Origin of the sequence: Mangrovibacter plantisponsor, from assembly GCF_003182475.1 — a bacterium.
Classification (GTDB): domain Bacteria; phylum Pseudomonadota; class Gammaproteobacteria; order Enterobacterales; family Enterobacteriaceae; genus Mangrovibacter; species Mangrovibacter plantisponsor.
The window spans coordinates 1-57,671 of sequence record NZ_QGTS01000018.1 but is presented as its reverse complement, the minus strand read 5'-3'; the positions used below and the strand labels follow the sequence as shown (position 1 = coordinate 57,671).

Here is a 57,671-nt window from a genome sequence, read left to right as displayed (position 1 = left end):
GCACGGCGCTCAGCGCCCTGCTCGCGCTGGTCTTTGGGTTGTTCTGTGGCGCGCTGCCGGTGGTTCGTGCGTTTCTTTCACCGTTAATCACCGTGATTGCGCTGGTGCCACCGCTGGCAATTCTGCCCATTCTGTTTATTTGTTTCGGCCTGGGGGAGCTGGCAAAAGTCGTGCTGATTATTATCGGCATCACGCCGTTTATTGTGCGTGACCTGCAACTGCACGTGATGTCGATTCCTGAGGAACAGTTAGTGAAAGCCCAAACACTCGGCGGGCATTCCGGGCAGATTTTGTTGCGCGTGGTATTGCCGCAATTACTGCCACGGCTGATGGATTCTGTGCGCCTGTCACTGAGTTCAGCCTGGTTATTTTTGATTGCCGCAGAAGCCATTTCCGCAACAGACGGTTTGGGTTACCGCATCTTCCTGATGCGCCGTTATATGGCAATGGATGTGATTTTGCCTTATGTCGCCTGGATAACACTGCTGGCGTTTGCGCTCGACTTCGCCCTGCGCTTTATCAACCGCCGCTGTTTCCCCTGGTACTACGCAAAATAACCCCCGGCCACTTAAGGAACTGTTATGCCGTTAATTGAACTGAAAAACCTTGAGAAACACTACGACGGGCAGGTCGTGCTGGAACGGCTGAATGTCAGTGTTGATGAAGGTGAGTTTGTGTCCATTGTCGGGGCATCTGGTTGCGGTAAAACCACCTTTTTAAAAATGCTGTTGGGCACGGAATCCCCAAGCAAAGGCGAATTACTGCTGGCAGGGAAACCGCTGGCGAAAGAGCCGGATGCCAACCGTGGCGTGGTTTTTCAGCGCTACTCGGTATTCCCGCACCTGACCGTTCTGGGCAATGTCATGCTGGGGGAAGAATTCAGTGAATCCCGCTGGCTTGGCAAAGTCTTTGGCCGCCGCCGTGCTGCCATTCGTGAACGGGCGCGCAACATGCTCAACCAGGTTGGGTTACTGGCGGCACAAGACAAATACCCTCACCAGCTTTCTGGTGGGATGCAGCAACGCCTGGCTCTGGCACAGGCGCTTATCAAACAACCGCGTATTTTATTGCTTGATGAACCTTTTGGAGCGCTGGACCCGGGCATTCGGGCAGAAATGCACACGCTGATAAGCGAACTATGGACCCGGCATCAGCTCACTATTTTTATGATAACCCACGACCTTAAAGAGGGGTTCTCACTGGGTTCACGCCTGTGGGTGTTCGATAAAGTGCGCCACGACCCGCACGCTCCTGATGCCTTTGGCGCAAGCATTACTTACGACATCCCGCTGGATCGTTCTCCGGCGGGCTCTCCTGCTGCCGGGCCAGCTCCGCTGGTTAACCGTGCAGCCTGATACACCTGGATGGAGATAACCATGACAACCCTGAACTACCACACGGTTTTGCCTGCGGGCAGTCACTGGTCACTGGTGATGCGCCGTGGTACGGCGCTCACCCTGACCGACATTGACGGCGGGGCCAACGCAGCCGTGCTGTTTTACAACCCGGAGAACTTACTGGAGCGGTATAACGCGCCAGATACGCTGAAATGCCAGCATACGTTCCGCCTTGGCCGCGGCCACTGCCTCTATTCCGATATGGGGCGAATCTTCTGCGCCATAGAAGAAGACAGTTTTGGCTGGCACGACACAGTCTGCGGCAACAGCAACGCCGCCCTGGTTGCTGAGCGCTTCGGTGCGCTGAATTACCAGGCCGCACACAATGAACGCCACCAGAATGGCTACGACAGCTTCCTGGTTGAGCTGGCGAAATACGGCCTGGGGAAACGCGATATGGCCGCCAATATCAACTTTTTCACCCAGGTAACGGCGGGCGCAGACGGCACTTTACACCAGGGGCTGCACAGCAAGCCGGGTAGCGAAGTACGCCTGCGTTTTGCCATGGACACACTGGTACTGCTGCATACCTGCCCACACCCGTTGCATGCAGGCGGCGATTACCCGCGCGCTTCTCTGGGTATCACCCTTGATGGTGAGCGCAAACCACTGGCAGAGCACTGCCTGGTACGGGAAGAAAACCAGCGCGGCCTGCGCAATAACCAACTCTATTACCTGAGCGAAGGAGTCTGAACATGTTGCAAACCAGCCCACGAGTAACCAGCGATGCACTGTACCGCATGGCTGTACCGGCCGGTGATTACTGGCTGTACCGGATGGAATCCGGGCAAGTTTTACGGATTACGGACCTGGAAGGAAACCAGGCCGCCGACACCCTGTTTTTTAACGCCGATGACACTGCCGAACGCTACAGCGTAACCGACACACTGCGCGGCCAGGGGAACCTGTTTCTGACAACTGCCAGTGTGTTGCGCTCCAATGAAGACCGCCCGATGCTGACCATTGTTGCTGATACCTGCGGCCGCCATGACACCCTGGGTGGTGCCTGTGCTACCGAAAGTAACACCGTGCGTTACGACCTGGAAAAACGCCATATGCACGCCTGCCGTGATTCCTGGATGCTGGCAGTTGCCGAACACCCGGAATACGGGCTGACCCGGCGAGACATCACCCATAACATCAACTTTTTTATGAATGTCCCCGTTACTGAACAGGGTGACCTGACGTTTGCTGATGGCATTTCCGCACCCGGAAAATACGTTGAACTGGAAGCACACATGAATGTACTGGTGCTGATTTCCAACTGCCCACAACTTAACAACCCCTGCAACGGTTATCACCCCACTCCTGTTGAAGTCGCGGTCTGGTAAGGTTGGGCGCTGCGGGACGACCCGCAAGGACGCGCCAGGATTGAAGCAGGACGACCTGCATAGCCTGAGGCCAGTGATTTATGTTAACCCGAATTCTTATTGCCAACCGTGGCGCAATCGCGGTGCGAATTATCCGTACCCTGAAACAGATGGGTATTACCGCCATCGCGGTGTATGCCGAAGCAGATAAGCATGCAGGCCATGTACGCCTGGCCGATGAAGCCTGGTCGCTGGGTGATGGCAACGTCCGTGAAACTTACCTTAACCAGGAAAAGCTCTTTGCCATTATCCGTGAAAGTGGCGCTCAGGCGGTGCATCCGGGTTATGGTTTTTTAAGTGAAAATGCCGAATTTGTTGCCGCCTGCCGAGCCGCCGGTGTGCAGTTCCTTGGCCCCACTACGGAGCAAATGGCCGCCTTTGGCCTGAAACACCGGGCGCGTGAACTGGCGCAACAGCAGCAGGTTCCGCTGTTACCCGGCAGTGCATTGCTGACGAACTGTGACGCCGCACTCCAGTCAGCGCTGGAAATTGGCTACCCGGTTATGCTGAAAAGCACGGCTGGTGGTGGTGGTATCGGTATGCAGCGCTGCAATGACGCCAGTGAACTGCAGGCCGCCTTTGAACGGGTAAAACGCCTGGCAGGCAATAACTTTGCCGATGACGGCGTTTTCCTGGAGAAATTTATTGCCCGGGCGCGCCATATTGAAGTGCAGGTATTTGGCGATGGCCAGGGCAATGTACTGGCGCTGGGTGAGCGTGACTGTTCCGCACAACGGCGTAACCAGAAAGTTATTGAAGAAACCCCGGCGCCGCACCTGAGCGAACCAACACGCCAGGCACTCCAGCAGACCGCCATCCGCCTGTGCCAGGCCGTGAAATACCGCAGTGCCGGTACTGTAGAATATGTCTATGACGCTGAAGCAGACCGTTTCTATTTTCTGGAAGTGAACACCCGCCTGCAGGTAGAACATGGCGTGACTGAAATGGTGTTTGGCGTGGATATTGTGCGCTGGATGGTGGAACTGGCACAGGGAACACTCGTGCCATTAAGCAGCCTGAAAACCCAACCCCATGGTCATGCCATCCAGGTGCGCCTGTATGCCGAAAACCCGGCAAAAGATTACCAGCCCGTTGCCGGGTTATTAAGCGATGTCAGCTTCCCCACTTCGGTTTCTGGCGCAACGCTACGCATCGACCACGGGATTGCGACCGGCACCGAGGTTTCTCCGCTGTACGACCCTATGCTGGCAAAAGTCATTACCCATGCGCCAGACCGCGACACTGCGCTGAACGCGTTGAACACCGCCCTGGCGGATACCCGGTTATATGGCATTGAAACCAATCTGGCGTGGTTGCAGCATATTCTTCAGCAGCCTGCCGTGCGTGACGGGCGCATGCTGACTTCCACGCTGAGCCAAATCCACTGGCAACCCAACACGCTGGATGTACTAAGTGGCGGAACGCTGACCACGATTCAGGATATGCCGGGCCGGACAGGTTACTGGCATGTGGGCGTTCCCCCATCCGGCCCTTACGATTCACGTTCATTTCGCCTGGCAAATACCTTACTGGGGAATGCCCCGGATGCCGCCGGGCTGGAAATCACCCTACGCGGGCCGGTGCTGAAATTTAACCAGCCCTGCTCCGTTGTACTGACAGGGGCAACTCTCGATGCCACACTGGACGGCATCCCCGTGTTGATGGGTGAAGTAACCCGCGTCGGCCGTGGTCAAACCCTGAGCCTGGGGGCAATTAACGGCGCGGGTTGCCGCAGTTACCTGGCGGTTGCCGGTGGTCTGGATTGCCCGTATTACCTGGGTAGCCGCAGCACGTTTACCTTAGGCAAATTTGGCGGGCACGCCGGGCGGGCGCTCCGTACCGGAGATGTGCTGCACCTGGCCGCTCCCGAAGTGCGGAGTAACGCGACACCAACAGATATTGCCATGCCAGAACTCAGCAACAACTGGCAATTAAGGGTGATTTATGGCCCGCATGGCGCGCCCGAATTCTTTACCCCGGACGACATTGCCGCGTTTTTTGCCGCACGCTGGCAGGTGCACTATAACTCCAGCCGTACCGGTATTCGCCTGATTGGCCCGAAACCAAACTGGGCAAGGCCGGATGGCGGTGAAGCGGGTATGCACCCGTCAAACATTCATGACAATGCTTATGCTTTTGGCTCCGTCGATTTCACCGGTGATATGCCGGTTATCCTTGGCCCGGACGGCCCTTCATTAGGTGGGTTTGTCTGCCCGGCAACGGTTATCGATGCAGATTTATGGATGCTCGGGCAACTTAAAGCCGGGGACAGCGTGCAGTTTGTACCGGTGACATTGAGCACGGCAGATGCACTGAGCGGAATTGGCGCAATGCCCACCGGGCAAGAAACCAGCCCCGACGCACTGCCTTCCCCCATATTGCTGCAGGACCCGGCACGCGACGGTATGCCAGAATTAACCCTGCGGGCAGCAGGTGACCGCTTTTTACTGGTGGAATATGGTGAACAACGCCTGGACATTACCCTGCGTTTTCGTGTCCATGCCCTGATGCAGGAACTGGAAAATGCGCCACTTGCCGGGCAACTGGAGTTAACACCGGGTATTCGCTCATTGCAGATTCACTTCGACCCGCACCTGTTACCCCGCGACAGGCTGCTCAACGCCATTACAGCCGCAGACGCAAAACTGGGCGACCTGCGCGACGGGCGCGTGCCTTCGCGCACCCTGTGGTTACCTTTAAGCTGGAATGACGAAGCCTGCCAGAAAGCCATCGATCACTACACCCAGTCTGTTCGCCCTGGCGCGCCATGGTGCCCAAGCAATATTGAGTTTATCCGGCGCATCAATGGTCTGAAGCATATTGATGAGGTGAAAGACATTGTGTTCAACGCCCGTTACCTGGTAATGGGGCTGGGGGATGTGTATCTCGGTGCTCCGGTTGCCACCCCACTGGATCCACGCCACCGCCTGGTGACCACTAAATATAACCCTGCCCGCACCTGGACGGCGGAAAACTCGGTGGGTATCGGCGGCGCTTATATGTGTGTGTATGGCATGGAAGGCCCGGGGGGCTACCAGTTTGTCGGGCGTACTATTCAAATGTGGAACCGCGACCGGCAAACACGCGAGTTTACCCAACCCTGGCTGCTGCGCTTCTTTGACCAAATCCGTTTTTACCCGGTCAGCCACGATGAACTGATGCAGTTGCGCGAACGCTTCCCCTGGGGGGAAGTACCGCTGCGTATCGAAGAAGGGGAATTCAGCCTGGCGGAATACCAGCAATGGCTGGCAAGTGAAGCCCAGAGCATTGAAGACTTCCAGGCGGTACGCCAGGCCGCTTTCGATGACGAACTGGCTCGCTGGCGGGCTGACGGACAGTTCACCTATGTTGCCGAAGAAGCTCCAGCGATGGCAGACGATGATGCAATACCGGAGACCTGTTATGGCGTGGAGAGCCAGGTGGCAGGCAGTATCTGGCAGTGGATGGTTAGCGAAGGCGATAGCATTGAGCCGGGCCAGGTGATTGGCCTGCTGGAATCCATGAAGATGGAGATCCCGGTAGTTTCTCCGGTACAGGGTAAGGTTCGTAAAGTGCAGCGCCAGCAGGGCCAGCGGGTGGATGCCGGGCAATTACTTGCCATTATTGAACCTGAGGACTGTTAACTGGAAGGTGTTCCCGCCAGGCTGCAACAGCGCAAACCTGGTGGGAACATACAGCAACTACCGCAGGCAGGATGCAGCCGGGGTATTCTGCGGCTGGCGGCATGCCCACAGCGTGCTCTCTACGGCCTGGTGCCATTCCTGCCAGCGCACCTGCAGGCGCTCATGGCGCGCCATATCTGGCTGGAACGCAATGTGCTCCGGCAAAAATGCCCGCAGTTCCTGAGTTGCCAGGTTAAGCAGGGCTTTCCTTGCCATCAAAGACACACCCACTGCCGATAACTCCGCAATATTGCTGCGCATAACCGGGCACCCGAGTAAATCCGCCTGGTATTGCATTAACCAGTCATTTTTAGTCGGCCCGCCATCCACCATCAACGTATGCAGTTGGAAGCCCGGGCACTGTTGCATGGCATCAATCACATCTGCCACCTGGTAAGCGATAGATTCCAGGGCCGCCCGAATCAGGTGTGCTCGTTTAACCCCGCGGGATAAACCCTGAATCAACCCACGCGCCCGGTCATTCCACCAGGGTGCGCCCAGGCCCGTCAGCGCTGGCACAAAATAAACACCGAGCGTTGAATCCACCGTTGAAGGTAAGTGGTTTAATGCGTCGCGCACCTCCTCTGCCGGTAACTCACTTAACCCGGTACTTTCGGCCATCCAGGTCACCGCATCCCCGGTATGGGGAATATTCCCTTCCAGGGCATAAACCCGCTGGCTGCCATCATGCCAGGCAACCGTGGTTGCCAGGCAGGCCACATCTGCACCGGGCTGGTTAACCGGCGCCATCACGGAGGAACCCGTACCGTAGGTGGCTTTCACACACCCGGGTTCGCCCAGAGTATGAGCAAACAGTGCAGCATGGGAATCACCCGCCATAGCCAGAATGGGAATGCCGTCAGGTAATACACCCGGACAGTGGGTATAACCAAACAGCCCACTGGAAGGCTTCACTTCCGGTAAAGCACCACGCGGAATCGAAAAAATACTCAGTAACTCGTCATCCCACGCTGCGGTATGCACATTGAAAAGCTGGGTACGGGAAGCATTGGACTCATCGCAACAAAATGCCTGCCCGCCAGTAAAATGCCACAACAGCCAGCTATCTACTGTGCCCAGACAAATCTCTCCCCGGGCTGCACGCTGTTCGCCATCCGGTACTGACTGGAGCAACCAACGCATTTTAGAACCAGAGAACAGTGGGGCGACAGGCAGCCCGGTCAGTTCCCTGATTCGCGCTTCCAGCCCGTTATCCCGCAGGCTGTGGCAAAACCCGGCACTGCGCGAACACTGCCAGGTAATCGCCGGACCAATGGCTTTGCCGGTTGCCCGCTCCCAGCCAAGTGCAGTTTCTCGCTGGTTGCTGATAGCCAGAGCTGCAACATTCTCACTACCGACCGCCTGGCAAACCTGGGATACAACATCGAACGATGCCTCAATCAATAATGCACCTGATTGTTGTACCCAGCCTTCATGGGGGGTTTCGATGCTCAGCGCGCGCGACGCGCTGGCAACAATCCTCCCCTGTGCATCAATCGCAATTGCTTTGGTATTGGTGGTCCCTTCATCCAGTGCAATGATGACACCCTTATTCACCGACATGATGCGTCTCCAAATCAAATGAATACCGGCACGCCTGGTTATTGATGCAGGTAAGTATTCACGCCCAGATAGCGGGTGAACGCCTCCACCAGTACTGCACTGCTTGATGAGTGGTTCATCGCAACATGGTGTTCAAAGCCCTGGCGGCAAATCCAGGCCAGCAACGTTTCAAGGTGAGGAACCTGAATAACTGCGCGGCACCCTGGGGTATCAAGTGGGTCATTCACTGATTGCGCTTCACCCACATAGGCTTTCACTTCACCAGTCAGGTCATCGGTGCTCAACCGGAAGTAGGTCAGTGGGCCCGCTTTCAGGCGGCCATGAACGGCACCGCAGGTATTCTCCTTCCCTACAGTGGTGCCAATGATATCGGCGGTGCCCATTTTGGGTGATTCCAGGCTGGCTGCAGCGAAATTGCCGCAGTGAAACAGGACACATTTATCCCGGTCTTCGCCGAAGTTGTTATTCCAGTCTGCAATAGAAGCCGGGTTGAGGTTACAACTGGCAAGGGCATACATAGACAACGCGCCCATCACATCCACTTCGCAGGCTGAGGGCATCAGTTGCCCGGACATCACACTCATAATAGAACACACGTTGATGCCGAGATTTTCCTGGAGTGATGTCCAGCACTGAATGGCGGTGGTATCAATATCGTTTGCTGTGGTCCATTCGCTGATCACGACAAACAGTTTTGCCATGGTGAGCATTTTATCTGCCGGGATGGCACTGGCATCGGCGTTATCAAGCAGGATACGGCGTTTTTCATCAACACGAATATCGTCATCACGCAGTTGCCCAATACGGGTGAAGACTTCTGACAAATCGAGGGTTTCAACCGCGATCCCCATACGTTCCAGTAATTTTTCACTATAACGCACGGTGTTAAAGCCAGCCGGGCGGGCACCAATCGCGCCGACGCGCACATTACGCATTGCCGAAACTACCCGGCAGACTTGTTCAAACTGGCGCAGGTCACGGGCGAATACCTCACCATCCAGCGCGCAGACATGCTGCGTAGTCAGCGTAAAGGGAATGTTGTACTGGCGCAGGTTATTACAGAGTGAGATTTTCCCGCAGAAGCTGTCACGGCGGGTTGCCAGCCCCATTTTATCCAGATTATCTTCCTGCGCCTGGACAAGCACCGGCACATTCAGGCCCGATAAACGAATAGCTTCAGCGATTGCTTTTTCATCGCCGAAGTTAGGCAACAACACGACTATGCCCTGAATCGTGTCTTTGTGCGCTTTAAGTAATTCAGCGCACACTTTCGCATCCTGGCGGGTTTCAACGCCGCCTAATTCAGTTTGCGTGTCGTCCAGCATCACGGTGCTGATACCGAGGCGCGCAAACAGCGCCACCGCCTGTTCGCGAGCTTCTGCCACCAGGTAGCTGGGGAAAAAACCCCGGTTACCAATGATAACGCCCATCGTAATTTGTTGTGCAATTCGGGACATAGCTTTCTCCAGTAAGAGTTCTGTTCGGGGCATGCGCCCACTTGTTATTGTTTTAGCGCTGCTGTGCCAGCAGAGCGGTGGCATGGCGCACGATACCCGCCGCGTCAATTTCGTGGTAGGCACGCGTGGCTTTGCGGTCTGCCGCAATCGCGTACTGGCCATCTTTAATTCCCAGGCGGCGCAGCGGTATTGCACAACCACCTTCGGCCAGTACTTCAGCCACCAGGCTGCCCACGCCGCCATTGATGTTGTGCTCTTCAGCACTGACAACAGCCTTGCAGGAACGCAGTATCTTCAGTAATTGTTGTGTATCACATGGGCGAACAGACGGAATACTGACGACACAGGCATGAATCCCCTGTTCCGCCAGGTGCGCTGCCGCCTCAACGATTTCATAGACTGTGGAACCCATAGCAACCAGCGCGATATCGGTGCCTTCCTGCAGCACATCAATGCGTCCTGGCTCGAACTGGTAGCTGTCATCGTGTAATTCCGGCAATGCCTTACCATCCAGGCGAATATAAACCGGGCCTACATGCGCCAGCGCATAATCGATAATCTGCCTGCATTCCCGTGGGCTTGATGGTGCATAAATCTCAATATTTCCGAAACCCCGCAGAACAGCGATATCATCAATACTGTGATGTGTGCTGGCTAATGGCCCGTAACTTGCCCCGGCATTCAGGCCGAACAGTTTCACATTGGTGTTGTTGTAACAAACATCCACCTTTATTTGTTCGTTAGCGCGCGAGATAAGAAATGGTGCAGCATTGCAGGTGGCGGCAACTTTCCCCCCCAGTGCCAGCCCTGCGGCAGCACCCACCAGCGTTTGTTCTGCGATGCCAACATTCACCAGGCGCCCCGGGAATTTTTGAATAAAAGACGCAATTTTTGCCGTCGAGGTTGAATCTGCCACAACCGGCACCAGGTCTACCCCCCGGTCAACGGCGTCAATAAAGGCGTTCACCATTACCGTGGCTAAATGTTCACTATTACTCATCTTTTAACTCCTCAAGTGCCAGTTGGATCTCTTCGCCTTTTGGTACACGGTGGTGCCATTCAGCCCGGCCCTGAATAAAAGAAATCCCGGCACCTTTCGTGGTATTAGCAATAACGACATGGGGTTTGCCTTCTGGCTTTAATCCTTCCAGCGTTGCGACAACATCAGCCATGTCATTCCCCCGGCACGAAGTCACAGCCATGCCAAAGGCACGCCATTTCTCATCCAGCGGGTCGGTATTCATGATTTCTTTGGTTGAACCTGCGAGCTGCAGGTTATTTTTGTCATTGATGATAATCAGGTTATCCAGCCCGTAATGAGCTGCCACCAGCGCCGCTTCCCAGTTGCTGCCTTCCGCCAGTTCGCCATCACCAGTAACGACAAATACCCGGCGCGGGCTGTGGCTGCGTTTGGCAGCTAGCGCCAGGCCCACCGCAACGGGTAAACCGTGGCCCAGCGCACCGGTATTCAGTTCCACACCCGGCGTTTTATGGCGTACAGGGTGCCCTGGTAAATGTGAATCGGCGTGCTGGTAAGTTGCCAGCCAGTCAACCGGGATAAATCCGGCTTCCGCCAGAACACAGTAATAGCCACCAACCGCATGCCCTTTCGACTGGATATAAATATCCCGCGTCTCGCTGTTTTGCTGTGAGGGTGAACAGTTAAGAATGCGGAAATACAGCGCAGTCAGTAATTCCACCTGGGAAAGGTCTGCACCTGTATGGCCACCAGCCGGGCTTTCTGCATTCAACACAATGATTCGGCGGCGAATCGCCCGGGCCTTTTTCTCCAGCGCATCTACAGAGAGCTTAAAGGGGTTCATATCTGTACCTCGTGAATTTTTAGTCTTTATGGAATATTTATTCAAGGAAGATATAAAAAAGACGGTTTTCCCCGAACATACCCGTAAGACTTAAGTGAGAATGCCATTGAATATATATTCATATATGACTTAATATTCAATAACAGCGTATGCCGCTGGCTGGCATTTGTCTATCCACCAGCACGCGAAAGTTAGCAAAAAGAGAAAATGATCACATTTGAAAACGGACCCGTTTTGGACAACGGCTTGTTATCTATGCAGCAATGAATAAAAATACCATCAAGTAAATCAAGGGGAATGCCATGTCGAAGCAGGATGATCAGCGTCTGCTGGTAAAAATCGCGACGCTTTATTACAGCGAGAATAAAAAGCAATCTGAGATTGCCTCTTTGCTGCACCTGTCGCAATCCTTTGTCTCGCGCGCCCTGACGCGCTGCCAGAAGGAAGGCCTGGTGAAAATCACCGTAGTTCAGCCCACCAATATTTTTGTTGAGCTGGAAAAATCCCTTGAGCAGAAATACGCCCTGAGCCAGGCCATTATTGTCGATGCAGGTGAAGAGGCCACCGCCGCACAAATTAAGCATGCCATTGGTAGCGCTGCCGCGCACTATGTAGAAACCCGTATTCGCCCGGAAGATATGGTGGGCATTTCTTCCTGGAGCAGCACCATTCGTTGCATGGTGGATGAAATGCACCCGCAAAGTGTTCGCGCTCAGGGGGTTATTCAGCTACTCGGGGGCGTAGGGCCAAATGGCAATGTTCAGGCAACTATCCTGACCCAGCAACTTGCCGCACATCTCTCCTGCCCCGCCTGGTTACTGCCTTCTCAAAGTATTGAGCATTCAGTGGAAGAGCGGGCACGGTTGATGAGCAGCCCCGATGTCGCCGCAGCGGTAAGTAAATTTTCTGCCGTTGATATCGCCATTGTTGGCATTGGTGAACTGGAACCCTCGCAGTTATTGAAAAATTCCGGAAACTATTACAACGAAGAAATGCTCCAGTTACTGGCAGCGCGCGGGGCCGTGGGGGATATCTGCCTGCACTACTACGATGCCGATGGCAAGCCAGTACTGTCACCAGAGGAAGACCCGGTGATTGGCATGGAACTGAACCAGGTGCATGCCTGTAAACATGTGATTGCGCTGGCTGGAGGGCCAGAAAAATGCCATGCCATTCGTGGTGCATTACGCGGGCAGTACATTGACGTACTGATAACCGATTTTGCCACAGCCAGAGCGCTCTGGCAGGCCTGATAACCGGCCTGCTGCCCTTCCCCGGGGCGGCGGGCGGCCCAAATAATCATTCTATCAATCTGTTTTAATTCATAAAAAACCCCAAACCTGCCTGCGTTAACGGCATTAATGCCAGCGTCTGGTAACCCCCGGATCGTGATCCTTTTCTCTTTTTAAGAAATTCGCGCTGTAAGTCAGTAGACAGTTTTTAAACGGCGAATTATGGTTACCTTGAATAATAAATCATTATTGAATATATATTCAATGTGGAGATAAAGATGAAACTGACCCTACGTACTACCCTGATTATGGCTGCTCTGATTGGCGCTTCAGGCCTGGCTCACGCTGCAGATAAAGGCCTTATCGCCATTATTACCCCTTCTCACGACAACCCCTTCTTCAAGGCTGAAGCAGATGGTGCGGCGGAAAAAGCCAAAGCACTGGGTTACACCACCCTGGTTGCCTCTCATGATGATGATGTAAATAAACAAAACCAGTTAATTGAAACCGCCATTGCCCGTAAGGCCAAAGCCATCATTCTGGATAATGCCGGGGCAGATGCCACTATTGGGCCGCTTGAGAAAGCAAAAGCGGCAGGCGTTCCGGCATTTCTTATTGACCGGGAAGTAAATAAAACTGGCGTAGCCGTTGCCCAAATTGTTTCCAATAACTACCAGGGCGCGCAGTTAGGTGCAGAGAAATTCGCCAAACTGCTTAATGGTAAAGGCGAATATGTTGAGCTGCTCGGCCGTGAATCGGATACCAATGCTCACGTCCGTTCCCAGGGTTACCATGACGTGCTGGATGATTACCCGGACATGAAGATGGTGGCACAACAAAGTGCTAACTGGAGCCAGACAGAGGCCTTCACTCGCATGGAATCCATTCTGCAAACCAACCCCAATATTGTGGGTGTGATTTCCGGTAACGACACCATGGCGCTGGGTGCTGAAGCGGCACTGAAAGCAGCCGGGAAAACGAATGTCATCGTGGTTGGGTTTGATGGCAGCGACTATGTGCGCGACTCCATTGTCAATAATGGCAATATCAAAGCAACCGTGCTGCAACCTGGCTGGCAGCAGGCACAAATGGCTGTTTCACAGGCCGACTATTACCTCACTCACGGCAAAGCGGAAAAAACAGAAAAGCAATTGATGGATTGCGTTCTGATTGATTCCTCTAATGCGAAAAAACTCAGTTTATTCAACCTGAGCAAATAACCGGGTGGAGGTTTTATGTCACTCAAACGATGGGGAAATGTGCTGGCTGCCTGCGCAATCCTGTTACTGACAGCCTGTGATGTAGTGAAACTGGATGCCAATGGGAACCCCATGTTGCCAAAAGCCGCAGACAGTGCGCCTGGGTATGACAACATGACTCCCCAGCAAATTGCTCAGCAAACCTGGCAAAGCCGTGTAGTGCAGGCGGCACAGGACAAGGCTCTGGATACACCGGCATTCATCTCCAGTTTGTCTGCTTCGCCGGGCAGCAAGCAGAGTTATTTCTTGCGGGTGACAGGACCGGTAACTGGTGAAGATACCCAGAATGAGCGGGAGAAGAAGATAACCATTATGGTCGATGCTAAGCCTCTTCTGGTGCAAATTGGCCCGGTTATTCGCGGTAACACTATCCGTGATGCGGCAGGGTTCCAGTTTGAGGATTTCACAAATCAGGTGCAGTTCGCTCAGCTTTCCAAAGCCTATAACCGTGAAGCCGCAAGCCACTTACCGCAGGTAGATACGGCATGGATGGGGAAACAGGTTAGCGCATTGCTGGCTGTGACCATTGCTCAGGGTAAAGTCACGGACGCAGTGGCGCTCAGCTTAACTGAAGAGGCCGCGCAATGAACGCATTACACCAGGATGACATCATTTTACGCACCCGGGGTATCTCCCGGGTTTTCCCTGGCACTATTGCCCTGGATAACGTCAATTACAACGTCTGGCGCGGTAAGGTCAATGTGATTATTGGCGAAAATGGTGCCGGGAAATCAACACTGATGAAGATCCTTGCCGGGGTTCAGCCACCCAGTGCCGGGGAAATATTTCTCAACAACGAACCGGTTCACTTCGCCAACACCCGGGATGCCGCCGCCAAAGGTATTGGTATGGTTCACCAGGAGCTGAACCTGTTTGAAAATCTGACAGTGGCGGAAAACATTTTTCTCGGCCGCGAACACCAGTCCGGGCTGACCCCTATCCGGGAAGCAGAACAGGAGGAGATTGCTCAGCAATTACTTGCGCGCCTTGATCAGCCCATTTCACCACGCGAACTGGTCGGGAACCTGAAAGTTGGCCAGCAGCAACTGGTGGAAATTGCCAAGGCACTGGCAGAAAACGCAGATATTTTGATTCTGGATGAACCCACCTCGGCGTTGAGCAAAACAGAAGTCAGTATTTTGTTCCGGGTTATCCGTGAACTGACGCGCCAGGGCGTTTCCATCATCTATATTTCCCACCGCCTTGAAGAGCTGATGGCGATTGGCGATGTCATTACGATTCTGCGCGATGGAAAATTTCAGGCGGAAGCGAAAGTTTGCGACATCGACGTACCATGGATTGTGCGCGAAATGCTGGGAAGTGAGCCTGTATCACGCTTTTTGCCGGAAGAAAGAACCTTTGGCGCGCCGGTGCTTGAAGCGGAGCATATTACCTGCGTCAATTCTCTGGGCCATAAAGTGGTGGATGACGTCAGTCTGTCGATTAAGGCCGGGGAAATTGTCGGTATTTATGGCCTGATGGGCGCAGGAAGAACAGAGTTGTTCGAATGCCTGCTGGGCGCTGAGCGCACTTACCATGGCAGGCTCTGGCTGGACAGTAAACCCGTCCCCCAGCGGCTCAGTACCGCAGAGCGTATTCGAATGGGGATGAGCATGGTGCCTGAAGACCGGAAACGAACCGGTATTTTCCCGGTGTCATCGGTAGCAACGAACCTGACTATAGCCAGCCTGTGGCGTCGCCTGCAAAAACACTTCGCCATTGCCACTAAAGAAGAAGCCGCGGTGGTTGCCAGTACCATTGGCAATTTATCCATTAAAGTTTCTTCTCCGGAAGTAGAAATACAGGCACTGAGCGGAGGAAACCAGCAAAAAGTGGTGATTGGCCGTGCCTTGCTGACCAACCCCAAAGTGCTGTTACTGGATGAACCCACGCGCGGGATTGATATTGGTGCCAAAGCCGATGTCTTTCGCATGATGGTCAACTTATCTGAACAGGGTATCGCGGTTATCTTCTCAACCTCTGATCTGAAAGAAATCATGTCTGTGTCAGACCGTATTCTTGTTATGTCCGGTGGCAAGCTTACTGCCAATATTCCCCGCAATCAGGCTGAAGAAGCAGCTCTGGTTAGCGCAAGTGCTCAGGGGTTCTGAAATGAAAACAACATCTTCCGAAACATTAGCCACACCTTCACCTTCCCCTTCCCGCTCCCGTGAAGGGTTACTGTTACTGGCACTGAAACTGCGCACGTTTATTGCGTTGTTTTTAATTGTCGGCTTTTTTACGTTAACCGTACCTGGCTTTCTGGCAACCGGCAGCCTGGTCATTATGATTAAGCATATTGCTATCAATGCGTTTCTGGCTCTGGGGATTACCTTTGTCATCATCACGGCGGGCATTGACCTTTCCATTGGCGCCACTCTCGGTTTGTGCGGAATGATAGCTGGCTGGCTGATAACCAAAGGCATCGTCCTGCCAATGTTTGGCATTGCTATCTTTCCCAGTGTCTGGGTCATCGTCCCTGTTGTCTTACTGATTGGTGCATTTATTGGCGCAATTAATGGCTGGATAATCACCCGCTATAATGTCGCGCCTTTTATTTGCACGCTGGGCACTATGTATGTACTGCGTGGTGCGGCTATGCTGACCTCGGGTGGGCAAACCTTCCCGGGGCTGGAAGGCAACCCGTTGCTGGGCAACACAGGGTTTGACGAAATCGGCTCTGGCACATTACTGGGTATTCCGTGGGCCATCTGGATAATGATTGTTCTTGCCATCGCCATTGCTTACGTGGCCCGCCGCCTGCCCTTTGGCCGCCATGTCTATGCTATTGGCGATAATGAACGCGCAGCCGAGCTCTCTGGCGTTAAAGTCCGCCAGGTAAAAGTGTGGGTGTATACCTTATCGGGTTTTTGTGCAGCCATCGCCGGGATTGTGGTCTCCGCCCAATTACTGGCCAGCCACCCGGCAAACGGGACAGCGTTTGAAATGAATGCCATTGCCGCAGTGGTACTCGGGGGGACATCGCTGGCAGGTGGGCGAGGTACCATTCTGGGTACGTTAATTGGCGCGTTTGTTATTGGTTTTCTCGCTGATGGTCTGGTAATGATGGGCGTCAGCGAGTTCTGGCAAATGGTGATTAAAGGCCTGGTCATTATTATTGCGGTCATTATCGACCAGATGCAAAACCGTATGCAGCAAAAAGCCGCGGTGGTTGCCCAGCAGGCGGTAATAAAGGCCCCCTGATTCAGTCGGCGCGATAACCAAACCGGTGTTGGGAAAAATAAGCGGTGTGGCTGTGAAGCTCAGCTTCAGCCTGCACTGCTTATTTTTTACCCGCCACAGTCTGTTAGCCATTGATTGCTGTTTGAAAACCACCCACACACAGCCATTCCTTGTGCTGCACCCGGCGTAAAACCATAAAGTACCCGGCGCGAAAAAAGTGGCATAATCTACACGCTCACTGCAAATTTCCCTCATAATCATGGCCTATTCTTAATGCTCCGGCGGGTAACCCTGTACAGGCCTGGTGGTTATTGTGCTCCACCGAAAAAGTGATGTTCCCAGGGATATCCTTAATTGCGTATAATGACGTTTTCGTGCATTGCCAAACTGCCATGTTAAAACAAAAAACAATTAGCCAGCATATTGAAACCACTGGGATTGGTCTGCACAGTGGGAAAAAAGTGCATATGAAACTCTCTCCGGCACCAGTTAACACAGGTGTTGTGTTTCGCCGTGTCGATCTTTCCCCTGCCGAAGAGATCCCGTTACGCGCACATCGGATTAAAGATGCCGTTCTCGCTACCAATTTATTCAATGATAACGGTGTACGCATTTCGACTATCGAACACCTCTCTTCCGCCATTGCCGGGTTAGGTATTGATAACCTGTATGTCGAACTGGATGCCGCCGAGGTGCCGATTATGGACGGGAGCTCCAACCCGTTCGTGTACCTGCTGCTCCAGGCCGGTGTTCAGGACCAGCAGGAAGCAAAATCCTTCCTGAAAATTACTAAACCTGTGCGAGTAACAGATGGCGACAAATGGGCCATGCTGGAACCTGGCACTGGTTTTAGCCTGGATTTCACCATTGAGTTTAACCACCCGGCCATTGCTGCCGATACCTGCCAGTTTGCATTACAACTGACTCCGGAACGTTATGTGGCTGAACTGTCACGGGCACGTACCTTTGGTTTTATCAAAGATATTGAATACTTGCAGAAACAGGGGTTGAGCCTGGGAGCAAGCCTGGACAACGCCATTGGTCTGGATGAATTCAAGGTAGTAAACCCGGATGGCCTGCGTTACCCGAACGAGCTGGTGCGCCATAAAATGCTGGATGCGGTGGGCGACCTGTTTGCCGGTGGGCACAACCTGCTGGGCCATTTCAGCGCGTATAAATCAGGCCATGCACTGAATAATGCGTTGATTTGTGCAGTACTGGATACCGCCAATGCCTGGACACTGATTACCAGTGAAGACCCGGGGGTCAATGGGCAAGAAAATTACCGTGCCGTGCCAGCGGTTACGCGCTCCAGTTTCCCTTCTTTGGCATTCCGCACGCACAACTGATATTCACAAGCCCGGCTGGCTTTCCTCCCGGGCTGGTGGCACTGGTGTGCCACCAGGTTTGCGCCTGCTTATTTCACGAATAAACGCACCACGCCGCTCATATCCTCTTCACCCAGGCCTTGCGCCATGGCTTCACGGAACGCATCACGCGCCCCACTGATTGCGGGCATTGCCGGGGCTTGTTCATCGGCCGAGCGCAACATGTAATCCAGGTCTTTTTCTATCAGTTCCACCGGAAACAACGGGGCAAACTGCTGGGCCAGCATAGACTGGGCGACCCGGCCAGCCATTGGGCTCCAGGAAGCCGTGCCTGCAACAGCATCCAGCACGCGGGCAACATCCACCCCTTCACGAATCAGAATAGCGATAGTTTCCGCCAGCGCGGCAACCTGCACCCCCATCAGCGTGTTGGTCGCCAGCTTACTCATTGCCGCCGCACCGTGGCTCCCGACATAAAATACATCGGAGCCCATTTGTAATAATAAAGAACGGACATGATCGACATAGCCTTCATAGCCGCCCACAAAATAGATAAGGCTGGCATTATCGGCCTGGGGGCGTGAACCGGAAACCGGGGCTTCAAGAAACGGGCGGTCGCGGGAAGACATTATCTGTGCCAGTTCACGCACCCAGGCCACAGTCAGCGTGCTACTTTCAATAGCGATAGCACTGGCAGGCATACCCGCAAGTGCGCCCCATTCGGGGTTAAGCCACACTTCCCGGGAAGCGTCATCATCACGCAATACCGAAATTATCACACCAGCCTGTTCAACGGCTTCTCGTGGCGTAAAAGCCTGGCAGGCCCCGGCATCAACCAAAGGTGCTGCGGTTTCCGGGGTACGGTTCCACACCGTTACATCATGCCCGGCTTTCAGTAAGTTCATTGCCATACGGCTACCCATTGCCCCGGTGCCAAGAAATGTCACTTTCGCCATGATGGTTACCTTCTCAAGATTCAATACGCGGCGGTGACTGGTACGGGAGGGAACCGCCGGGAAATGCCGGTTTGCCTGTTTACAACCAGGCTCGCCCCGCGCCGGCTAAATGGGCTCAGGTATCTGACGCTTTCTCTGTGCAGGTTGCAAGCAAGAAATACCTTAAGGGAGATAAATTAGCAGAAATCGCAGTAAGCGTATCCCGGCTACGGTCAAGTTAGTGCTATTTTTCACCCCCATGTGAATACCCTCCCCCCCTGCCCATGAGAAATATCTCCAGGCTGTGGTTATATTAATTATTCCGGTATTGTTTATTTGCGTTAAGTAAAAAATAAACCACAATAAAAATATCAGTATTAATACAATTATAAAAATAACAGCACGCATACACTGAAGTATTAACGGGATACCTCTGGAGGGGTACACGCCATTACTTATAACAGATCAGTTCAAAGCGATCTTGTTAATTTTATTGTCTATTATTTAAAAAATAAGCAAAAAAATGTGATTAATGCATTTAAATATCATAAATAAATTAAGACTATTTTAAGTAATCCAGGGTATATTAATCACCATGCAGCAAGGAGTACCAAACACACTTTATTGTTGTATTTAGTGACCTTTGACATATTTAATTGTGACTGAATTTTATTACCAAAACCTGTGTCTGGCTTAATAGTAAACTACTCTGCGTAACACACATGACAGGATATTTTTGAAATTGAATTTCAAATAACGCAAAGCCAGTCTCATGTTGGCCATTTATTTTCCACCGTGGATAACCACACTGATTATCCGGAGCCAATTATGCAGATCTTAAAAGATATTACCGTCAGAAAAATGTTGTTGATTATCCTTGCCGTGTTCACCTTGATTTGGGGGGTGGCAACCACGTTAACCCTGAAAAACTTTACTGATGTAAGCCAGTTACTGGAACAGAACTCGGTACAAAAACACACTTATGCCATGCTGGTTAAAGGCAATGACCAGTACTTCCGTACCATGACGCGCATGTTACGCGCGGTAGACTTCCGCCAGTCTGGTGATGAAGCCAGTGCAGAGAAAACCTTTGTTTCCGCAGGTAAGGCACTGAAAATCAGCCAGGATATGCTGGCACAGTTTCGCCAGAGCCAGCACCCGGGTATAGATGACGCCCTGGTTCAGCAAATGGTTAATGACTGGGAAACCCTGCTTAACACTATCGCCCCTATGTTGCAAAATGCCCAGGCGAATAATATAGACAGTTTCCGCCAGACATTTCGCCACGTATACCCACCGCTGAGTGTGCAGTTTGGCGCTACTGCTGAAAAATACACCCAGGCCATACAGTCTGGTGGCATGGTTCAGCAAGCTCAGGACCACATTACCAGTAACCGTTTTATCCTGCTGGCTGCCCTGGTGGCGGGGATTGTCACACTGTTTCTCACTGACCGTTACCTGGTCGCTTACCTGGTACGCCCTGTTGGCATCATCAAACGGCACCTGGAACGTTTAACTGCAGGCCAGTTGCAACATAATATTGATGACTTTGGCCGCAACTGCGCCGGGCAACTGATTCCCTACATTCGCAGTATGCAAGACAGCCTGCGCGATACGGTTACCGTAATCCGCGACAGCTCTGGCACCATTTACACCAGCACCAGCCAGATCCGCAAAGGTAACGAAGAACTCTCTGGCCGTACCGACCAGCAGGCAGCGGCGCTGCAACAGACTGCCGCCAGTATGGAAGAACTGACTTCCACCGTGAAAAACAACGCGGAAAACGTACACCAGGCACGCCAGTTAACCGATGAAGCCCAGGGGATTGCCCAAAAAGGCGGTGAAATCACCAATACTGTGGTGAAAACCATGGCAGGGATTTCCGAAAGCTCGCAAAAAATCGCTGATATCACCAGTGTGATTAACAGCATCTCGTTCCAGACCAATATTCTGGCACTGAATGCGGCCGTTGAAGCAGCCAGAGCAGGCGAACAAGGGCGCGGTTTTGCTGTCGTCGCCAGTGAAGTGCGCTCCCTGGCGCAGCGCAGTGCCCAGGCTGCTAAAGAGATTGAAGGCTTAATCAGTGAATCTGTCAGCCGGGTTACCGCCGGTGCAGGCCAGGTACAGGAAGCGGGTAAAGCGATGGAAACCATCATTGCTTCTGTCAGCCGGGTTCGCGAATTGATGGGCGAAATCTCCGTCGCCTCTGATGAACAGTCTCGTGGTATTGACCAAATCGGCCAGGCGATGAACGCGATGGATAGCGTCACCCAACAGAACGCTGCCCAGGTTCAGCAGGCTGCAACCAGTGCCGCTGCGCTGGAGATGGAAGCAGAACATCTGACCGGTGCGATTGCGGTGTTTGACCTTGGCAGCAGCTATACCGCCAAAACGAATTCTGAAGTGAGAAAGCCGGCGCTAAAACCGACCCAGGGCGTGAAGGCGATTACCGCCAACACCGGGGAAAACTGGGAAACATTCTAATAATAACAAGTCAATAACGCAGAGCTTTGCCGGGAAAATCACAGGTTTCCCGGCCTTTTTACATCATCACGCCCAAAACCGCATGAGGCATTCCGTGCGGTTTTGTTTTTTTATACAGGAAAACTTTTCAGTTTAACTGTACAGTTTAGCTGTAGATAATTTGAAGTATGAAGAACACAACTAACTGACAGTGAAATACACATGAATACACCCATCCCTTCAGAACAAAGCGCCATGCTGGCCCAGTCTCTGCAAACGGCAATGCGCAAACTCCGCCGCCGCTTACGCCAGCAATCCACTCTGAGCGAGCTTTCTGCTTCACAACTGGCCGTACTGCATCACCTGGAAAACGAGGGAGCAGAAACCGTTTCTGCGCTGGCCCGTTCTGAAGGTATCCGACCACAATCAATGGCAGCCATTGTTAACAGCCTGATGGCAGCCGGTTTCATCACCGGCAGCCCGGACCCAAATGACGGGCGCCAGACATTACTTTCGCTGACTGATGCCTGGTATGAGTGGGTTATGCCGCGCCGGGCACTGCGTAAGGACTGGTTAACCCGTTCGATTTCAGCGTCTCTCAGTGCGGATGAACAAGAAACGCTTTCCCAGGCCATCGGCCTGATTAACCGGCTGACCGATGATGCCAGTGACGGAAAATAATCAACCGGCCTTCTTCCCCAGAAACAGATTGCTAAGTACAGGTCGCTATGTCAGTCACCACGATTTTTCGTTCATTTCGCAATACCAATTACCGTATTTGGGCCTGCGGTGCCTTTGTGTCAAATATTGGCACCTGGGTGCAGCGTGTGGCGCAGGACTGGATAGTCTTAACGCAACTGACAGACCATAATGCTTCGGCTGTTGGCGTCGTTATGGCATTGCAGTTTGCCCCACCGCTATTGTTCCTGCCGTGGACCGGTTTTGCAGCGGATTACTTTAACCAGCGGAAATTGTTGCTGACCACCCAGGCGATTATGGGCATCCTGGCGCTGGGGCTTGGGGTGCTGACTATTACTGGCCTGGTTCAGTTGTGGCATGTTTATGTCTTCGCGTTTTTATTTGGTACAGCCAACGCGTTCGATGCCCCGGCAAGGCAAACCTTTGTTGCTGAACTGGTTGGCGATAACGATTTACCCAATGCAGTAGCGCTCAACTCTACCTCGTTTAATTCGGCGCGGATGATTGGCCCCGCCGTTTCCGGGCTGGTGATTGCCGCGGTAGGCACCGGTTGGGCGTTTGCGCTGAACGGGCTGTCGTTTATCGCTGTGCTGATTTCACTGCTGTTTCTGCAGGCAGATAAGCTCTACCCCCAGGTGCGGGCAGCACGTAAGAAAGGCAGTTTTGTTGAGGGGTTGCGCTATGTAAAAGGCCGGCCAGATCTGAAAGCCATTCTGCTGATGCTGTTTTTTATTGGCACATTCGGCCTTAACTTTCCGATTTATATTTCGACAATGGCCGTCAGTGTATTTCATACCGATGCCCGTGGTTTTGGTTTGCTCTCTTCGGTTATGGCGTGTGGCACTCTGCTGGGGGCTCTGATGTGCGCCGGGCGCGAGAGACCGCGCTTTACCACCTTAATTCTGGGAGCCGGTTTTTTCGGTACAGGTTGTATCCTGGCAGCTGTAGCTCCGGGGTACTGGTGGTTTGCGGCGATGCTGGGCATAACCGGGGTTGCCTCGCTGACCTTTATGAATACGTCGAATAGCCTGGTACAACTTACCACTGAATCCAGCATGCGTGGGCGGGTGATGGCACTGCGTATCTGTATTGCCATGGGCGGGACGCCAATCGGCGCGCCCATTGTGGGCTGGGTGGCGGACCACTATGGTGCGCGCAGTGCGATGGGAATCGGTGCGGCAGCCGGTATCATCGCCGCAGTCATTGGTATTGTGGTTTGGTTACGCCAGCACAGGGCGCAACTTTCCACCACAACTCACGATGTGCCCTAAAAAAAGCTGACGTCAAGCTTTTGTGCAAAATACACGAGACTTGAAGTCATATGCGGAGCAGTAGGTTAGCTCTCTATCCGTATCTCCGCCATGCTCGCATCAGATAATGGCCTGCAAGCCTTTGTCAGCGATGACGTTGAGCAGCTTGAGCGCCGGGCCAGCTGGACGCGTTTCGCCTTGTTCCCACTTGCGTACCGTCGAGGCGGTGGTGTGCAGGTGATGGGCGAACACTGGCTGGCTGAAATGCAGTGCTTCACGCAGACGTTTAATGTCGTCTGCGCTGAACTCGCGCACCGGCGGTGGACAAATCGCGTCGAACTCGCGCATCGTCACCTTGCTGATCGCGCCAGCGTCGTGCAATGCGGCCAGGTCACCGCGCAAAGATTCAATTATTTTGCTCGTCACAACACACCTCCAGTAAAACGCCAGCCTGCAATGCCTTCACCAGGTCCCTGGCCGATAACTCCAGAAATACCTTGCCGGCATATTGCAGTGCTTGTTTCTCGTCCCGCGTGATGTTCGCCTTGTCGCTTTTCGGGAACCCATGCAGGAATACATAACGGTGACCCACACGGGCCGATAGCAAGGTACGGTAACCACCGCTCTTGCCCGCACCGGGACGCGCAACCCGCTTCTTGTAGAGGTGACCGCCCAAGTCGGCATCAATCAGCCCACTTTCCATTTCCTGGACTGCCTTGCACAAGGCAGTATCGGGCAGTTTTTCGCCCGCTTGCCACCGTGCAAAGTCCTTTCGTTTCAATATGTCCATATAATTCATCCTTAAAATATACCCGTAACGGGTATGATTGTCTATCTCTTACAAGGGCCGATCACCATCCACACCCACAAGCCGCCCACGTCCAACAGCCGCCACACTCTTGTGCGCGGTGAGCGCCATTCCGACCTTAACTGGGATGCCGGAATTGGCAATGTCGGTGACCGGGCGGACGGAAGCCGGGTCAAATATCAGAAAGCACGGGCATAAGATGAACCAAATTAAATTATTGATAAAATTAACAAAACTAGTTTATTCATAGTTCAGAAAAGTTCAGTGTTTGAGTCATGGTGAAGTAAAAACCCACAACAACACAAGACCAACAACCGGGCAAACGTGGTATGGTGGCAGCGCTTTTTTTGCTTCCCATTACTCTGCCATATGTAATTGCCATGATGAAAAACAAACTTACCACCACCAGGCTGGTACTGACGCCACTCAATGCCAATGACTGGCCATTTTACCTGGCGCTGCGCCAAAACCCGGACGTCATGAAATACATGGCGGAAATTGATAGTGAAGACGGTATTCGGCAAAGTTTTGAACGCCTGCTGAACCAGGAGCCTGGCTGCTATTTTATTATTCGTGAACAGCACAATCCTCAGGCAATGGGCGATATTGGCCTGAATATCAACAGGCTGGTGCCTGATACCGCGGCGGTGGGTTACAGCCTGTTGCCGGAAGCTCGGGGCAAAGGTTATGCGTATGAAGCCCTGTCTGCGGTATGCCAGTTTGCTCTCAACCTGCCCGGCATAAAGAAAATCAGTGCGCTGGCACTCAAAGAGAACCTGGCTTCCATTCAGTTGCTGGAAAAGGCGGGGTTTCGCTGTGAAATAGTGACCAAACAGAGCTATTTACTGAATGGCCACTATTACGATGATTGTGAGTACCGCCTGTATGAAGAAGACTTCAGGCCACTTCAGCAGCATTCACACCCATAAACTGGCGAATGCGTTGTAAAGCGGGGCTGTTATCCCCGCAACGAATATGGGCCGGTGTGGCATCGGCCTGAATATTCCCCCGGTTCATCAGTACCACTCTGTCCGAAATTGCCAGGGCAAAATCCATTTCGTGAGTCACGATAACCATCGTCATGCCTTCCCGGGCAAGATCACTGATGACTTTCAGCACTTCACCCACGCGTTCCGGATCCAGCGCCGAAGTTGGTTCATCAAACAGCATGATATCCGGCGACAACGCCAGTGCTCTGGCAATTGCCACACGCTGTTGCTGCCCGCCTGATAACTGGTGTGGGTACTTATTCACATGTGCCAGCAAGCCTACTTTATCCAGTAACCACAGTGCCTGAGCACGGCGCACGGTCTCTTTTTCGGGTTGGTGGTGATAGCGCTGAGCCAGCATCACGTTCTGCAAAATGGTGTAGTGGGGAAACAGGTTAAACCCCTGAAAAACCATACCAATGCGGCGAATACCTTGCTGCTCCGCCTTGCGGTTACGGGCGTTACCAGGCTGAATAAACCCTTCACCGAATAACACCACCTCACCTTTATCCAGATTTTCCAGACCATTAATGGTGCGGATCAATGTGGTTTTTCCTGAACCAGACGGACCAATCACGCTGACCACTTCGCCGGGTGCCACCCGTAACTCGACGCCTTTCAGTACTTCATGCTGGCCCCAGGCTTTATGGATATCCTTCATCAACAGTGCATCAGGGCTGCCGTGCTGGGTTGCAGGCTGGCGTAATGCCAGAGGTTGAGCCTGCTCACGTAATGCGGCAAGCTGGTCGTCCGCCAGGGTTTGTGGCGTTTTAGCCTGTACGTTTACCCGGCGCTCCACAAGCTGGAACAATACGCTGAAGACCGAGACTATCAACACGTAGTAAACCGCCACTGCCGCCAGGGTTTCCATCACCAGAAAGTTTTCAGCATATAACCGCTGGCCGGTCATCAGCAGTTCAGGCAATGAGATAACCGACACCAGAGAGGTTTGCTTCACAATGGTAATAAATTCATTGATAAGAGATGGCAGCGCGATGCGTAGTGCCTGTGGGATAACCACCAGGCGCTGAATGCCAACATAGCCAAACCCCAGAGCATGGCCCGCTTCGTGCTGCCCTTTCGCCACCGAGAGCAACCCGCCACGGTGGATTTCCGCCATGTACGCGGTTTCCACCAGCACAGTTGCTATCAGGCCAGCCACAAAGGCGTTGCCCAAAATAGCGCCTGTGCCCGGGAACAGTTGCGGCAGGTTATAGACAAACACCACCAGCACCAGCAGAGGTACGCTGCGAAATAACCAGATATAGACCTGGCTGATACTTTTCAGCCAGGCCGGCCCGGACAGCCGGGCACTGGCCATCAGAAAGCCCAGTACCAGGCCTGCCAGCCAGGAGAGCACGCTTAATTCGACCACGGTGACACAGGCCTGCCAAAACGCATTCATCGAAAAAAGTGAAAAGAAATAGGCCCAGTTAAATGTCATATGCTGCTCTCTCCTGTCCGGTTAACACCACCTGCCATTAGCGGGCCTGGGTATCCGTAATGCCGTAACGGGCATATTTTTTCAGTAACGCGGTGTATTCCCCGTTCTGGCGCAGAGTTGCCAGGGCCTTAGTCATGCTGGCTTTCAGCGCGTCATTGCCTTTTTTCACATAGATACCCAGAGTTTGCGGGTAAATGGTGTTGGGTGAGGTGATTTTCACCCGGCCATGGCTGCGTTCAGCAAACATGCTGACTGCACCGGCGATATCCACCTGAGCCTGAACATGTCCTGCCAGCAAGGCCTGCATGGTTTCGGGCGCGGTAGGGAATTCTTTCACCGTAATGGCGCCTTTACCGCTGGTTTTGCAGTAGCTGTCTGAAAGCTCACGCAGTTTTTTCACCCAGGAAGTGCCCTGCTGCAACCCGACAGTGACACCACACAGGTCTTTTTCTGTTTTTGGTTCAATGGTGCTGTCATTACGCACCATGATGTACGCGCCAGTGTCGGCGTAAGGAATGGCATCGGCCTGGGCTGTACGCTCTGGCGTGATATACAGTGCGGAAATGACTGTGTCATGGCGGTCGGCGTTCAGCCCGAGGATCAGGCCACTGAATTTGGTATCTGCCAGTTGCAGTTTCAGCCCCATTTGCTGGCTGAGTAATTGTGCAAGCTCAGCATCGAACCCAACAATTTTATTGTCCTGCCAGGATTCAAACGGCGGGTAAGCGACTTCCACCCCCACTTTTAACACCCCCGGTTTCAATGTGCCATCGGCCGCACTGGCCGCTGAAGAAACCGAGCCCAGGCCCGCCATTAACGCCAGGGCCACACATACACCACGAAGAGAAACAGCCTGAGTCATCGCATTGCTCCTGTAGAAGTCATTCGCCGATGATGCGCATCGGCAAGCTGGCAAAGTAATTCAAACATCATGGTGGCACCGGTCATGCTGGTCAGGTTGCCCTGGTCAAAAGGCGGTGCCACTTCCACAACATCAGCGCCCACTAAGTTCAACCCCTGCAACAGGCGCACACCCTGCTGTGCCTGAAGCGTGGTCATTCCACCGATTTCTGGTGTTCCGGTACCGGGTGCATAGACCGGGTCCAGCACGTCAATATCGAAACTGATATAGGTCGGTTCCATCCCGACAATGGCTCTGGCACGCTCCATTACAGTTTGCATACCTTCTTGCGCCACTTGTTCCATGGGAATAATGGTGATGCCATTGGCCCGGGCCCAGTCGTGGTCATGTTCACTGAACAGCGCGCCGCGAATACCAATCTGCACTGTGCGTTTGGGATCAAGCACGCCCTCTTCCACCGCACGGCGAAACGGCGTGCCATGGGTGAAGCGTTCACCACCAAAATAGGTATCGTTGGTATCGGAATGCGCATCAAAATGGATCATACCCACTGGCTGTTCCCGCCCCAGCGCCCGCAGAATGGGCAATGTAGTCAGGTGATCGCCGCCTGCTGTCAGCGGCATAACCTGCTGCTGATACAGAGTGCGGTAATAGTTTTCGATCCGCGCCAGGCTGTCCTGCACATCGACCGGGTTAACCTGCACATCGCCCAGGTCACCAACTCTTGCCAGAGAGTAAGGCGACTGATAAGTCACCGGATGAACCCGGCGCACCAGGCTTGAGGCATTACGTAACTCACGTGGCCCATGGCGGGTTCCCGCCCGGTTGGTGGTACCGCCATCCCAGGGCACGCCCACCACACCAATATCCAGCGATGCAATTTGTGCGCCAAATGGCAGGCGAAAAAAGGTGGGCAGCCCGCTGTAACGTGGAATGTCACCACTTTGGGGCTGCGGGTAATCCGTTGAAGTTAAAGTATTCACAGACGTGTTTCTCCTTGATAACGCACACCAGGCAACACACACAGCATTTCGTACAGCAAGTTGGCGCCGAGTTGTGCAGTCATACCGCTAATATCGTAAGGGGGGGAGACTTCGACCAGGTCGCAGCCAATCAGGTTTAACCCCCGGCAACCACGAACAATTTCCAGTGCCTGAATGGCGCTGAGCCCACCAACTTCCGGAGTGCCTGTGCCAGGTGCCCAGGCCGGGTCAATGCTGTCTATATCGTAAGAGAGGTACACCGGGCCCGCGCCCATCAGTTGGCGAACTTCCGCCATCAGGGGTGACAGGCTTTTATGCCAGCACTGCTCAACCGGAATCAGCCGGAACCCCTGGTCTACCCCCCACTGAAAATCACCACTGGCATAGCCCTGGGCACGTTGCCCGATTTGCACAACACGCTGGCAATCCAGCAAGCCCTCTCCTACCGCCCGGCGGAAAGTGGTGCCGTGAGCGATTTTCTCGCCGAACATGTCGTCGTTGGTGTCGGTATGGGCGTCAACATGAATCAGCCCCACCGGGCCGTGTTTTTTCGCCAGTGCGCGCAGAATGGGCAGCGTTAACGTGTGGTCACCGCCCAGAGTGAGAGGGATAAGCGGCCAGTCATTAAGCCGGGTATAAAAATCTTCAATGATGTCGACAGATTTCAGCAGGCTGTAGGTGTTAATCGGCACATCGCCAATATCGCCAACCTGCAAAGAATCAAAAGGAGCCGCTCCGGTCGCCATGTTGTACGGGCGAATCATCACGGATTCATTGCGGATGTTACGTGGCCCGTAGCGGGTTCCGGCACGTTGTGAAGTACCTACGTCCAGAGGGATCCCGACAAACGCAGCATCCAGGCCAGCAGGGCTGTCGCAGAAAGGCAGGCGTAGCATGGTGCCGCGCCCGGCAAAGCGTGGCATTTCATTGCCACCCTGTGGTTGGTTATACACTTTCTCCATGAGCACTTTCTCCTGGTTAGCGGAGCAGGCAACCCTGCCCCCGGTGTGTCTGGAAATAGTGCATCAGGGCGAAAGGATGAAAAAATAGCAAAAAGCAAAAAATTAGTTTAGAAAAAGGAAAACTAATTGATGGAATAAAACAGAGGTAATCGCTTATGGCTGCTGGGAAATTCCCTAATCTTCGGCTGGTGCATATTTTTGTTACGGTGGCCAAACACCAGGGGTTTGCCAATGCTCAGGGTGAGCTGAATTTAACCGTATCGGCTATCAGTAATTACATGAGTGAGCTGGAAGAAAAACTGGGTTTTGTGCTGTGCCGCCGGGGGCGAGGCGGGTTTGCGCTAACAACCAAAGGTGAAGCCTTTTTACAGCAGAGTATGACGTTACTGAACACACTGGAAAATTTTGACCGCTACACAGCGTCACTGCGCGGAGAACAAAGTGGCACTCTGAACCTGGGCATTATTGACTCCACAATTACCGACCCAATGCTTCCTGCCAGTAAAGCCATTGCCCAGTTCAGTGAACTGTTTCCCCTGGTTCACCTTAACCTGCAAATCAAAAACCCGAATGCGCTGTTACACGGCATTCTGAATAATGAACTCGATATCGCTGTTGGCACCTTTTCGCTGCAAGGCAACAGCGTGGTGTCACACCCGCTGTACCGTGAACAACACTGGCTGTATTGCAGTGATCAGCATGAATTATTTACGGTTCGCCACCCAACAGTGGCGCATATTTCCCAGATGCGTATGGTCACACGCAGTTACTGGAGCGCGGCAGATTTGGGCAAGAAAGGGTTTAAACAAAGCCTTGCCAGCGTGGAAAGTATGGAAGCACAGCTGATGCTGATCCTCTCGGGAAAATACATTGGGTATTTACCAGAACATTACGCACTGAACTGGGTAAAGCAGCAACGGTTGCGGGCACTGTTACCCACCGATTATGGTTACCAGGCTCCTTTTTCCCTGATTTTCCGCCGCGGGCGCAGTAAAGAGATATTGATACGAACTCTGCGTGATTTGCTAAGAAATTCCGCGAAAAATAGCAAATCCCGGCGCTGAATGCACCGGGAAAAAGTAAGGATAAACCCGTTATAACCCAAGGCGCGCCATCATCAGTGCCAGGTCTACCAGGCGGTTTGAAAAGCCCCATTCGTTGTCATACCAGGCAAGGACTTTCACCATGCGCCCACCAATAACCAGGGTAGACAGCCCGTCGATAATGGAAGAGCGCGGGTCGCCCTGGTAATCGCTGGACACCAGCGGTTCATCACTGTAACCAAGGATCCCTTTCAACGGGCCTTCACTGGCGGCTGCACGGAAAGCGTCATTCACTTCCTCTACGGTGACATCCCGTTTCAGGTTGACACTTAAATCGACAATTGAGACCACAGGCACCGGCACCCGCAAAGAGTACCCGGTAAGCCGGCCATCAAGCTCTGGGATAACCCGGCCAATTGCTTTTGCCGCGCCACTGGAATACGGCACGATAGACAACGCAGCGGCACGGGCACCACGCAAATCTTTTTCCGGCTGGTCGTGCAGTGCCTGGCTGTTGGTATAAGCGTGGGTAGTGTTCATCATGCCGTATTCAATACCAAACGCCTGGTTCAGTACCTGCACGGCAGGAGCCAGCCCATTGGTCGTGCAGCTACCGTTACTGACCACAAGATGCTTTTCAGGGTTATACAGGGTATCGTTTACCCCCAGCACGATGGTGATGTCATCGTTTTTTCCTGGTGCCGAGATAATCACACGTTTAGCGCCGCCGTGGGTGATATGCACTTCTGCCTTGCTTTTTTCGGTAAAAAAGCCAGTGGCTTCAATGACTATGTCCACATCCAGCGAATGCCAGGGGATCTCTGCCGGGTCGCGGTGGGCAAAAACCCGAATAGGTTTTCCACCCACCAACAAGTTATCACCCTCAGATTCCACGCTGACCGGAAATTTCCCCATCAGGGAATCGTATTTAAGTAAATGCGCCAGAGTGGCACTGTCGGTCAGGTCGTTAATTGCAACGACGTTGAAATCATCCTGGCCAAGCGCTGCGCGCAGTACATTGCGGCCAATACGCCCAAATCCGTTAATGCCTACCTTAACCATAAACACCTCCTCAGTCAGTTTCTGTTAACTACTGTACTGAGTACGGCGACTGGCGAATATGACATTTAACGATCAATTTCAGCCATCGTGCTGGCATAAAAGCGTTCGCGGTAAGTTGTGGGGGCAACCTGTAAATGGCGTTCAAAAACGCGGCGCAAGTTGATTCCTGAACCAAAACCAGTCTGTAATGCGATTTGCTCAATTCCTTCGCGCGTGCGTTCCAGGCACTCACGGGCAGCATCCAGCCGGACATGCTCAACATATTTTGCCGGGCTGGTGCCCGTTTCCCGTAAAAATACCCGGTTAAAGTTACGCGGGCTCATTGCCAGGGATTCCGCCAGCTTTTCCACAGACAAGTTTTCAGCCAGGTTGCCCTGAATCCAGTCCTGTAAATCGCGAATGGGCCCGGGCTTTGCGGCTCTGGCTGGCAGGTAGCGGCTGAACTGGCTTTGCCCACCCGGGCGGCGCAGGTACATCACCATATCCTGCGCCACTTCGCGGGCAATGGCATGCCCCATGTCCGCTTCCACCAGCGCCAGAGTGAGATCAAAGCCAGAGCTGACACCGGCTGATGTCCATACCGGGCCGTCCTGAACATATATTGGCCCGCGCTCAACAGTAATATCCGGCCAGGTTTGCGCCATATAATCCAGCAGCCGCCAGTGTGTCGTGGCCCGACGCCCGTTCAACACACCCGCCATCGCCAGGAGTAACGCGCCACCACACACAGAAGCGATACGTTGTGTATACGGAGCCGCCATGCGTAACCAGCTGGCGACTGCATCGTCTTCCTCTGCATCCACACCACGCCCAGTGACCATTATCGTGCCGCGTGATTCCCGGGGATCCAGCTCTGTCAGCCGGGCATCAGCCAGCAATGTCAGCCCGGAACGGCCATGCACTGCTTTATGCATTTGGGTAGTGGCAATGGTGACCTGATATGGCGCTTGCGCCAGGCCACTACAGGCATTACGTTCGTTGGCCTGCATCAGGATGTCGGTTACCCCGACAGATTCAAATAACATGCCCCCATCGGGAACAATAATCAGCACTGAGTTCATTGGCAGCCAGGGCGTTGTGGTAAATGAATTTGTCACTAATTATAGTCAGTAAACAAATTCAGACAACGCCCTGCAACTGCTGGGCGTACCGAATTAACGCGGTACGCGCAGCCCACCTTCAGTGCCGTGAGTGAACACCACCTGCCATAACTGGATGTCACGGGAGCGGAAGGCGCCGGCACAGGCATTAAGGTAATAGGTGAACATCCGTTTAAAACGTGGGGAGTAGTTGCTGGCAATCTCCGGCCAGGCAGCGAGGAAACGCTGGTACCAGGCCATGAGCGTTTTGTCATAATCCGGACCAAAGTTATGCCAGTCCTCCATCACAAAATGGGGTTCGCTGGCATCGGCTATTTGGCGCACAGATGGCAGGCAGCCGTTGGGAAAGATGTATTTATTAATCCACGGGTCAACATTCATATCCGTTTTATTGGAACCAATAGAATGCAATAAGAATAACCCGTCAGGTTTGAGATTGCGGGCCACAACAGAGAAATAAGTGGCATAGTTTTTCGGGCCAACATGTTCAAACATCCCAACCGAAACAATGCGGTCGAATTGTTCGTTCAGGTCGCGGTAATCCTGGAGCAGGATAGTCACGTCCAGGCCTGCACAGCGCTGTTGCGCCAGTGCCTGTTGTTCACGGGAAATGGTGACCCCGTACACGGACACGCCATATTCCCGGGCAAGAAATTCAGCCAGCCCGCCCCAGCCGCAGCCAATATCCAGCACTTTCATTCCCGGGCGCAGTTGCAGTTTTTCACCAATCAGGCGCAGTTTCGCCTGCTGGGCGCTGGCAAGATCAGTCGCTGTTTTCCAGTACCCGCAGGAATATTGCATAAAGGGATCGAGCATGCGGGTAAACAGATCATTTCCCAGATCATAGTGTTCTTTGCCCACAATCCACGCCCGTTTGCGTGACTGGAGATTGACTGTCCGCGCCCATAAAATACGTAACACATCTTTCAGATGGTGAGGGATTTTAGTGTCCAGCCCGGCGTTAAGAATACGGGTAAAGAAGAGATCAAGGCGTTCGCACTCCCACCAGCCATCCATATAACTTTCCCCCAGGCCAAGGGATCCTTGTTGCAATATACGCTTAAATACATTGGGGTTTTTTACCTGAATATCCGCAGCACCCGAGCCATTAATTGTGATACCGGCTTCATCAAGTAGTGTTTCGGCAATACGCCACCAGGCATCATGTTGCGTGGAAGACTCCACCGCGAGAGAGGTATGACTCATTCTGGTTTCCTGCAGAAGTTTGAAAGGTTATTCGTCTGATTATTTTATGGAATTCCCCCATGGCAGGTATTACCATACAAAGACAATTTATATCGAAAACAGGACAACCTGCGATGCCACGCCCAGCCAGAGTTGAAGACGCCGCTGCTACCCGTGTGGCAGAAATCACCCACCTGCCCCGGCCGGTGTATTTCCGCAGTTACCCAATACCCAACAACCACTACGTTGCTCAGCACCAGCATGAGTTTGTTGAGTTTCTTTATGCGCGCAAAGGTGGAATGCGGGTTGAGGTGGATGGTAGAGCACTGTTTGTGCCGGTATTTCATGGTATCTGGATCCCACAAAATACGCCGCACCAGGTGCAGGCCAGCGGTGATACCCAGCTGGAAAGCCTGTATATCTCACCGGGAAAAATCACACTGAATCACGCCAGTTGCCATGTCGTGGTGGTGAGCCATTTTGTGCGGGAATTTATTCACCATGCGACAACGCATGTTCCGGCGCATTATGAAGAAACCGGGCCAAATGGCATGCTGGTTACGGTCTTACTCCACTTACTGGAACAATTACCTGATGCTGGTTTTTCGCTTGCCTGGCCTGCTTCCCCAGCAATTATGCAGGTGTGCCGGGCTATTCAGGCTGAACCCGGGCACGCCCATACTATTGATGAATGGGCTGCTCACTGTGGCATGTCTGTTCGCACTTTTTCCCGGCGCTTCAAAAAAGAAACCGGTATTACATTCAGTGAATGGAAACAGAAAATGCGCTTGCTGGATGCCGTTATTTTACTGAAAAATAACCACAGTGTGACTCAGGTAGCACTGGATTTAGGCTATGCCAGCGTCGCGTCCTTTACTTATGCTTTTCGCCAAATGTTTGGCGTGCCGCCTTCGCGTTACTGAAGATCTGCCCACTTTTTATGCCAGGCAGCAACAAAGGCTTTTGAACGCCCGGTCATGCTCTGTACCTCAGGTGCACTGTACCCCTGGTTGAAATAGGCCATCACAAGCTTGCGGTCATCCACTAGTTGCTGGTGCCGTTGCGCTGCCTGCAACGCTTTCTCCATTCCCTGGCGGCGTTTTTCGTCTGCCGAGATTTGCGGCTCGCCTATCATATGCCAGGCGCGTTTACGGGCGGAATCCGGGGTTTCAGGAGAAGTGGCGATATCACGCAGTAAACGTGCAGCACGGCGGTGCATACCCGCAGCCAGCAGGCTTTCAGCACGGGTAAACAGCTGGTCAATTGAGTCGTACATCAGGGAGTCTCCACAACTGTTGCCAAATCTGCGTGTGACGGCAGATAAAAGTAAAGCAACGAACGAAAACGGCACAGACCGGTGCTATTACCCGGCTACGCCATGGAAAACGAACAGTTGTTTGATTATCCATCAAAATACGTTGTCCGTTATTACGTTCCTAAGACAGATGTTATTGAATAACGGACAATGTCATCCTGCATTACAGTAATACCCTGCAGATTGGCCAGGAAAACGCCCCTGCACCACGTCAACAAGCGGCATTTGCCCTGCATTTAAGGTATGATAACGGCACCATGCGGCACTGGAGCCGCAGGTTAAAAGTGGTATTTAACCCGGTTTGCGGATGGCAAACTGGCAACAACGCGAAGGAACGACAATGCGCTTTTCTCACCTTTCTTCCGCCATAGTCATGGCATGTGGTCTGGCTTTAACTGGCTGCCAGACATCTACCCAGGCAATGCCTGAACAGGCAGCTAACCCGCAGGTAATGGAACAGGTATCGCAACTGGCCTCTCTGGTTGCTGGTGCACAATACCTGCGCACGCATTGTGGGCAAACAGCCGTGCCGGATAACGACACGTTGTACTCCAGAGCCACCAGCCTTGCCCGGCAACGCAACTGGAATACGCACGCTGCTGAGTTTCGCCAACTCCCCACACTGACCACGCTGCGTTACCACCAGCTAGTGGAAGACACAGAGCCTGATGCCAGTAAATGCACCCGGCTGAGCGGTGTGTTATCTCACTTTGTCAGCCCGTAACGACCGGGCCCCGGCAAGGCAGGCCATTCACCAAACCAGCGACTGGTGAATGGCGAACAACCAGGCCAGCCAGCCACTTACTGCCAGCCCCGGCCCAAAAGGTATGGCTTCCTGGAGTGAACGCTGGTGAATGATGCGTGCTGCCAGCATACAGGCCAGGGTTAATAATGCCGCCCCCAGCAAAACAGACGGGAGCATATGCCAGCCGCACCATGCTCCCAGCGCCGCCAGTAGTTTAAAATCCCCATGCCCCATGCCTTCTTTATTGCGCACCAGCAGCACAACCCAGTACAGCAGCCATAACACCAAATACCCCGTAACAGCCCCGACTACGGCCGATTCAAGGCTCACCGGGCCGGCTCCGGAAAGTGCCAATAACAGACCGCACCATAACAGGGGTTGCGTCAGCATATCGGGCAGCAACATATGCTCCAGGTCTGTTAGCAACAACCCAACCAGCAGCGCAGAAAACAACACACCGGCAGCGAGCAGAACTTCACTGCTCAGCAGGCAGGCCAGCAAAAGCGAGAGCATTGCCAGCCCTAACTCAGTCAGTACATAACGCCGGGCCAGTGGTTGCTGGCAACAGGCGGTACACCCTTTCAGCAATAGCCAGCCCGCCAGAGGGACATTGTAATACCAGGCAACCGGCGTTTTGCACTGCGGGCAGTGTGAACGCGGCAGGCAGAGGTTGAAATCACGGTTATGGGGTTGTGCCAGCATTACCGGAATGCGCCAAACCAGAACATTAACCACACTACCGGCACAGGCACCGAGCACAGCAATAAGCGGCAGGAAAATAAGATCAACGGCCATTATCGGAACACCTCATGCCTGGTGATAACACAACATCAGCTTTACCGGCAGATACCTTTACGCTGTCTATCCGGTGCATCCCCTGGTGTTCAAGATTAACCAGCCAGTCCATCACCTGTAATTGCTGGTTATACGCGACAGACAGAGAGAGTATTTGCTCTGTGTTCTGGTGAGAAAGAAGTGTCAGGCCGACAGGCAACGTTTTCTCAGCCTGGTTAAACAGCGAATCAGCACACCCCGTTCCGGCAAGGTAATAAGCAACTTTTTGAGCATCCACTTGCGCCGCAGTTAATGCCCGCTGGCTTCGGTTACCCAGCATGCTGCCGACATCAAAAAATACCCATTTAAATAACGCGCCACACACCATGACCAGGGCCAGCATTAACAGGCGTTTTTCCCTGAGTGTTTTGCTTGCCAGAAAAGCCTGAATATATTTTTTCATGGGCGGCGCTCCCGTATAACAACCTGTGCTCCCGGGATACCGGGGTTTTCATCCTGAACCACTACCTCAAGGCTTCCCTGGCTGTGCTGCTGTGCCAGCACAGCTAAACCGGCAGGCACATCGACCAGGTGTAATTGCATTTCTTTGCCATCCCACAGCACAGATTCAACATGCCCATGAGGCAGGTTATGCAGAAAAGCATTACTGGCATGAAACACCTCAGTAAACCGGCTGCCCACCCGCCCGCTGCTCCCGCGTGCCCGGTTTTCCAGCCAGACTCCCGGAGGGACACCACGAGGTGTGTTTCCAAAAGTCATTTCGACCTGGCGAAACGAATGCTGCTCCAGCCGCCATGCCAGCCAGTAACGCGCCCCGGCACTTAGCATGGGGTAAAAACAAAGCACAACCAGGCATAAGATGCAGGCAAAGGCCAATAACCGCCTGCCTGGCAGGCCTGCCAACGACAGCCTGAGGTGCTCTTTGGCAGACTGGAACCCGCGGCCTTCAGGTAAGTTCCGGCTCAGGATCTGCATCACTGCAACCGGGTCGGCATCAGTATTCGGCACTTCCAGGCATGAGCCATGCTGCTGAGCAAGCCAGGCCTCACACCAGCTTTCCGGCAGTGTGGCAGCAGTGCCCGGGGTTGGACGAAAAACCCATTCGTCGCATAAACGAATGCAGTACCCCGGCTCCAGCCCGGCGCTATCAGGGTGGATAGCTCCGGGGCAGATCCCCCATTGAGCAAGTTGGTGTAACACCCGGGAGAGCCATTCCTTGTCTACCGCCTGAACATAGTGACCTGTTTGATCCCTGCCAGTGATAATGGCGTGGAGTTGGCTCACGTCAGCCAATAATTCGTCTTCCACCTGCCACAGTAACACCTGAGGATCCGGGCGTTTCCAGCGCGAGTTAGCAGGCAACACACGAAAGATCACGCACCCGGCAGGCAGTAACAATGTTACCCGGCCTTCACGGCACCCTGCCGGAAGGTTGCTGCCATCACGTGTGGTGCCGCCCAGGCCTTCATCCCGCCCGCGGGAGTAAAACCAGTGAAATAGTGCATCAGATTGATGGGAAGCTCTGAGAATTAAATGGCCTTGTGTATTCATCTTCATTGATGGTTATCCTTCCTCTGGACCATACAAACGGCGAAATACAGTAAAAGAACGCCCCTGGTTACGGACCTGGCTGCGTAATTGTGCAAATGGCTGCGAGTCCATACGCAGGGTAAATTCATAAAAATCACTGCCGGTGCTTAAAAAAGGCGACAAGTTTTCTAATTGTTGCCTGAGGGCATCGTCTTCCAGCGATGCCATGAACTGATCAATACTCTGCCAGCCAGCCTGCGGGCGCAAAGCCAGCAGTGCACTGGCGCTCAGTGGTTCACCAGCCGCAGATAACAGTGCGGCCAGCAGTGGCTCGTGGCGTTGAGTTAGCCCATTAAGGTTAATTTTCAGGTCCATTACCGGTAACACGCAGAGTTGTGAACGTAACCGGGTAACCTGGCTCGCAGGTAATAGCATGCTCAGGCGCAGTTCGCTGACATCAGCAAACCCTTTGCCTTCCTGTTGTTTTTGAGCCACCAGCAATGCCACTACCTGCCGGGCCGTATTGGCGTCGCTGCCTGTGGCAACCAGTAAATGGCGCAAAAGCTGTTGCGGTACGGTTTCTGCACCTGCTCCGGCGCCCTGTGCCAGTATGGCGTTGAGGTTAAAACAGGCCTGCAAATCCCGAACCAGAAACTGGCCATGCTGCCCATCAAGCTCCATAGAGTGCCAGCGAGTAAGCCAGGGGTAAGAAGGCTGAAGCACCGGGTTGGCCAACACCCGGCGATAGCGCGAAACCAGCACAGATTCCGCACCGGCCAGTTGCTGGCGCACCTCGCTTGCAGACTGAAAAGAAACGGTTCTCTGGAAAAAGCTGAACCAGTGCGTCTGGGTAAGTGACACACATACTGACATACTGGCGATTATCAACAGCACCATCAACAAGGCCATCCCCTGTTCATTTCTCCACTCGCGGCGCGGGTTCATTACACCCCCTCCACAATGGGAATGACCCGCTGTAACTGGCTGAAACGCGGCCCGGATACTGTGATTTCTACGGCCTGGGGAACTGTGTTGGCAGACAGCCAGTTTGGTTGCCACTGCGCACCATTAAAGACCCGGAGATGAAAACTGCTTACCTCCGGCAAAACAATTTGTGTCACGGGGTTTGGCTGTTCTGCGCCGTATGGCCAGCTTATGCGCACCAGTGCACCACTACTGATACGCCACTGCACCCACTCCATTGAGGCTCTGGGGAAACGGCCGCCTGGATTAAGCTTATTGCTGCGCAACAGTGTCACAATGTGGCTGCCGTTGTCTGTTTCACTCTCTCGCTGCAAGCGGAAATCCCCCGCACTGCCTGCCGTACCAGAGCCTGGGAGCCGTGGCCGTGCTACTGCCTGGCTAAAGTCCTGATCCAGGCGCCACATTAACCGTTGCCATGCAGTGATATCCCCTGTGGCCTGTTGCACTTGCTGCCCGGCGCGCAAGGTACCCTGAAGTATCGCCAGGCCTGCCGCACTCATCACCGCAAAAACCGTGATAGCCAGTAACATCTCAAGAAGCGTGAAGCCACGCGGAGACTGTGTTGTCATGATGAATGCAAAAAAGACATGTCATAAAGCAGCGGCTGCGATGGCCCGGGAGAGCGAACACGCAAATGGAGTGAAACTACATTGGGCGAAGATGTGGCGGTTGCAGACCAGGTAATAATGAATGGCCGCCCGGCCATTTCGGTTGCCAGCGTATGCTCACTCCCTGCTGTGATACTTTTAGCAAGGCGTAAACGTACTGCCTGATTTTCTGCGACCCACAGCGCTAACTGGCGTTGCTCCATATGCTGTAAATGGCGATTTTGCTCGGCACCAGAACGCATCAATGCCAGCCCGGCCACAGACAGAATGACCAGCGCCAGCATCACTTCGAGCAATGTCATGCCACGGCATTTCATGGTTGCCTCCCGCTACGGTGCACAATATACCCATCAACCGGCATGACCAGGTAACGGGTAGCACCGTTGTGGTTGAGCGCAATTTGGAAGTCGCTGCTTTCTCCACCGGGGAAAAAGACCAGAACTGGATCACGGGCCGGGTGCTGAGGGTAAGGAGCGAGAGGAACCGGCTGGCCTTCAATGACCAAATCCAGCGACCAGCCATCTGGTAACCGGAACGGGCGATTGCGCCGTGCCAGCGGGACTTTCTGCCAACGGTAGCCGGGCCAGGCATGGCTTTGTACCCCCTGGTTGGGTTGCAAAGACAACTGGTAAATATCCATGCCGTTGCTGTACAGGAAAGCGCCATAGAGCTGTCCGTCCAGCATTGCCTGTTCCGCCCGGCTGTCCAGCGATTTCGCCAGTGACAGCGCAAGCTTTTCGCTATCGTCATTGCCGGGGCGGGTGCCGACAGCCAGCATCGCCATCCCGGCAATCAACACCACCACCAGCATGATTTCCAGTAGCGTGAACCCGGACGCGGAGGTTTTATTCATCCGCATCCCAGTTGCCAATCAGGTTCTGGCTGTTTTCGCCTTCCATCCCCCATGACCAGATATCAACCAGACCATGCTGACCCGGGTGGCGGTATTGATAAGGATTCCCCCACGGGTCATTCGAAAGGCGGCGTAAATACCCTTCCTGGCGATAATTACGCGGTAACGGAGCAATGGCTGGCTCTTTGACCAGCGCGCGGAGGCCCTGCTCTGTTGACGGATAAATACCGTTGTCCAGCCGGTACATTTCCAGGGCATTTTCGATAGCTGTGATGTCGCTGACAGCTTTTTGCCGGTCTGCCCGGTCTTTATTCCCCATCAGCCCCGGTACTGTCAGGCTGGCAAGCACACCGAGGATCACAACGACAACCATAATTTCGAGCAGGGTGAACCCCCGCTGACGCTGCGATGACAACATAAATAAACTCCTTTTCTTTGGTTATCCCATTAAACTATTAAGCTGCAATATGGGCTGTAGAATCGCCATGACGATAAAAAAGACGATTCCAGCCATGCCGGTGATTAGCACTGGCGTAAAAACGCCCATAGCCAGAGAAACCTGGCTGTGAAAAGCGTTTTCCTGTAAATCTGCCGCGCGCTCCAGCATGTTTTCCAGTTCACCACTGTTTTCACCACTGGCAATCATGTGGCGCATCATGGGCGAAAGCATTCCGGTTTCGCCCAGTGTTGCCGCTAATGAGCACCCTTCGCGTACCTGATCACGCACATGCTCTAAGCGGCCCTGCACTGACTGGTTGGTTACCACTGCGGCGCTGATCCCCATGGCGTCTAATAACGGTACGGCACTGCTGGTCAGGATGCTTAATGTGCGGGCATAGCGCGCAATATTCAGGTTAAGCGCCACCCGGCCGACAACAGGAACCCGTAAAAAAGCACGGTGCCAGGCAAGGCGGGCTGCAGGGCGCTTCAAGGCCTGAGAAAGCCCGCCCCAGAGCATGAACACCGCCAACAAAAAATAGAGGCCGAAGTCCCTTGCGGTATCGCTCAGGGCGATGAGGATGCGGGTAGAGAGCGGCAGACTGTGTTGTAAATACATGAATTGCTCTACCACGCCCGGCACTACAGCAGTAAGCAGAATGGCGACCACGCCCAGAGCAACCGTGGTCAACACCAGCGGATACAACAATGCCTGTAATAATTTCCCCTGCAAGGCCTGGCTGCGCTCAAGGTGGTCGGCCAGCCGGGAAAGTACCGCGTCCAGGTGGCCGGACAACTCACCTGCGGTAATTAACGCGCGGTACAAAGGTGAAAATGAAGCGGGGAACTGCGCCAGGGCATCGGAAAATGTTCGCCCTTCCAGTACCTGGCGGCGTAGTTGTTCAATAATGTGCCGAATAGTGTTTTTTTCACTTTGTTGTGCCAGCGACAGCAGTGCTTCTTCCAGTGGTAGCGAGGCCCCCAACAATGTCGCCAATTGGCGGGTAAATAACACCAGCGCCTGCCCATTCAGGCGTGCCTGGCGCATGGTGCCCCACGCAGATAAACGCTCTTCTTTCACTGAAAGAATTTGCGGAAAACGCTCACGCAGCAACTGGCGGGCCGCTTTGGGTGATTCAGCCTCCAGGGAGCCACGCTGGCGCTTACCATTCTGCCCTGCCACAACATAACGATACCTCATGGGCTACCTCTGGCTGGTTACCCGGAGCACTTCCTCAAGGGACGTGACCCCAGACTGAATTTTCTCCAACCCGTCATGCACAATACCGGGCGTATCCTGGCGAATGAGTTGTTCAAGGCCGACATCATGCTGCGCATCGGCAATAGCCTGGCGCATGGCGTGGCCAACCAGCACCAGTTCGTGAATGCCTGTTCGGCCACGGTAACCATGCCCGTTACACGCAGAACACCCGCCTGGCTGAAAAGCCGCCAGCGGCGTTTCCATGCAAATACCCAGAGTGGATAACTGTGAAGTGGTGTAAGTGACGGGAACCCGGCATGCCGGGCACAGGGTGCGAACCAGGCGCTGCGACAGCACCCCAATCAGTGAACTTGCCAGTAAAAAAGGCTCCACGCCCATATCACGCAACCGGCTTACCGCGCCAATAGCTGTATTGGTGTGCAGTGTTGACAGCACAAGGTGCCCGGTAAGCGAGGCCTGCACGGCAATTTTTGCTGTTTCGCCATCGCGGATTTCACCAATCATGACAACATCCGGGTCCTGGCGCAGAATGGCACGTAACCCGCGGGCAAACGTCATATCAACTTTGGGATTAACCTGGGTTTGCCCAACGCCCTCCAGCTCATATTCCACCGGGTCTTCCACCGTCATAATATTGCGGTCTTTGGTGTTAATCTGGTTCAGTGCCGCATATAACGTGGTGCTTTTACCAGACCCTGTTGGCCCGGTAACCAAAATAATGCCATGAGGCTGAGCCAGCAGCGATTCAAGAGCGGTGCGTTTATGCCGGTCCAGGCCAAGGCTGGATAAATCCAGTTGCACACTGTTTTTATCCAGCACGCGCAACACAATGCGTTCACCATGGCGAGACGGCAATGTGGACACACGCACATCCACTGCCCGGCCACCAATTCGCAGAGTAATACGCCCGTCCTGTGGCACCCGCTTCTCTGCAATATCCAGCCGGGACATCACTTTGATGCGCGAGATTAATACAGCGGCAAGATGGTGTGGTGGTGTCAGAACCGGGCGCAACACACCATCCACCCGGAAGCGGATGGCAAGATGCTTTTCATAGGGCTCAATATGAATATCCGAGGCCCCTTCTTTGATGGCCTCCCCCAACATAGCGTTAATAAAACGCACCACCGGCGCGCCATCATCACAATCAAGCAAGTCTTCGTTTTCGGGTAATGCGTTTATCACCTGGAAAAGATCGTCGCCATTTTCCAGCTCAGCCATAACCTGGCTGGCCTGCCCCCCTTCCTGTTGATAGGCTTCGGTGATTTTCTGGCGAAACGCCGCATCACTCAGCTCATAAAGTGGCGCTGCGCCAGCTACACGGTACACTTCCTGTAAAGCTCCGGAAGATACACCGTGGCGATACCATACAACCGGTTGTTTGCCATCTGGCTGATAAAAGACGCCTTGTTTCTGCACCCAGGCGAATGGCAATAACCCTGTCATTCGTTACTACTCCCGGCATAGAAACGCTGAATATCGTTCAGCATGGCATCCACCGTTTGCCCACCAGCGCCCACACTTTGGTCCAGCGCCTGGTGAAACACCTGGTCTGCCGGAGTAGAGAAATCATGTTGTTTAAAGCGGGAAAGGGATTGCAGGCTGACCTGATCATAGCGATCCTGCTCGCGCATGATGGTGGGGCGAATGAACAGCATCAGGTTACGTTTGGACGTGGATTTACTGGTCGTGCCAAACAAATGCTTCAGCACCGGAATGCGGCCTAACAATGGCACAGCACTGTTGCCTTCACTGGTGCTGTTATCCAACAAGCCGCCGACCACCACAGTATTCCCAGTCCCGACCAGTACCGCATTACGCACGTTACGCGTGTCGAAAGTAGGCCCCAACGCATTGCTGGCAGCAGAAGTGGACACGCTGGATACTTCCTGCTCAATATCCAGGCGAACCGTATCACCCAGGTTGATTTGTGGGGTCACCTTCAGCTTTATTCCCACGCTGCGGCGTTCAACGGTGTTGTAAACATTGTCGCCGGAAGTGGTTTGTGAGCCGGTTAAAACCGGTACATCCTGCCCAACGGTGAACTCGGCTTCTACATTATCGAGTGTGACAATACTGGGGGTTGCCAGAATATTGTTTTGGTTACTGGTTTGCAGCGCGGTGAGTAACCCGGCCCAGTTTCCCCGATAGAAACCGGCCGCCAGCCCTTGCGCGCTGCCAAGGACCTGCCCCATGCCATTGCCAGGGATAGCAGTGACAGAGGGATCGGTGGCAGAACCAAAATTCGTGCCGCCTGCGGAATTGTTCATCCACTGAATACCGAAGTTAAGCCCCTGCGCATCGGAAACTTCAGCAATAATCGCTTCAACCAGTACTTGCGGGCGGCGAATATCCAGTTGGTCAATCACATCACGCAGTTGGCGCATGATGTGATTTGGCGCATTAAGAATCAATGAATTGGTTTGGTCGTCTGCAGTAACAGAGACAGGGGTGGATTTACTGGTTTCAATGACTACTGGGGCCGCCGGGTCGCTGCTGTCCACCGCGTTATTGATTACGCCATTAAGTACATCAATAAGTTGTGCGGCTTTCGCGTATTTAAGATAAACGACCTGGGTATTGCCTCCCATGGCCCCGGGGCTGTGTTCGCGGTCCAGCTTCTGCAGTGTTTGAATCATGCGGGCTCGTGCTGGCGCGTCCCCGGAAACCAGCACTGTATTTGTGCGCTCATCGGCCACAATACTGGCATAAATACGCCCAACTGTACCGGGCTGCCCTGCGGTACCATCGCGATGCAGGGCATTCGCCATGTTGACGACATCACTGGCCGAAGCATTATGCAAGGCCAGGGTTTCTACGTGGTGCTGTGCGCGGTTGTCCACCCTGGCAACAATCGCCACCAGGCGCTCAACGACAGAAGCACGCCCGGTCATCAACAACATATTGGCGGCATCATAATGCACCACGCTACCTTCAGCCGCATCATTCAACTGGCGTAATAAAGGTGCAAGTTCGCGGCCGGAAATATTATCCAGCGGCACAATTCGCATTATAACTTCATCATGGCGGGTAATATCGCCATCCTGAACCAAAGGGATTCCGGCTGATTTCGCATTGCGCTCCGGAATAATTTTGGTGATACCCCCTGGCATATTAACAGCAGTAAAACCATAAACCTGCAATACACTCAGAAAGAACTGATAATACCGTTCACTATCCAGCGAATCATAAGAGCGAACATTAATTGTTCCCTGAATAGCAGGATCAATAACAATCGTTTTATTTAATACTTTACTGACTGTATTAACAAACTCACGAATTTCGGTATTTTGGAAATTAGCAGAATAGCTTTCAGCAGTGCTACAGAAAGGAATCAGTATCATCAGGAAGCCTGCGATACTGTATTTAAAAAAACACTTTACGTGTTCATAGATTACTGTTGCTTTGCTCATCCAGAATCCTTTCTGTTATTAGCCATCATCCCATTGATGGCAGAGGTCTTTAACTTACAGCTTGTGAGTTATCCCGCATCTTTTTTGCCGATATGCACGGTTTCAAAATAACCTTTATGCTTGATAACAATCCGATCGGTTAACACACGCATAATATGCACACCAGGAAGGTCTGCCACTTCACCACATGAGTAACTGTATTGCCGGGAACCCAACTCAACAATAGCCAGAGCCCGCTCACAATCTTTGTGGCTTACTACCCCCACCAGTTTCAAAGCCAGAGAGGAAGGTGGGGCATTATTAACCTGCTCACTGCTCAGAGAAACTTGTGATTCATGCCATGCCCAACGCCCGTCCCGTGGAGCCTGAGCAAAGGCTGCAGCAAGATGAATAGTATCATCGCCAACACTGTTTTTCTCATTAAAGTCATTATTAATTTCTGAAAATGGGGCCCGGGCTGTGAAATAAACCGCAACACAGCAACTCGCTATCATTATGACTGCGATGATATTGAGACTCTGCTGACGTATTCGGGTGGTTATCATAGACAGGCACCTCATTAATACCGGAAACCTTACTGAGCATTATTTGTACAAAACGCTGCTGTAAATTAATTTTTAAGCTGAAGAAAAAACACATAACACGCTGATATTAATAACCAGAAGGCCCACTGGGCCTCCTGGGGCTGATGGCAAACATCTTGCCAGCAACCATTTACTTAATTACTTTTCGCGCGGCAAAAAAGTTCCGTTGTCCAGCATGGACTGAGTGACAGTAACGCTGCCAAAATCTGCTAAAACACTGTTGGTCAGGTTCGGGTCAACACTGCGGAAGAACAGCTTGTCGCCCACACTGATGAAGGCGGGGAAAGCTATCTCCGTCATGCCTTCTGCTGTGTGCGTAATCCCGGATGTTAATACTGAAGGCAGAGCACCGCTGTAGCGGTATCCCCAGGCTTTACCTGACTGGGTGTACCCCAGATTCTCGTTGCCCAGCAACCCTTTCTGGCGGTCAATCACCACACGGTTATTACCATTGAAATACTCTGTTGGCAGCGTCAAAGTGACAGCCTGCGGAGAAACCACAATGCCAGAGGGTGGTAATTCGACAGACGGTGCCGCGTTATCAGCCGCTTCACGCATGTCATTCACATATGCTACCTGCTCAGACAGCGGCATATTCTGGGTATTTGCGCCGAAGGTCCAGACAAAGAAACCGCCGTAGCCATTGGCTGCCTGCCACTCTGCTCGCGCCAGGTTATTTTCTTTACTTTCAATAAAGTTGCTTACCGGCCCCCACTGAGAGTTAATGGTGGCACCCAGAACAACTTTTGATTTATCGCCAATTGCGCGCGCATAGTTTTCCATAGCAACCTGCCAACGGAAATTCGGACCTGCGTCATAAGCCATTACATTAAAGAAGTCGAATAAGTCTTTACTCTTTTCCAGCAAAGGCAGAACTTCACCATGGTGGTCGGAGCGTTTATCTTCAATATAAGAGCAGTTATCAACCACGGTATTATTTGCACACTCAACCGGGTCTGCGCCAACGTGGTAGGTTGTCAGACTGATAACTTTATCTTTACCGATTAACTCGCGCAGGCGCTGTGCCAGCAATAACAAGTTTTCGTTTTCCTTTTCTGTCAGGCGAGCGACTTTTTCAAAATCGAAGTCGATACCATCGAGGTAAACGGAACCTGCTTTCTGATACACGTCAGTATTACAGGAGCCATTCCAGTTCCAGAACTGGCAGTCGCCGTCAATCTCTGACTCTTTCAGGCCACGCTTATACACCGGGTAAGGGGTTTTCAGCAGTTCAGCCAGAGACTGTGCGATGGCTTCGCGGCGCTCTGGTGTATCCATGTAACTCCACATGTCTTCATACGTCTGTCCACCAAAAGCGGCAAGAATTTTTCTTTCCGGGTGGTCATACTTCATGTGCGTCCACCCTAAATACCCACCAGCAATCCACCAGGGGTCGTAAGGCATCGGCGTAGCGATATCATCAGATGATGTAATATTGCCTTGCGCATCCCAGCGAGCAAAAGACAGTAAATAGGTATCGACTTTTGATTCAGCCAAAATAGGGGCAGGATCGGCATCCGTGAAACCCCAGGAGGTAACATACGCGATAGTACGGTTTTCATCACTTGCGGTACTGGCTACGGCAGGAAACGCCAAAAATGCAGCACTGATACCCATGGCTAAAGCTAGCTTTCTCACACAAAACTCCTTTTTATTTCCCATTACAGGGTTACTGTTAGCAATATGCACATACATATTGCCGTCCTCGGCTTACCTGTTAAATACATGCAAAAACGCACCACTTAACAAACAAGCACATTCGTTCCTTGTAAATAAACACCGTTTGCTAAAAAACTGTATTCTGATAAATGAACACAAAAAAACATAAAGCAATTAAATTAAAAACGCCGATAATTATGAATTTAATATACCTCACCAGAGGCAGGAGAATAGTACAGGAAAAATTCACAACAGCAACATTCAGAAGACTTTTTCGTCATTAAAAATGCCTTAATTAACATTAATGATGCTACAAATATAAAACACTCGATATTTACTTATTATCCAGAAAAATTTAATGATTCAATAAAAAAACAGCCGTTTTATTGACCACAATAACGTGCCATGCAATTCACTTGCATGCCACGTCACACAACGTTACCTGGTGTCTGTTCTTTTCCATTTAGAATATACCATGCACATTCATCGAGAAAACCGTAGCCATCCAGATATATTTAACAAAGTAATTAATCCGGTTACTCACATTAAGTTTTTAATATTGCCTTTCTAAAATAAACTGACCTGCATTGACTCACTCTCACCCTTTGTCAACCAGTAAGGCAGTTTTATAACTTACAAAAAGTACCACTTTTGCTTTTAGGTTAACCTGCCACAAAGCAATATCTGATTTATCAAACTAAACTTGCTTTTACCCGGCATCAGTCATTTACAAATAACGCCACCTGGCGATAATAATCCCATGTTTTTTTGTGTTAAGGGCGCTTATGAGCGACTCGCAGCAACCCCGGACGGCTCGCAAGCGGCCAATGAAGCTGAGCACATCCGTCATTTTGATGGTGAGCGCCGTCATTATTCCATTATTGTTAGTGGTTCATCTGCTCTACTTTTTTCAGATAAGCGATGCCACGCGTGACGGGCTCGAAGACAAGGCTATGGCTGTCGCCCGCACCCTGGCAGATTCACCACAAGTTCAACAGGCGTTATTACAACCGCCACAAACCCGGCAAATCCAACCTCTGGCGGAAGCCATTCGCAAACGTAATGACCTGTTGTTTGTTGTGATTACCAATATGGATGGTATTCGTTACTCCCACCCAAACAAAGACGCCATTGGCCACCACTATATTGGCAGTGACATTAACACGGCGTTAGTTGGTAATGAGAATGTCTCAGTTAACCATGGGGTACTGGGTGAAGCTGTACGGGTATATACCCCGGTCTATGATAGCCAGCACCAACAAATTGGCGTGGTAGCGATAGGTATTTCCCTCGATAAAGTAAAAGCACAAATTAATCACAGCCGCTGGAGCATTATCTGGACCGTGCTGTTCGGTGCTTTAATCAGTGCCATTGGCATTTGGTGCCTGGTACGGATGCTGAAACGCATTTTGTTTGGCCTGGAACCCTATGAGATATCGACGTTGTTTGAACAACGCCAGGCCATGTTGCAGTCAATTAAAGAAGGGGTGATCGCGGTTGATGACCAGGCCCATGTTAATTTGATCAACCAGACAGCACGGCAACTGCTACGTGACACCAGTACTGCAGATGCGCCTTTGCCCGGCCATATCAGTGATTCGCAGCCGCTTATTGCCACGCTACGGGAAGTATTGCGAACCGGTAAACCGCTCCGGGACCAGGAAATTACACTCAATGGCCGGGTTCTGCTGAGTAATACCGTTCCGGTGCGCAGTAACAATACGATTATTGGCGCAATTTGTACTTTCAGGGATAAAACCGAGGTCAGTCAGTTAATGCAGCGCCTGAGCGGCATGGTAAACTATGTCGATGCGTTGCGAGAACGCTCCCATGAATTCATGAATAAATTGCATGTCATTCTGGGGTTACTGCACATGAAGAGTTATGAGCGGCTGGAAGACTATATTCTCAGTACCGCAAATAACTACCAGGCTGAAATTGGCTCCCTGCAGTTGAAAATTAAATCGCCGGTCATTGTCGGGTTTCTGTTGGGGAAAATTAACCGCGCTCATGATGCCGGCCTGCGTCTTACTCTGGCAGAAGACTGCCTGATGCCGGATAACGATAATGAAGATCAAGTCGCGGTATTAATCACTGTTTTGGGGAACCTGATTGAAAATGCCCTGGATGCACTTCAGGGGCAACCTGAAGGGGAAGTCAGTGTGTTACTGCACTACCAGGAAGGCTGGCTCTCATGTGAAGTAAGTGATGATGGCCCGGGTATTGCCCCCGAAAATGTTCAGGCTATTTTTGAAAAAGGTTTCTCTTCCAAGGGAAGTGAACGCGGTGTTGGGCTGTTCCTCGCGAAGCAACAAGCAGAAAACCTCGGTGGCTCCATTTCAGTTGAATCAGAGCCCGGTGTTTACACTCAATTTTATGTACAACTTCCCTGGGATGGTAAGAGGATGAGCACATGATCAATGTGTTGATAGTCGATGATGATGCGATGGTCGCAGAACTGAACCGCTGTTATGTTGCCCAGGTGCCCGGTTTTACCTGCTGCGCCACTGCCTCTACGCTGCAACAAGCCAGTGAACTGGTGCTCAACAAGCAACAACCTATTGACCTCATTCTGCTGGACATTTATATGCAGCAGGACAACGGGCTGGATCTGTTACCTGTGTTGCGCCAGGCACAACGCCCCATCGACGTGATTGTGATTTCTTCCGCCGCCGATGCCGACAATATCAAGAAATCGCTGAATTATGGTGTAGTGGATTATCTGATCAAACCCTTTCAGTTCTCCCGGTTTGAAGAAGCACTGACAGGCTGGCGTCAAAAGAAAAATTTGATGGATAACCAGCAATATTACGAGCAGGCGGATGTGGACCGGCTGATTCGCGGTAGTCTTCACCAAAACAGTGAATCAAAACGGTTACCAAAGGGCCTGACACCACAAACTCTGCGTACCATTTGCCTGTGGATTGACGCCCATCCGGGTAGTGAGTTCTCCACGGATGAACTGGCAAACGCGGTAAATATTTCCCGCGTGTCGTGCCGGAAATACCTTATCTGGCTGGCGCAAAGCGAAATATTGTTTACCAGTATTCACTATGGTGTAACCGGCCGCCCGGTTTACCGCTACCGCCTGCAGGCGGAGCATTACGCATTACTCAAACAATACTGCCAGTAACTGTAGCGGCTCATGCACAATTACCCGGTGCGCGCATGTTATTGCGCGCCACCGGGGAAATTACACCAGTTGGTAAGATGAATCCTGCAGCGTGAAGGTAAATAACTGCTGCGATGAGAGAACAACTCTGCAGTCTTTAGTGACAAAAATCGCTTCAATACCCGGTTTATTCGCCAGGCAGGCACACCCCTGATCCACCCCCATGCCATACATCAATGTGGTCCAGATATCGCCATCAATAGAGTCTTGCGACACTATAGTCACGCTGTGAAGCTCATTATCCAGCGGGTACCCCGTGCGCGGGTCAAGAATATGGTGATAACGCTTGCCTGCAAACTCAAACCAGCGCTCATAAGTACCGGATGTCACGACCGACTTCCCTTCCACCTCAATCACGCCAATCAGATCATCCGGCCCGGCAAACGGTTTTTTCAGGCCGACTGACCAGGGCGTACCACTCACTTGTGAAGCTCCACCGAGAGTCTGAACATTACCGCCCAGGTTAATCAGCCCCTGAAAAACCTGCTGGCTGTGAAGAAAATCCCTGACCCGGTCGGCGATATACCCTTTCGCGATAGCCCCCAGGTCAAGCTCCATGCCAGCCTGAGCCAGGAACACACTGTGTTGCTCATCATCCAGTATCACCTGGTGAGGACTGGTTAGGGCTAAGCGCGCGCTAATCTCGCCCGCCGGGGGAACACTGCTCCCCTGGAAACCAATTTTCCAGCATTTAACCAGCGGGCCAATGGCAAGATTAAAGGCACTGTTGGGCAGCAGGCTTGCGGCTTTAGCGCACTTAATCAACTGATATACTGCCGGGTTAACCACCACCGGGTGCAGGCCGGCAGCATGGTTAATGTTCATTACTTCAGAGGGTGAACGGTTTACGGTGAGCAGGTTTTCGTAGTGTTTAATCAGGCGGAAAACCTGATGGGCGAGGTGTTCATTGTGCTGAAAGAGTTTTAACAGGATGGGGGAACCCATCAGAACGGCGGAGTAAGAATAAACGTGAGCTTCTTGCGGCATGGCATCACCTGCAGTATTGCGGGAGAAATACGGTGCCTGCCAGGCCAGCAGGCACCGTAGTGATGTTTAGCGCAACGCGTTGTGTGCCGCGTTACGGCCTGCCAGAATACCGAAGATGATAATATCCGCAACCGCATTACCACCAATACGGTTACCACCATGGATACCTCCAACCACTTCACCGGCAGCAAAAGCACCTTTCAGTACCGCTTTGCTGGCATCCAGTACCTGAGTCTCGGTATCAATTGTCACACCACCCATAGTGTGGTGAACCCCCGGGGCGATACGAATCGCATAGAATGGCCCCTGGTTCAGTGGGTGACGCATCGCTGTTTTGCGGCCAAAATCTTCGTCATACTGTTTGTCGACAAACACATTGTAACGCTCCAGTGTGGCGAGGAAAGCATGGTAATCCATACCCAGTTTACCGGCCAGCTCACGCGGAGAATCTGCACTTTCTACAAAACCGCGGGCAATGTATTCATCCGCTGCTTTATTTTTCAGGCGTACTTGTTCATCAAACACCACATAAGCATATTTTTCCGGTAATGCGATAATCTGCGCAGAGACTTTATCGCGGGTTTCCATTTCATTGAAGAAACGGTTACCAGCCTGGCTTACCAGAATTGCCCCACCACCACGAATTGATTCAGAAATCAGGTAGGAAGTGGTTTGTTCAACGGTTGGGTGAATTTGAATTTCGCCCATATCCACAGTAGCCGCGCCAATCGCTTCCAGAATAGCAATACCGGAACCTGTCGCACCTTTATGGTTTGTGGTCACAAAGCCATCCAGTTCAGGGCGGTATTTCACAACCATGTCACGGTTAGCACTGAAGCCACCGGTTGCCACAACAACGCTTTTTGCATCGATGACCAGAGATTCATTTTCGTCATTCAACAACTCAACTCCGGCGACGGCACCATTTTCGTAACGAATTTGGGTTACCGAAGTATCCAGCATGACATCAATGTTGCGTTTGTTGACGTTTTTCACTAAACCGCTGATCAAGAAGCCACCCACAGCAGAGGCGTCAGCCGGGCGGTGAGTACGGTCAATGCTCATCCCGCCAGTAATGGTGATATCACTCAGTTCGATACCACGCTCTGCCAGCCATTCAATCGCCTGCGGTGCCTGTTCCACAAATTCACGCAGCAAGACCGGGTTATTTTTAAAGTGCCCGCCTTTCAGTGTTTCCTGGTAGAACAGCTCCTTGCTGTCTTCAATGCCTTTTAATTTCTGGTAGCGTGTTTCGGCCGCGTTCATCCCAACAGAAGCTTTGATGGTGTTCCCGCCAATACTGGACATTTTTTCCACAATCAGAACACGGGCACCTTCATCACATGCCTGAATGGCCGCCGCCAGACCTGCACCACCACTACCTACCACCACAACATCGTAGTGCTGAGGTTGGTTAAGATCGCCACCGTCTTCCAGCAACTGTGCTTTGCAGGACTTGGCAATGGCTTTAGAAACTGCTTTTTTCACAGCTTCACTCTGAGTGGTTGCACCGGTAACCGCGTCAACGTGCGGGCTGTTGGCATCCAGAATACGCTCGCGGATGATGTCGAAACTGGTGGAGAACTCAACATCCAGTGCCGGGTTATCAGCCAGTGCAATATCAACAATACGGTCAGTTTCCAGGCTGACATTAATCAGCAATTCATTGGCATCATCCTGCACTTTTTCCTGGAAAACGCCCGGTTTGAATTTTTTGGAGGCCATGCTCATATCGCGAATCATGGCGTCAACCAGGGAAAACCGCCATAACGGTTCCGGGATGGTTAAGGCTTCACGTTTGGTGCTGTCGATAAACAGCTCCAGTTTCTCACCTTTCGCAATGCGATCAGCCCAGTCAGGGTACGCGATACAGGCTTTACCAATTGCGACCAGATCATAGCCATGCTCCAGGGCCAGGTCTGCATCAGCTTTATTCACCACACCACCGACGCCCATGACCGGAACTTGTGCCAGTTTGTCGGAACGCATAGCAACGTATTTGTTGATAAGCGGAGTGGGGTCTGTGGTTTCAACAATAGAAGGACGCAATGTGTAACCAACCGAGAAGTGCAGGTAATCCACACCCCGTTCAGCCAGTTTTTCCAGCAGGAACATGGTGTCATCAAAGCGGATACCCGGTTCTTCCAGTTCTTCAGGTGAGAAGCGGTAGCCGATAATAAAAGACGGGTCGGCGTATTGCTGCGCCATCTGGTGGGTAATTTCCAGAACAGCCATAGGGAAACGGGCACGGTTATCACGGTTGCCGCCCCATTTGTCTGTACGCAGGTTTGAGTTCGGAGAGAAAAACTGCTGAATCAGGTATGTGTTGGCACCATGAATTTCCACGCCATCAAACCCGGCCTGAATCGCGCGGCGGACACCTTCACCAAACTTGGTGATCATGCCATCCACTTCTTCAGCGGTCAGTTCTTCTGGTGTGGCAGCTCCATCACGAGGTGCAGCGACTGCACTCGGGCCAACCGGTGCACGGCCACCAATCAGTTTTGGCTCAACCATACGGCCGCCATGGTAAATCTGCAGAACTGCTTTAGAACCCTTAGCCTTGATAGCTTCCGCGATTTTTGCCAGGCCTTCGATTTTGTTGTCGTTATCAATACCAATCGCACCCGGGAACGCCAGGCCACGGTCATCAATAAAGCAGCACTCAACAATAACTGTACCTATCGCACCAGCACGCTCACGGTAGTACTCAACCAGTTCGCTATTGACTGTGCCATCATAAAAGCCAGTACAAGTTGTCATCGGTGCCATCAACAGGCGGTTTTTCAATACAGTGCCATTGGGTAACGTAAATGGACTCAATACTTTATCGTTACTGTTCATATTAGCAGCTCCAAAGATCATAAATTTAAAAATTGAATTCTGTTGCCGGCGTCTTATTTTTAATTTTTATTCGTTACCGATTGCATGCCATTAATATAAATCCTTTTTTAGTTTCAAAAGTAATAACATTAGTTAAATAACTATTTACCGAGCAGGTAAAAGCCAGATCAATTAATTAAAAAGCAATTTCAAATTTATAATTTTACATAACAATAAATTTATTTAACCTTTTATTTACCTATCATCAAAAGTGTTAATAAACTCAATAAAACCCCACACAATCCGCTCCAGTAAAGACATGTAACAACTCTTACCAGTACCTGGTTAACGTAAAAAAATGCAAAAAAAATACAAAGACAAGACTTACCTTACCCAGAGACAAAAAAACACATAATTCACACAAGATATTAAAGGTTATTTTTATGAATTTTATTTACATTGAAAGTTATTATTCAAAAATGAAAATATCGCTGTAATTTATTGATCCTGATCAACAGTGGAAAATACAAAAAAAGCATTATATAAACATTTAGTCGGGCCAGGAGATTCACTACAGTTCCGTAGGAAATACCAAAGAGAGGTCGATTAAAATGTCACTATTAAATAACTAAAAAAACTTAAGTAACTAAAAAAATCAGAGCTGTCTTATCTGTGCACCACAAGATTCTTAACTACTTATAGACAAATCATCATGAAAGAAACTGCGAAAACATCGGTTACAAAACCGGCAAGCAAAGCACCAGGTGGTAAAAAAAATCGCCTGCTGTTTATGTTCCTGCCAGTCCTGGTAGCAGTGTTACTACTGCTGGTCCCCACTCCTGAAGGTTTACAACCCTATGCATGGCACTTCTTTGCCATTTTTGTTGGTGTTATTGTCGGCCTGATTTTTGAGCCGCTGCCAGGTGCTGTGATTGGCCTGACAGGTGTCGTTGTCATCGCGCTGTTTAGTCAGTGGTTGCTGTTCAGCCCTGATGAAATGGCCGCACCGAAGTTCAAAATGGCTGCGGCGTCCTTTAAATGGGCGGTTAGCGGTTTCGGTAACTCCACCGTCTGGCTTATCTTCGGCGCGTTCATGTTTGCCGCAGGCTATGATAAAACCCAGTTCGGCCGCCGCCTGGCGCTGATTCTGGTGAAATACCTTGGCCGTCGCAGCCTGACTCTGGGTTACGCCATTACCCTGGCGGACCTGTTACTGGCTCCGTTCACCCCATCGAATACGGCACGTAGTGGTGGCACAATTTACCCCATCATTGCCAACCTGCCTCCGCTTTATGGTTCAAAACCTAATGATCCGAGCGCACGCAGAATTGGTTCGTACCTGATGTGGGTAGCGATTACAGCCGCCTGTATTACCAGTTCCATGTTCCTGTCTGCACTGGCACCGAACCTGCTGGCTCTGGCGCTGGTGAAAAGCACCGTCGGCATCGCTATTTCCTGGGGCACCTGGTTTATGGCGTTCCTGCCTTTGGGTGTACTGCTGATTCTCATTATGCCGCTGCTGGCTTACTGGCTGTATCCGCCTGAAGTCAAAATCAACGACGAAGTGCCGCGTTGGGCAAGTGAAGAACTGGCTAAACTGGGGCGGTTGTCACGCAACGAAATTCTGTTGCTGGTGTTCGTATGCTGTGCACTGATGATGTGGATTTTCGCTGCCAGCTGGATTGAACCGGCAATGGCTGCGTTACTGGTTATTACACTGATGCTGTGGACCGGTGTACTGGAGTGGAGCGATATTACAGGTAACAAAGCAGCCTGGAACACATTCGTGTGGTTCGCAACCCTGGTAGCGCTGGCGGGTGGCCTCTCTTCAACTGGCTTTATTAGCTGGTTGGGTAAAGAAGGTGGCGCACTGATGAGCGGTATCTCTCCGGGCACGGCAACAATTGTACTGCTGCTGGCGTTTTACCTGCTGCACTATCTGTTTGCCAGCACCACTGCGCACACCACCGCGTTGTTGCCAGCGGTACTGACTATCGGCTCCACTATCCCAGGTATGAACATGCAAGTATTCTGCCTGTTGCTGGTCACTTCACTGGGTGTGATGGGTATCATCACTCCATATGGTACCGGCCCAAGCCCGATATACTATGGAAGTGGCTATTTGCCGACCAAAGACTACTGGCGTCTGGGAACCATCTTCGGTGCCCTGTTCCTGGTAGCGCTGATTGTGATTGGCTACCCATGGATGTCCATGATGTTCTGATGATTACCGGGGCGCTATGCCCCGGTTTTACACTATCTACACCTCAGCCTTTGCTGTGCCATATTGCAGGCAAAGGCATCAATAACGACCGTCGCCAACAGCTGTATCACTGGAAGAACGGCGACAATAACGGATGAAGTGAGGAACAAAATGTCGAGCAAACCTTTCTACTATCAGAATCCTTTTCCTGTAGCAAAAGACGATACCGAATACTATCTGTTAACCAAAGACCATGTCTCTGTCAGTGAGTTCGAGGGCGA

52 protein-coding genes (1 of these 52 running past the window's edge) are annotated in these 57,671 nt (G+C 52.3%); 22 read left to right on the top strand and 30 right to left on the bottom strand.

The features are described from left to right. The 5 genes from DES37_RS22075 to uca form a co-directional block, all read left to right on the top strand. Positions 1-557 carry the 3' portion of an ABC transporter permease gene (locus DES37_RS22075; protein WP_110027912.1) on the top strand. It extends 256 nt beyond the left edge of the window, so the window shows 557 of its 813 coding nt (coding positions 257-813); its start codon lies beyond the left edge, outside the window; the stop codon is at positions 555-557. Positions 558-581: 24 nt separating this feature from the next. Next, positions 582-1,355, top strand: coding sequence for an ATP-binding cassette domain-containing protein (locus tag DES37_RS22070; protein WP_036110514.1), 774 nt, complete (start codon positions 582-584; stop codon positions 1,353-1,355). Between the two features lie 21 nt (positions 1,356-1,376). Then, positions 1,377-2,090, top strand: a complete 714-nt coding sequence (locus DES37_RS22065) for an urea amidolyase associated protein UAAP1 (protein WP_245930159.1) — start codon at positions 1,377-1,379, stop codon at positions 2,088-2,090. Between the two features lie 2 nt (positions 2,091-2,092). Continuing rightward, positions 2,093-2,728, top strand: a complete 636-nt coding sequence (locus DES37_RS22060; RefSeq protein WP_110027910.1) for an urea amidolyase associated protein UAAP2 — start codon at positions 2,093-2,095, stop codon at positions 2,726-2,728. 80 nt (positions 2,729-2,808) lie between these two features. Next, positions 2,809-6,390 carry an urea carboxylase gene (gene uca, locus DES37_RS22055; protein WP_110027909.1) on the top strand — a complete coding sequence of 1,194 codons (3,582 nt, stop codon included), beginning with the start codon at positions 2,809-2,811 and terminating at the stop codon, positions 6,388-6,390. 57 nt (positions 6,391-6,447) lie between these two features. On the opposite strand, the gene DES37_RS22050 is transcribed toward uca, so the two are convergent. From DES37_RS22050 to DES37_RS22035, 4 genes are read right to left on the bottom strand one after another with little or no spacing between them, the layout of a single operon-like run. Then, positions 6,448-7,995 carry an FGGY family carbohydrate kinase gene (locus DES37_RS22050; RefSeq protein WP_425451734.1) on the bottom strand — a complete coding sequence of 516 codons (1,548 nt, stop codon included), beginning with the start codon at positions 7,993-7,995 and terminating at the stop codon, positions 6,448-6,450. Between the two features lie 35 nt (positions 7,996-8,030). Next, positions 8,031-9,449: an L-fucose/L-arabinose isomerase family protein gene (locus DES37_RS22045; protein WP_036110525.1), complete on the bottom strand. Its 1,419-nt coding sequence runs from the start codon at positions 9,447-9,449 to the stop codon at positions 8,031-8,033. Positions 9,450-9,501: 52 nt separating this feature from the next. After that, positions 9,502-10,449, bottom strand: coding sequence for a transketolase family protein (locus tag DES37_RS22040; protein WP_110027907.1), 948 nt, complete (start codon positions 10,447-10,449; stop codon positions 9,502-9,504). Continuing rightward, positions 10,442-11,272 carry a transketolase gene (locus DES37_RS22035; RefSeq protein ID WP_110027906.1) on the bottom strand — a complete coding sequence of 277 codons (831 nt, stop codon included), beginning with the start codon at positions 11,270-11,272 and terminating at the stop codon, positions 10,442-10,444. Before DES37_RS22035 ends, DES37_RS22040 begins: the two co-directional genes overlap by 8 nt. 302 nt (positions 11,273-11,574) lie before the next feature. Between DES37_RS22035 and DES37_RS22030 the strand changes: the two genes are divergently transcribed. From DES37_RS22030 to lpxC, 6 genes are all read left to right on the top strand, one after another. Beyond that, positions 11,575-12,525, top strand: coding sequence for a sugar-binding transcriptional regulator (locus DES37_RS22030; RefSeq protein WP_036110534.1), 951 nt, complete (start codon positions 11,575-11,577; stop codon positions 12,523-12,525). A 257-nt stretch (positions 12,526-12,782) separates the two neighbouring features. Next, positions 12,783-13,724 (top strand): D-ribose ABC transporter substrate-binding protein, encoded by a 942-nt coding sequence (locus tag DES37_RS22025; protein ID WP_036110537.1) that lies wholly within the window; start codon positions 12,783-12,785, stop codon positions 13,722-13,724. A 15-nt stretch (positions 13,725-13,739) separates the two neighbouring features. Beyond that, entirely contained in the window at positions 13,740-14,351 is a 612-nt protein-coding gene (locus DES37_RS22020; RefSeq protein ID WP_036110539.1) for a DUF2291 family protein, read from the top strand. After that, a complete protein-coding gene (locus DES37_RS22015) occupies positions 14,348-15,874 on the top strand; it encodes a sugar ABC transporter ATP-binding protein (RefSeq protein ID WP_036110541.1) in 1,527 nt (508 codons plus the stop codon). Before DES37_RS22020 ends, DES37_RS22015 begins: the two co-directional genes overlap by 4 nt. 1 nt (position 15,875) lies before the next feature. Further along, the gene (locus DES37_RS22010; protein WP_110027905.1) at positions 15,876-16,967 is read left to right on the top strand and encodes an ABC transporter permease; all 1,092 of its coding nucleotides are present in this window, start codon (positions 15,876-15,878) and stop codon (positions 16,965-16,967) included. Positions 16,968-17,338: 371 nt separating this feature from the next. Beyond that, complete coding sequence (gene lpxC, locus DES37_RS22005; protein ID WP_051691415.1) at positions 17,339-18,295, top strand: UDP-3-O-acyl-N-acetylglucosamine deacetylase; 957 nt, start codon at positions 17,339-17,341, stop codon at positions 18,293-18,295. A gap of 68 nt (positions 18,296-18,363) precedes the next feature. Here lpxC and DES37_RS22000 read toward each other — a convergent pair whose 3' ends face one another. Next, on the bottom strand, positions 18,364-19,230 hold the full coding sequence (locus DES37_RS22000; RefSeq protein ID WP_036110545.1) for an NAD(P)-dependent oxidoreductase: 867 nt from the start codon (positions 19,228-19,230) through the stop codon (positions 18,364-18,366). 807 nt (positions 19,231-20,037) lie between these two features. Between DES37_RS22000 and DES37_RS21995 the strand changes: the two genes are divergently transcribed. The 3 genes from DES37_RS21995 (at position 20,038) to DES37_RS21985 (ending at position 23,642) form a co-directional block, all read left to right on the top strand. Further along, positions 20,038-21,693, top strand: coding sequence for a methyl-accepting chemotaxis protein (locus DES37_RS21995; RefSeq protein WP_110027904.1), 1,656 nt, complete (start codon positions 20,038-20,040; stop codon positions 21,691-21,693). A gap of 201 nt (positions 21,694-21,894) precedes the next feature. After that, positions 21,895-22,353: a MarR family winged helix-turn-helix transcriptional regulator gene (locus DES37_RS21990; protein WP_110027903.1), complete on the top strand. Its 459-nt coding sequence runs from the start codon at positions 21,895-21,897 to the stop codon at positions 22,351-22,353. A gap of 47 nt (positions 22,354-22,400) precedes the next feature. Further along, a complete protein-coding gene (locus DES37_RS21985; RefSeq protein WP_110027902.1) occupies positions 22,401-23,642 on the top strand; it encodes an MFS transporter in 1,242 nt (413 codons plus the stop codon). Between the two features lie 99 nt (positions 23,643-23,741). On the opposite strand, the gene DES37_RS21980 is transcribed toward DES37_RS21985, so the two are convergent. After that, positions 23,742-24,047, bottom strand: coding sequence for a helix-turn-helix domain-containing protein (locus DES37_RS21980; protein ID WP_102654994.1), 306 nt, complete (start codon positions 24,045-24,047; stop codon positions 23,742-23,744). Further along, a complete protein-coding gene (locus tag DES37_RS21975) occupies positions 24,028-24,411 on the bottom strand; it encodes a type II toxin-antitoxin system RelE/ParE family toxin (protein ID WP_110027901.1) in 384 nt (127 codons plus the stop codon). Before DES37_RS21975 ends, DES37_RS21980 begins: the two co-directional genes overlap by 20 nt. A gap of 398 nt (positions 24,412-24,809) precedes the next feature. Here DES37_RS21975 and DES37_RS21970 point away from each other — a divergent pair, with 398 nt between their 5' ends. Then, positions 24,810-25,358 carry a GNAT family N-acetyltransferase gene (locus DES37_RS21970; protein ID WP_170123809.1) on the top strand — a complete coding sequence of 183 codons (549 nt, stop codon included), beginning with the start codon at positions 24,810-24,812 and terminating at the stop codon, positions 25,356-25,358. Here DES37_RS21970 and DES37_RS21965 read toward each other — a convergent pair. Genes DES37_RS21965 through speB (DES37_RS21950) form a run of 4 tightly spaced genes read right to left on the bottom strand, consistent with a single transcriptional unit; the run spans position 25,327 to position 29,669 of the window. After that, positions 25,327-26,862, bottom strand: a complete 1,536-nt coding sequence (locus tag DES37_RS21965) for an amino acid ABC transporter permease/ATP-binding protein (RefSeq protein ID WP_110027899.1) — start codon at positions 26,860-26,862, stop codon at positions 25,327-25,329. The genes DES37_RS21970 and DES37_RS21965 overlap by 32 nt on opposite strands. 37 nt (positions 26,863-26,899) lie before the next feature. Further along, positions 26,900-27,724: an ABC transporter substrate-binding protein gene (locus DES37_RS21960; RefSeq protein WP_110027898.1), complete on the bottom strand. Its 825-nt coding sequence runs from the start codon at positions 27,722-27,724 to the stop codon at positions 26,900-26,902. Further along, positions 27,721-28,707, bottom strand: a complete 987-nt coding sequence (gene speB, locus DES37_RS21955) for an agmatinase (RefSeq protein WP_110027897.1) — start codon at positions 28,705-28,707, stop codon at positions 27,721-27,723. The genes DES37_RS21960 and speB (DES37_RS21955) overlap by 4 nt, the downstream gene beginning before the upstream one ends. Next, positions 28,704-29,669 carry an agmatinase gene (speB, locus tag DES37_RS21950; protein WP_110027896.1) on the bottom strand — a complete coding sequence of 322 codons (966 nt, stop codon included), beginning with the start codon at positions 29,667-29,669 and terminating at the stop codon, positions 28,704-28,706. Before speB (DES37_RS21950) ends, speB (DES37_RS21955) begins: the two co-directional genes overlap by 4 nt. Positions 29,670-29,824: 155 nt before the next feature. On the opposite strand from speB (DES37_RS21950), the gene DES37_RS21945 reads away from it, so the two are divergent. Further along, entirely contained in the window at positions 29,825-30,733 is a 909-nt protein-coding gene (locus tag DES37_RS21945) for a LysR family transcriptional regulator (protein ID WP_036110577.1), read from the top strand. 30 nt (positions 30,734-30,763) lie between these two features. On the opposite strand, the gene gap is transcribed toward DES37_RS21945, so the two are convergent. The 3 genes from gap to cfa all read right to left on the bottom strand — a co-directional run bounded on the left by gap (position 30,764) and on the right by cfa (position 34,080). After that, on the bottom strand, positions 30,764-31,774 hold the full coding sequence (gene gap, locus DES37_RS21940) for a type I glyceraldehyde-3-phosphate dehydrogenase (protein ID WP_110027895.1): 1,011 nt from the start codon (positions 31,772-31,774) through the stop codon (positions 30,764-30,766). A 65-nt stretch (positions 31,775-31,839) separates the two neighbouring features. Beyond that, positions 31,840-32,835, bottom strand: a complete 996-nt coding sequence (locus DES37_RS21935) for a GlxA family transcriptional regulator (RefSeq protein WP_110027894.1) — start codon at positions 32,833-32,835, stop codon at positions 31,840-31,842. Between the two features lie 93 nt (positions 32,836-32,928). Continuing rightward, entirely contained in the window at positions 32,929-34,080 is a 1,152-nt protein-coding gene (gene cfa / locus DES37_RS21930; RefSeq protein ID WP_110027893.1) for a cyclopropane fatty acyl phospholipid synthase, read from the bottom strand. Positions 34,081-34,193: 113 nt separating this feature from the next. Here cfa and DES37_RS21925 point away from each other — a divergent pair, with 113 nt between their 5' ends. Continuing rightward, a complete protein-coding gene (locus DES37_RS21925) occupies positions 34,194-34,982 on the top strand; it encodes a helix-turn-helix transcriptional regulator (RefSeq protein ID WP_084172290.1) in 789 nt (262 codons plus the stop codon). Here the strand turns inward: DES37_RS21925 and DES37_RS21920 are convergent. Beyond that, entirely contained in the window at positions 34,976-35,335 is a 360-nt protein-coding gene (locus tag DES37_RS21920; protein WP_036110587.1) for a hypothetical protein, read from the bottom strand. The genes DES37_RS21925 and DES37_RS21920 overlap by 7 nt on opposite strands. A gap of 346 nt (positions 35,336-35,681) precedes the next feature. Between DES37_RS21920 and gspS the strand changes: the two genes are divergently transcribed. Further along, the gene (gene gspS, locus DES37_RS21915) at positions 35,682-36,098 is read left to right on the top strand and encodes a type II secretion system pilot lipoprotein GspS (RefSeq protein ID WP_110027892.1); all 417 of its coding nucleotides are present in this window, start codon (positions 35,682-35,684) and stop codon (positions 36,096-36,098) included. A gap of 27 nt (positions 36,099-36,125) precedes the next feature. On the opposite strand, the gene DES37_RS21910 is transcribed toward gspS, so the two are convergent. The 13 genes from DES37_RS21910 to DES37_RS21850 form a co-directional block, all read right to left on the bottom strand. Then, positions 36,126-36,914: a prepilin peptidase gene (locus tag DES37_RS21910; protein ID WP_110027891.1), complete on the bottom strand. Its 789-nt coding sequence runs from the start codon at positions 36,912-36,914 to the stop codon at positions 36,126-36,128. Further along, on the bottom strand, positions 36,904-37,356 hold the full coding sequence (locus tag DES37_RS21905; RefSeq protein ID WP_110027890.1) for a hypothetical protein: 453 nt from the start codon (positions 37,354-37,356) through the stop codon (positions 36,904-36,906). Before DES37_RS21905 ends, DES37_RS21910 begins: the two co-directional genes overlap by 11 nt. Further along, positions 37,353-38,471: a type II secretion system protein GspL gene (gspL, locus tag DES37_RS21900; protein ID WP_110027889.1), complete on the bottom strand. Its 1,119-nt coding sequence runs from the start codon at positions 38,469-38,471 to the stop codon at positions 37,353-37,355. Before gspL ends, DES37_RS21905 begins: the two co-directional genes overlap by 4 nt. A gap of 6 nt (positions 38,472-38,477) precedes the next feature. Next, positions 38,478-39,389 (bottom strand): type II secretion system minor pseudopilin, encoded by a 912-nt coding sequence (locus tag DES37_RS21895; protein ID WP_110027888.1) that lies wholly within the window; start codon positions 39,387-39,389, stop codon positions 38,478-38,480. Next, positions 39,389-39,997, bottom strand: a complete 609-nt coding sequence (gene gspJ, locus DES37_RS21890) for a type II secretion system minor pseudopilin GspJ (protein WP_110027887.1) — start codon at positions 39,995-39,997, stop codon at positions 39,389-39,391. The genes DES37_RS21895 and gspJ overlap by 1 nt, the downstream gene beginning before the upstream one ends. Beyond that, a complete protein-coding gene (gspI, locus tag DES37_RS21885; RefSeq protein WP_051691403.1) occupies positions 39,994-40,353 on the bottom strand; it encodes a type II secretion system minor pseudopilin GspI in 360 nt (119 codons plus the stop codon). The genes gspJ and gspI overlap by 4 nt, the downstream gene beginning before the upstream one ends. Continuing rightward, positions 40,350-40,889 carry a prepilin-type N-terminal cleavage/methylation domain-containing protein gene (locus DES37_RS21880; protein WP_170123808.1) on the bottom strand — a complete coding sequence of 180 codons (540 nt, stop codon included), beginning with the start codon at positions 40,887-40,889 and terminating at the stop codon, positions 40,350-40,352. The genes gspI and DES37_RS21880 overlap by 4 nt, the downstream gene beginning before the upstream one ends. Next, on the bottom strand, positions 40,882-41,307 hold the full coding sequence (gene gspG / locus DES37_RS21875; protein ID WP_036110596.1) for a type II secretion system major pseudopilin GspG: 426 nt from the start codon (positions 41,305-41,307) through the stop codon (positions 40,882-40,884). Before gspG ends, DES37_RS21880 begins: the two co-directional genes overlap by 8 nt. A 21-nt stretch (positions 41,308-41,328) precedes the next feature. Then, positions 41,329-42,528, bottom strand: coding sequence for a type II secretion system inner membrane protein GspF (gene gspF, locus DES37_RS21870; RefSeq protein WP_036110599.1), 1,200 nt, complete (start codon positions 42,526-42,528; stop codon positions 41,329-41,331). Between the two features lie 3 nt (positions 42,529-42,531). Then, on the bottom strand, positions 42,532-43,995 hold the full coding sequence (gene gspE / locus DES37_RS21865; RefSeq protein WP_110027885.1) for a type II secretion system ATPase GspE: 1,464 nt from the start codon (positions 43,993-43,995) through the stop codon (positions 42,532-42,534). After that, a complete protein-coding gene (gspD, locus tag DES37_RS21860) occupies positions 43,992-45,893 on the bottom strand; it encodes a type II secretion system secretin GspD (RefSeq protein ID WP_110027934.1) in 1,902 nt (633 codons plus the stop codon). The genes gspE and gspD overlap by 4 nt, the downstream gene beginning before the upstream one ends. A 137-nt stretch (positions 45,894-46,030) precedes the next feature. After that, positions 46,031-46,507, bottom strand: a complete 477-nt coding sequence (locus DES37_RS21855; protein WP_170123807.1) for a type II secretion system protein N — start codon at positions 46,505-46,507, stop codon at positions 46,031-46,033. 177 nt (positions 46,508-46,684) lie between these two features. Next, the gene (locus DES37_RS21850) at positions 46,685-48,184 is read right to left on the bottom strand and encodes a glycoside hydrolase family 18 protein (RefSeq protein ID WP_170123806.1); all 1,500 of its coding nucleotides are present in this window, start codon (positions 48,182-48,184) and stop codon (positions 46,685-46,687) included. Positions 48,185-48,990: 806 nt separating this feature from the next. Here DES37_RS21850 and DES37_RS21845 point away from each other — a divergent pair. Together DES37_RS21845 and dcuR are read left to right on the top strand one after the other, a co-directional pair. Next, positions 48,991-50,622, top strand: a complete 1,632-nt coding sequence (locus tag DES37_RS21845) for a sensor histidine kinase (protein WP_110027882.1) — start codon at positions 48,991-48,993, stop codon at positions 50,620-50,622. Next, positions 50,619-51,338, top strand: coding sequence for a two-component system response regulator DcuR (dcuR, locus tag DES37_RS21840; protein ID WP_036110606.1), 720 nt, complete (start codon positions 50,619-50,621; stop codon positions 51,336-51,338). The genes DES37_RS21845 and dcuR overlap by 4 nt, the downstream gene beginning before the upstream one ends. 60 nt (positions 51,339-51,398) lie before the next feature. On the opposite strand, the gene DES37_RS21835 is transcribed toward dcuR, so the two are convergent. Both DES37_RS21835 and DES37_RS21830 read right to left on the bottom strand, forming a co-directional pair. Next, complete coding sequence (locus DES37_RS21835) at positions 51,399-52,364, bottom strand: FAD:protein FMN transferase (RefSeq protein WP_110027881.1); 966 nt, start codon at positions 52,362-52,364, stop codon at positions 51,399-51,401. A gap of 66 nt (positions 52,365-52,430) precedes the next feature. Then, positions 52,431-55,208, bottom strand: coding sequence for a flavocytochrome c (locus DES37_RS21830; protein ID WP_110027933.1), 2,778 nt, complete (start codon positions 55,206-55,208; stop codon positions 52,431-52,433). Between the two features lie 691 nt (positions 55,209-55,899). Here DES37_RS21830 and DES37_RS21825 point away from each other — a divergent pair. After that, complete coding sequence (locus DES37_RS21825; protein WP_110027880.1) at positions 55,900-57,411, top strand: anion permease; 1,512 nt, start codon at positions 55,900-55,902, stop codon at positions 57,409-57,411. A 150-nt stretch (positions 57,412-57,561) separates the two neighbouring features. Beyond that, the coding region (locus DES37_RS25960) for a hypothetical protein (protein ID WP_245930161.1) at positions 57,562-57,671 on the top strand (110 nt) is incomplete at its 3' end.

Coding starts and splice junctions, on each gene's coding strand:
- DES37_RS22070 (WP_036110514.1), top strand. CDS start 582: ATGCCGTTAATTGAACTGAAAAACCTTGAGAAACACTACGACGGGCAG.
- DES37_RS22065 (WP_245930159.1), top strand. CDS start 1,377: ATGACAACCCTGAACTACCACACGGTTTTGCCTGCGGGCAGTCACTGG.
- DES37_RS22060 (WP_110027910.1), top strand. CDS start 2,093: ATGTTGCAAACCAGCCCACGAGTAACCAGCGATGCACTGTACCGCATG.
- uca (WP_110027909.1), top strand. CDS start 2,809: ATGTTAACCCGAATTCTTATTGCCAACCGTGGCGCAATCGCGGTGCGA.
- DES37_RS22045 (WP_036110525.1), bottom strand. CDS start 9,449: ATGTCCCGAATTGCACAACAAATTACGATGGGCGTTATCATTGGTAAC.
- DES37_RS22040 (WP_110027907.1), bottom strand. CDS start 10,449: ATGAGTAATAGTGAACATTTAGCCACGGTAATGGTGAACGCCTTTATT.
- DES37_RS22035 (WP_110027906.1), bottom strand. CDS start 11,272: ATGAACCCCTTTAAGCTCTCTGTAGATGCGCTGGAGAAAAAGGCCCGG.
- DES37_RS22030 (WP_036110534.1), top strand. CDS start 11,575: ATGTCGAAGCAGGATGATCAGCGTCTGCTGGTAAAAATCGCGACGCTT.
- DES37_RS22025 (WP_036110537.1), top strand. CDS start 12,783: ATGAAACTGACCCTACGTACTACCCTGATTATGGCTGCTCTGATTGGC.
- DES37_RS22020 (WP_036110539.1), top strand. CDS start 13,740: ATGTCACTCAAACGATGGGGAAATGTGCTGGCTGCCTGCGCAATCCTG.
- DES37_RS22015 (WP_036110541.1), top strand. CDS start 14,348: ATGAACGCATTACACCAGGATGACATCATTTTACGCACCCGGGGTATC.
- DES37_RS22010 (WP_110027905.1), top strand. CDS start 15,876: ATGAAAACAACATCTTCCGAAACATTAGCCACACCTTCACCTTCCCCT.
- lpxC (WP_051691415.1), top strand. CDS start 17,339: ATGTTAAAACAAAAAACAATTAGCCAGCATATTGAAACCACTGGGATT.
- DES37_RS22000 (WP_036110545.1), bottom strand. CDS start 19,230: ATGGCGAAAGTGACATTTCTTGGCACCGGGGCAATGGGTAGCCGTATG.
- DES37_RS21995 (WP_110027904.1), top strand. CDS start 20,038: ATGCAGATCTTAAAAGATATTACCGTCAGAAAAATGTTGTTGATTATC.
- DES37_RS21990 (WP_110027903.1), top strand. CDS start 21,895: ATGAATACACCCATCCCTTCAGAACAAAGCGCCATGCTGGCCCAGTCT.
- DES37_RS21985 (WP_110027902.1), top strand. CDS start 22,401: ATGTCAGTCACCACGATTTTTCGTTCATTTCGCAATACCAATTACCGT.
- DES37_RS21975 (WP_110027901.1), bottom strand. CDS start 24,411: ATGGACATATTGAAACGAAAGGACTTTGCACGGTGGCAAGCGGGCGAA.
- DES37_RS21970 (WP_170123809.1), top strand. CDS start 24,810: ATGATGAAAAACAAACTTACCACCACCAGGCTGGTACTGACGCCACTC.
- DES37_RS21965 (WP_110027899.1), bottom strand. CDS start 26,862: ATGACATTTAACTGGGCCTATTTCTTTTCACTTTTTTCGATGAATGCG.
- DES37_RS21960 (WP_110027898.1), bottom strand. CDS start 27,724: ATGACTCAGGCTGTTTCTCTTCGTGGTGTATGTGTGGCCCTGGCGTTA.
- speB (WP_110027896.1), bottom strand. CDS start 29,669: ATGGAGAAAGTGTATAACCAACCACAGGGTGGCAATGAAATGCCACGC.
- DES37_RS21945 (WP_036110577.1), top strand. CDS start 29,825: ATGGCTGCTGGGAAATTCCCTAATCTTCGGCTGGTGCATATTTTTGTT.
- gap (WP_110027895.1), bottom strand. CDS start 31,774: ATGGTTAAGGTAGGCATTAACGGATTTGGGCGTATTGGCCGCAATGTA.
- DES37_RS21935 (WP_110027894.1), bottom strand. CDS start 32,835: ATGAACTCAGTGCTGATTATTGTTCCCGATGGGGGCATGTTATTTGAA.
- cfa (WP_110027893.1), bottom strand. CDS start 34,080: ATGAGTCATACCTCTCTCGCGGTGGAGTCTTCCACGCAACATGATGCC.
- DES37_RS21925 (WP_084172290.1), top strand. CDS start 34,194: ATGCCACGCCCAGCCAGAGTTGAAGACGCCGCTGCTACCCGTGTGGCA.
- DES37_RS21920 (WP_036110587.1), bottom strand. CDS start 35,335: ATGTACGACTCAATTGACCAGCTGTTTACCCGTGCTGAAAGCCTGCTG.
- gspS (WP_110027892.1), top strand. CDS start 35,682: ATGGCAAACTGGCAACAACGCGAAGGAACGACAATGCGCTTTTCTCAC.
- DES37_RS21910 (WP_110027891.1), bottom strand. CDS start 36,914: ATGGCCGTTGATCTTATTTTCCTGCCGCTTATTGCTGTGCTCGGTGCC.
- DES37_RS21905 (WP_110027890.1), bottom strand. CDS start 37,356: ATGAAAAAATATATTCAGGCTTTTCTGGCAAGCAAAACACTCAGGGAA.
- gspL (WP_110027889.1), bottom strand. CDS start 38,471: ATGAAGATGAATACACAAGGCCATTTAATTCTCAGAGCTTCCCATCAA.
- DES37_RS21895 (WP_110027888.1), bottom strand. CDS start 39,389: ATGAACCCGCGCCGCGAGTGGAGAAATGAACAGGGGATGGCCTTGTTG.
- gspJ (WP_110027887.1), bottom strand. CDS start 39,997: ATGACAACACAGTCTCCGCGTGGCTTCACGCTTCTTGAGATGTTACTG.
- gspI (WP_051691403.1), bottom strand. CDS start 40,353: ATGAAATGCCGTGGCATGACATTGCTCGAAGTGATGCTGGCGCTGGTC.
- DES37_RS21880 (WP_170123808.1), bottom strand. CDS start 40,889: ATGAATAAAACCTCCGCGTCCGGGTTCACGCTACTGGAAATCATGCTG.
- gspG (WP_036110596.1), bottom strand. CDS start 41,307: ATGTTGTCATCGCAGCGTCAGCGGGGGTTCACCCTGCTCGAAATTATG.
- gspF (WP_036110599.1), bottom strand. CDS start 42,528: ATGAGGTATCGTTATGTTGTGGCAGGGCAGAATGGTAAGCGCCAGCGT.
- gspE (WP_110027885.1), bottom strand. CDS start 43,995: ATGACAGGGTTATTGCCATTCGCCTGGGTGCAGAAACAAGGCGTCTTT.
- gspD (WP_110027934.1), bottom strand. CDS start 45,893: ATGATACTGATTCCTTTCTGTAGCACTGCTGAAAGCTATTCTGCTAAT.
- DES37_RS21855 (WP_170123807.1), bottom strand. CDS start 46,507: ATGATAACCACCCGAATACGTCAGCAGAGTCTCAATATCATCGCAGTC.
- DES37_RS21845 (WP_110027882.1), top strand. CDS start 48,991: ATGAGCGACTCGCAGCAACCCCGGACGGCTCGCAAGCGGCCAATGAAG.
- dcuR (WP_036110606.1), top strand. CDS start 50,619: ATGATCAATGTGTTGATAGTCGATGATGATGCGATGGTCGCAGAACTG.
- DES37_RS21835 (WP_110027881.1), bottom strand. CDS start 52,364: ATGCCGCAAGAAGCTCACGTTTATTCTTACTCCGCCGTTCTGATGGGT.
- DES37_RS21830 (WP_110027933.1), bottom strand. CDS start 55,208: ATGAACAGTAACGATAAAGTATTGAGTCCATTTACGTTACCCAATGGC.
- DES37_RS21825 (WP_110027880.1), top strand. CDS start 55,900: ATGAAAGAAACTGCGAAAACATCGGTTACAAAACCGGCAAGCAAAGCA.